Source organism: Streptomyces sp. NPDC002054 (assembly GCF_040296685.1).
GTDB lineage: Bacteria > Actinomycetota > Actinomycetes > Streptomycetales > Streptomycetaceae > Streptomyces.
The window spans coordinates 1-54052 of record NZ_JBEOXT010000013.1 but is presented as its reverse complement, the minus strand read 5'-3'; the positions used below and the strand labels follow the sequence as shown (position 1 = coordinate 54052).

The 54052-nt window shown below is 72.9% G+C and carries 56 protein-coding genes and 5 tRNA genes (1 of these 61 cut by a window edge); 23 read left to right on the top strand and 38 right to left on the bottom strand.

Translation table 11 applies throughout. The features are described 5' to 3' along the window. Both ABT123_RS14470 and ABT123_RS14465 read left to right on the top strand, forming a co-directional pair. Positions 1 to 41: the final stretch of an SsgA family sporulation/cell division regulator gene (locus ABT123_RS14470; protein ID WP_030011909.1), read on the top strand. Its footprint begins 373 nt before the window's first position; only the last 41 of its 414 coding nucleotides appear in the window; the start codon falls outside the window, past its left edge; it ends in the stop codon at positions 39 to 41. Between the two features lie 204 nt (positions 42 to 245). Beyond that, positions 246 to 803, top strand: coding sequence for a CGNR zinc finger domain-containing protein (locus tag ABT123_RS14465; RefSeq protein ID WP_351313226.1), 558 nt, complete (start codon positions 246 to 248; stop codon positions 801 to 803). Positions 804 to 831: 28 nt separating this feature from the next. Here ABT123_RS14465 and ABT123_RS14460 read toward each other — a convergent pair whose 3' ends face one another. Together ABT123_RS14460 and ABT123_RS14455 are read right to left on the bottom strand one after the other, a co-directional pair. Continuing rightward, positions 832 to 1002 carry a hypothetical protein gene (locus tag ABT123_RS14460; RefSeq protein WP_351313224.1) on the bottom strand — a complete coding sequence of 57 codons (171 nt, stop codon included), beginning with the start codon at positions 1000 to 1002 and terminating at the stop codon, positions 832 to 834. Positions 1003 to 1071: 69 nt separating this feature from the next. Beyond that, the gene (locus ABT123_RS14455) at positions 1072 to 1548 is read right to left on the bottom strand and encodes a hypothetical protein (RefSeq protein WP_351313484.1); all 477 of its coding nucleotides are present in this window, start codon (positions 1546 to 1548) and stop codon (positions 1072 to 1074) included. Positions 1549 to 1752: 204 nt separating this feature from the next. Here ABT123_RS14455 and ABT123_RS14450 point away from each other — a divergent pair, with 204 nt between their 5' ends. Next, the gene (locus ABT123_RS14450; RefSeq protein WP_351313222.1) at positions 1753 to 2271 is read left to right on the top strand and encodes a DsbA family protein; all 519 of its coding nucleotides are present in this window, start codon (positions 1753 to 1755) and stop codon (positions 2269 to 2271) included. A 14-nt stretch (positions 2272 to 2285) separates the two neighbouring features. Here ABT123_RS14450 and ABT123_RS14445 read toward each other — a convergent pair whose 3' ends face one another. From ABT123_RS14445 to ABT123_RS14435, 3 genes are read right to left on the bottom strand one after another with little or no spacing between them, the layout of a single operon-like run. Next, positions 2286 to 3119, bottom strand: a complete 834-nt coding sequence (locus ABT123_RS14445) for a GNAT family N-acetyltransferase (protein WP_351313220.1) — start codon at positions 3117 to 3119, stop codon at positions 2286 to 2288. Positions 3120 to 3164: 45 nt separating this feature from the next. Beyond that, positions 3165 to 3986 (bottom strand): aminotransferase class IV, encoded by an 822-nt coding sequence (locus tag ABT123_RS14440; RefSeq protein ID WP_351313218.1) that lies wholly within the window; start codon positions 3984 to 3986, stop codon positions 3165 to 3167. Then, on the bottom strand, positions 3983 to 5041 hold the full coding sequence (locus ABT123_RS14435; RefSeq protein WP_351313217.1) for a chorismate-binding protein: 1059 nt from the start codon (positions 5039 to 5041) through the stop codon (positions 3983 to 3985). Before ABT123_RS14435 ends, ABT123_RS14440 begins: the two co-directional genes overlap by 4 nt. A 176-nt stretch (positions 5042 to 5217) precedes the next feature. On the opposite strand from ABT123_RS14435, the gene ABT123_RS14430 reads away from it, so the two are divergent. From ABT123_RS14430 to ABT123_RS14410, 5 genes are all read left to right on the top strand, one after another. After that, positions 5218 to 5290, top strand: a tRNA-Gly gene (locus ABT123_RS14430). Between the two features lie 39 nt (positions 5291 to 5329). After that, positions 5330 to 5403: transfer RNA gene (locus ABT123_RS14425), tRNA-Cys, on the top strand. A 1-nt stretch (position 5404) separates the two neighbouring features. Beyond that, positions 5405 to 5476: transfer RNA gene (locus ABT123_RS14420), tRNA-Val, on the top strand. 35 nt (positions 5477 to 5511) lie between these two features. Further along, positions 5512 to 5583: transfer RNA gene (locus ABT123_RS14415), tRNA-Val, on the top strand. 45 nt (positions 5584 to 5628) lie between these two features. Then, positions 5629 to 5703: transfer RNA gene (locus ABT123_RS14410), tRNA-Val, on the top strand. 50 nt (positions 5704 to 5753) lie between these two features. On the opposite strand, the gene ABT123_RS14405 is transcribed toward ABT123_RS14410, so the two are convergent. Beyond that, a complete protein-coding gene (locus ABT123_RS14405; RefSeq protein ID WP_150210753.1) occupies positions 5754 to 6032 on the bottom strand; it encodes a TFIIB-type zinc ribbon-containing protein in 279 nt (92 codons plus the stop codon). Between the two features lie 64 nt (positions 6033 to 6096). Further along, positions 6097 to 7074, bottom strand: a complete 978-nt coding sequence (locus ABT123_RS14400; protein WP_502970958.1) for a phosphotransferase — start codon at positions 7072 to 7074, stop codon at positions 6097 to 6099. Between the two features lie 147 nt (positions 7075 to 7221). Here ABT123_RS14400 and ABT123_RS14395 point away from each other — a divergent pair, with 147 nt between their 5' ends. After that, positions 7222 to 7524 carry a hypothetical protein gene (locus ABT123_RS14395; protein WP_351313215.1) on the top strand — a complete coding sequence of 101 codons (303 nt, stop codon included), beginning with the start codon at positions 7222 to 7224 and terminating at the stop codon, positions 7522 to 7524. 156 nt (positions 7525 to 7680) lie between these two features. Here the strand turns inward: ABT123_RS14395 and ABT123_RS14390 are convergent, their stop codons facing one another. Further along, entirely contained in the window at positions 7681 to 7872 is a 192-nt protein-coding gene (locus ABT123_RS14390; protein WP_351313213.1) for a hypothetical protein, read from the bottom strand. Between the two features lie 182 nt (positions 7873 to 8054). Further along, entirely contained in the window at positions 8055 to 8300 is a 246-nt protein-coding gene (locus ABT123_RS14385; protein WP_351313211.1) for a DUF8836 family protein, read from the bottom strand. A 207-nt stretch (positions 8301 to 8507) separates the two neighbouring features. Here ABT123_RS14385 and ABT123_RS14380 point away from each other — a divergent pair, with 207 nt between their 5' ends. Further along, entirely contained in the window at positions 8508 to 9698 is a 1191-nt protein-coding gene (locus ABT123_RS14380) for a serine/threonine-protein kinase (protein WP_351313480.1), read from the top strand. 37 nt (positions 9699 to 9735) lie between these two features. Here ABT123_RS14380 and ABT123_RS14375 read toward each other — a convergent pair whose 3' ends face one another. The 8 genes from ABT123_RS14375 to ABT123_RS14340 form a co-directional block, all read right to left on the bottom strand. Beyond that, positions 9736 to 10554: a TrmH family RNA methyltransferase gene (locus tag ABT123_RS14375; RefSeq protein ID WP_351313209.1), complete on the bottom strand. Its 819-nt coding sequence runs from the start codon at positions 10552 to 10554 to the stop codon at positions 9736 to 9738. 55 nt (positions 10555 to 10609) lie between these two features. Further along, a complete protein-coding gene (cobA, locus tag ABT123_RS14370) occupies positions 10610 to 11836 on the bottom strand; it encodes a uroporphyrinogen-III C-methyltransferase (protein WP_351313207.1) in 1227 nt (408 codons plus the stop codon). 171 nt (positions 11837 to 12007) lie between these two features. After that, positions 12008 to 15199 (bottom strand): nicotinate-nucleotide--dimethylbenzimidazole phosphoribosyltransferase, encoded by a 3192-nt coding sequence (gene cobT / locus ABT123_RS14365; RefSeq protein WP_351313205.1) that lies wholly within the window; start codon positions 15197 to 15199, stop codon positions 12008 to 12010. A 289-nt stretch (positions 15200 to 15488) separates the two neighbouring features. After that, entirely contained in the window at positions 15489 to 16685 is a 1197-nt protein-coding gene (gene cbiE, locus ABT123_RS14360; RefSeq protein ID WP_351313203.1) for a precorrin-6y C5,15-methyltransferase (decarboxylating) subunit CbiE, read from the bottom strand. 70 nt (positions 16686 to 16755) lie between these two features. After that, positions 16756 to 17439, bottom strand: coding sequence for a GNAT family N-acetyltransferase (locus tag ABT123_RS14355; RefSeq protein ID WP_502970954.1), 684 nt, complete (start codon positions 17437 to 17439; stop codon positions 16756 to 16758). Between the two features lie 173 nt (positions 17440 to 17612). Then, the gene (locus ABT123_RS14350; protein ID WP_351313199.1) at positions 17613 to 18476 is read right to left on the bottom strand and encodes a MetQ/NlpA family ABC transporter substrate-binding protein; all 864 of its coding nucleotides are present in this window, start codon (positions 18474 to 18476) and stop codon (positions 17613 to 17615) included. An 86-nt stretch (positions 18477 to 18562) separates the two neighbouring features. Further along, on the bottom strand, positions 18563 to 19249 hold the full coding sequence (locus tag ABT123_RS14345) for a methionine ABC transporter permease (RefSeq protein WP_351313197.1): 687 nt from the start codon (positions 19247 to 19249) through the stop codon (positions 18563 to 18565). Then, positions 19246 to 20298 carry a methionine ABC transporter ATP-binding protein gene (locus tag ABT123_RS14340; protein WP_351313195.1) on the bottom strand — a complete coding sequence of 351 codons (1053 nt, stop codon included), beginning with the start codon at positions 20296 to 20298 and terminating at the stop codon, positions 19246 to 19248. Before ABT123_RS14340 ends, ABT123_RS14345 begins: the two co-directional genes overlap by 4 nt. 528 nt (positions 20299 to 20826) lie before the next feature. Between ABT123_RS14340 and ABT123_RS14335 the strand changes: the two genes are divergently transcribed. Together ABT123_RS14335 and ABT123_RS14330 are read left to right on the top strand one after the other, a co-directional pair. Beyond that, the gene (locus tag ABT123_RS14335; protein WP_351313193.1) at positions 20827 to 21195 is read left to right on the top strand and encodes a hypothetical protein; all 369 of its coding nucleotides are present in this window, start codon (positions 20827 to 20829) and stop codon (positions 21193 to 21195) included. Next, entirely contained in the window at positions 21188 to 21634 is a 447-nt protein-coding gene (locus tag ABT123_RS14330; RefSeq protein WP_351313191.1) for a hypothetical protein, read from the top strand. Before ABT123_RS14335 ends, ABT123_RS14330 begins: the two co-directional genes overlap by 8 nt. On the opposite strand, the gene ABT123_RS14325 is transcribed toward ABT123_RS14330, so the two are convergent. The 3 genes from ABT123_RS14325 to ABT123_RS14315 all read right to left on the bottom strand — a co-directional run bounded on the left by ABT123_RS14325 (position 21624) and on the right by ABT123_RS14315 (position 23935). Further along, positions 21624 to 22130 carry a GNAT family N-acetyltransferase gene (locus tag ABT123_RS14325; RefSeq protein WP_351313190.1) on the bottom strand — a complete coding sequence of 169 codons (507 nt, stop codon included), beginning with the start codon at positions 22128 to 22130 and terminating at the stop codon, positions 21624 to 21626. The two genes, ABT123_RS14330 and ABT123_RS14325, sit on opposite strands and share 11 nt — an antisense overlap. Before the next feature lie 37 nt (positions 22131 to 22167). Beyond that, positions 22168 to 22686 carry a sigma-70 RNA polymerase sigma factor region 4 domain-containing protein gene (locus ABT123_RS14320; protein WP_351313188.1) on the bottom strand — a complete coding sequence of 173 codons (519 nt, stop codon included), beginning with the start codon at positions 22684 to 22686 and terminating at the stop codon, positions 22168 to 22170. A 73-nt stretch (positions 22687 to 22759) separates the two neighbouring features. Next, positions 22760 to 23935, bottom strand: coding sequence for a glycerophosphodiester phosphodiesterase (locus ABT123_RS14315; RefSeq protein WP_351313478.1), 1176 nt, complete (start codon positions 23933 to 23935; stop codon positions 22760 to 22762). Between the two features lie 265 nt (positions 23936 to 24200). On the opposite strand from ABT123_RS14315, the gene ABT123_RS14310 reads away from it, so the two are divergent. After that, a complete protein-coding gene (locus tag ABT123_RS14310; protein ID WP_351313186.1) occupies positions 24201 to 24833 on the top strand; it encodes a lysophospholipid acyltransferase family protein in 633 nt (210 codons plus the stop codon). Between the two features lie 4 nt (positions 24834 to 24837). Here the strand turns inward: ABT123_RS14310 and ABT123_RS14305 are convergent, their stop codons facing one another. The 3 genes from ABT123_RS14305 to ABT123_RS14295 form a co-directional block, all read right to left on the bottom strand. Then, the gene (locus tag ABT123_RS14305; RefSeq protein ID WP_351313185.1) at positions 24838 to 26313 is read right to left on the bottom strand and encodes a membrane-associated oxidoreductase; all 1476 of its coding nucleotides are present in this window, start codon (positions 26311 to 26313) and stop codon (positions 24838 to 24840) included. A gap of 69 nt (positions 26314 to 26382) precedes the next feature. Then, a complete protein-coding gene (locus ABT123_RS14300) occupies positions 26383 to 27945 on the bottom strand; it encodes an MFS transporter (RefSeq protein WP_351313183.1) in 1563 nt (520 codons plus the stop codon). Then, positions 27942 to 28493 (bottom strand): TetR/AcrR family transcriptional regulator, encoded by a 552-nt coding sequence (locus ABT123_RS14295; RefSeq protein WP_351313181.1) that lies wholly within the window; start codon positions 28491 to 28493, stop codon positions 27942 to 27944. The genes ABT123_RS14300 and ABT123_RS14295 overlap by 4 nt, the downstream gene beginning before the upstream one ends. Before the next feature lie 116 nt (positions 28494 to 28609). Between ABT123_RS14295 and ABT123_RS14290 the strand changes: the two genes are divergently transcribed. Then, on the top strand, positions 28610 to 28939 hold the full coding sequence (locus ABT123_RS14290; RefSeq protein ID WP_351313179.1) for an effector-associated constant component EACC1: 330 nt from the start codon (positions 28610 to 28612) through the stop codon (positions 28937 to 28939). Then, positions 28936 to 30231: a caspase family protein gene (locus ABT123_RS14285; RefSeq protein WP_351313177.1), complete on the top strand. Its 1296-nt coding sequence runs from the start codon at positions 28936 to 28938 to the stop codon at positions 30229 to 30231. Before ABT123_RS14290 ends, ABT123_RS14285 begins: the two co-directional genes overlap by 4 nt. On the opposite strand, the gene bla is transcribed toward ABT123_RS14285, so the two are convergent. The 3 genes from bla to ABT123_RS14270 form a co-directional block, all read right to left on the bottom strand. Further along, a complete protein-coding gene (gene bla / locus ABT123_RS14280; RefSeq protein ID WP_351313176.1) occupies positions 30228 to 31172 on the bottom strand; it encodes a class A beta-lactamase in 945 nt (314 codons plus the stop codon). The two genes, ABT123_RS14285 and bla, sit on opposite strands and share 4 nt — an antisense overlap. Before the next feature lie 67 nt (positions 31173 to 31239). Then, positions 31240 to 32667, bottom strand: coding sequence for an argininosuccinate lyase (gene argH / locus ABT123_RS14275; RefSeq protein ID WP_351313174.1), 1428 nt, complete (start codon positions 32665 to 32667; stop codon positions 31240 to 31242). A gap of 112 nt (positions 32668 to 32779) precedes the next feature. Further along, complete coding sequence (locus ABT123_RS14270) at positions 32780 to 33973, bottom strand: argininosuccinate synthase (RefSeq protein ID WP_351313172.1); 1194 nt, start codon at positions 33971 to 33973, stop codon at positions 32780 to 32782. Positions 33974 to 34083: 110 nt separating this feature from the next. Here ABT123_RS14270 and ABT123_RS14265 point away from each other — a divergent pair, with 110 nt between their 5' ends. From ABT123_RS14265 to ABT123_RS14255, 3 genes are all read left to right on the top strand, one after another. After that, the gene (locus ABT123_RS14265; protein WP_351313170.1) at positions 34084 to 36234 is read left to right on the top strand and encodes a hypothetical protein; all 2151 of its coding nucleotides are present in this window, start codon (positions 34084 to 34086) and stop codon (positions 36232 to 36234) included. Positions 36235 to 36335: 101 nt separating this feature from the next. Continuing rightward, on the top strand, positions 36336 to 37727 hold the full coding sequence (locus ABT123_RS14260) for a hypothetical protein (protein ID WP_351313169.1): 1392 nt from the start codon (positions 36336 to 36338) through the stop codon (positions 37725 to 37727). 101 nt (positions 37728 to 37828) lie between these two features. Continuing rightward, the gene (locus ABT123_RS14255) at positions 37829 to 38524 is read left to right on the top strand and encodes a L,D-transpeptidase family protein (protein ID WP_502970957.1); all 696 of its coding nucleotides are present in this window, start codon (positions 37829 to 37831) and stop codon (positions 38522 to 38524) included. On the opposite strand, the gene ABT123_RS14250 is transcribed toward ABT123_RS14255, so the two are convergent. From ABT123_RS14250 to ABT123_RS14210, 9 genes are all read right to left on the bottom strand, one after another. After that, positions 38518 to 38889 (bottom strand): hypothetical protein, encoded by a 372-nt coding sequence (locus tag ABT123_RS14250; RefSeq protein WP_351313166.1) that lies wholly within the window; start codon positions 38887 to 38889, stop codon positions 38518 to 38520. The genes ABT123_RS14255 and ABT123_RS14250 overlap by 7 nt on opposite strands. A 102-nt stretch (positions 38890 to 38991) precedes the next feature. Beyond that, positions 38992 to 39528 (bottom strand): arginine repressor, encoded by a 537-nt coding sequence (locus ABT123_RS14245; RefSeq protein WP_351313165.1) that lies wholly within the window; start codon positions 39526 to 39528, stop codon positions 38992 to 38994. Positions 39529 to 39535: 7 nt separating this feature from the next. Continuing rightward, positions 39536 to 40813 (bottom strand): acetylornithine transaminase, encoded by a 1278-nt coding sequence (locus tag ABT123_RS14240; protein ID WP_351313163.1) that lies wholly within the window; start codon positions 40811 to 40813, stop codon positions 39536 to 39538. Further along, entirely contained in the window at positions 40810 to 41721 is a 912-nt protein-coding gene (gene argB, locus ABT123_RS14235; protein ID WP_351313162.1) for an acetylglutamate kinase, read from the bottom strand. Before argB ends, ABT123_RS14240 begins: the two co-directional genes overlap by 4 nt. Continuing rightward, positions 41718 to 42875 carry a bifunctional glutamate N-acetyltransferase/amino-acid acetyltransferase ArgJ gene (gene argJ / locus ABT123_RS14230; RefSeq protein ID WP_351313160.1) on the bottom strand — a complete coding sequence of 386 codons (1158 nt, stop codon included), beginning with the start codon at positions 42873 to 42875 and terminating at the stop codon, positions 41718 to 41720. The genes argB and argJ overlap by 4 nt, the downstream gene beginning before the upstream one ends. Then, a complete protein-coding gene (argC, locus tag ABT123_RS14225) occupies positions 42872 to 43903 on the bottom strand; it encodes an N-acetyl-gamma-glutamyl-phosphate reductase (RefSeq protein ID WP_351313158.1) in 1032 nt (343 codons plus the stop codon). Before argC ends, argJ begins: the two co-directional genes overlap by 4 nt. A 246-nt stretch (positions 43904 to 44149) precedes the next feature. Then, positions 44150 to 44902: an N-acetyltransferase gene (locus tag ABT123_RS14220; RefSeq protein WP_351313156.1), complete on the bottom strand. Its 753-nt coding sequence runs from the start codon at positions 44900 to 44902 to the stop codon at positions 44150 to 44152. 34 nt (positions 44903 to 44936) lie between these two features. Continuing rightward, entirely contained in the window at positions 44937 to 45518 is a 582-nt protein-coding gene (locus ABT123_RS14215; RefSeq protein WP_351313154.1) for a histidine phosphatase family protein, read from the bottom strand. Between the two features lie 61 nt (positions 45519 to 45579). Further along, the gene (locus ABT123_RS14210; RefSeq protein WP_351313152.1) at positions 45580 to 47019 is read right to left on the bottom strand and encodes an aminotransferase-like domain-containing protein; all 1440 of its coding nucleotides are present in this window, start codon (positions 47017 to 47019) and stop codon (positions 45580 to 45582) included. On the opposite strand from ABT123_RS14210, the gene ABT123_RS14205 reads away from it, so the two are divergent. Then, positions 47018 to 47962, top strand: a complete 945-nt coding sequence (locus tag ABT123_RS14205; RefSeq protein WP_351313150.1) for a DMT family transporter — start codon at positions 47018 to 47020, stop codon at positions 47960 to 47962. The two genes, ABT123_RS14210 and ABT123_RS14205, sit on opposite strands and share 2 nt — an antisense overlap. A gap of 60 nt (positions 47963 to 48022) precedes the next feature. Next, positions 48023 to 48220: a DUF1918 domain-containing protein gene (locus tag ABT123_RS14200; RefSeq protein WP_351313149.1), complete on the top strand. Its 198-nt coding sequence runs from the start codon at positions 48023 to 48025 to the stop codon at positions 48218 to 48220. 10 nt (positions 48221 to 48230) lie between these two features. Here ABT123_RS14200 and ABT123_RS14195 read toward each other — a convergent pair whose 3' ends face one another. Continuing rightward, on the bottom strand, positions 48231 to 49505 hold the full coding sequence (locus tag ABT123_RS14195; protein ID WP_351313147.1) for a glycoside hydrolase family 10-like protein: 1275 nt from the start codon (positions 49503 to 49505) through the stop codon (positions 48231 to 48233). Positions 49506 to 49644: 139 nt separating this feature from the next. On the opposite strand from ABT123_RS14195, the gene ABT123_RS14190 reads away from it, so the two are divergent. From ABT123_RS14190 to ABT123_RS14180, 3 genes are all read left to right on the top strand, one after another. Further along, on the top strand, positions 49645 to 50538 hold the full coding sequence (locus tag ABT123_RS14190; RefSeq protein ID WP_351313145.1) for a 3-hydroxybutyryl-CoA dehydrogenase: 894 nt from the start codon (positions 49645 to 49647) through the stop codon (positions 50536 to 50538). 170 nt (positions 50539 to 50708) lie between these two features. Next, entirely contained in the window at positions 50709 to 50870 is a 162-nt protein-coding gene (locus ABT123_RS14185) for a hypothetical protein (protein ID WP_351313144.1), read from the top strand. A gap of 291 nt (positions 50871 to 51161) precedes the next feature. Further along, positions 51162 to 51359: a hypothetical protein gene (locus ABT123_RS14180; RefSeq protein WP_351313142.1), complete on the top strand. Its 198-nt coding sequence runs from the start codon at positions 51162 to 51164 to the stop codon at positions 51357 to 51359. A gap of 1 nt (position 51360) precedes the next feature. Here the strand turns inward: ABT123_RS14180 and ABT123_RS14175 are convergent, their stop codons facing one another. Continuing rightward, on the bottom strand, positions 51361 to 51891 hold the full coding sequence (locus ABT123_RS14175) for an NUDIX hydrolase (RefSeq protein WP_351313140.1): 531 nt from the start codon (positions 51889 to 51891) through the stop codon (positions 51361 to 51363). A gap of 65 nt (positions 51892 to 51956) precedes the next feature. Next, positions 51957 to 53297: an NsdA family TPR-like regulatory protein gene (locus tag ABT123_RS14170; RefSeq protein ID WP_351313139.1), complete on the bottom strand. Its 1341-nt coding sequence runs from the start codon at positions 53295 to 53297 to the stop codon at positions 51957 to 51959. Positions 53298 to 54052 lie beyond the last annotated feature (755 nt).

Here is a 54052-nt window from a genome sequence, read left to right as displayed (position 1 = left end):
ACCTCGACAAGGAGCTGTCCCACATCCTGGCTGAAAGCTGATCCGGCCCGTTCGACCAGATCGATCGAGCACGATCCAGCGCGAGCCGGCAGCCGCCGGCCCGGCCGCCGCTCGACACCGTCCGACTCGGGGCGACGGTGCGAGCCGTACAACCACATACGGCGTGACCGGCGCTGTTCCCGCGGAAAGCCGTCCGCGGGAACAGCGCCGGTCCGGTTTTCGCACGAAGCGCTAGAGTCGGGCACGTGCAGATTCCCCACGACACCCGCCGGGCGCTCGACGTCGTCGTCGCCCTGGTGAACACCGCGCCCGAGGGCAACGAGCCGGACGGGCTGTCGGACACCGGAGCTCTGCGGACCTTTGTCAACGAGTACTCGATCAGCGGGGTGGGCGAGCTCAGCGCCCGCGACCTCGCCGGAGTGCGCACCGTACGCAACAAATTCGCGCAGGTCTTCGCGGCCTCGCAGGCCCGGACGGCCGCCGGGCTGATCAACGAGCTGGTGGCCACGGCCGGCACCACCCCGCAGCTGACGGACCACGACGGCTACGACTGGCACGTGCACTACTTCGCGCCGGGCGCCTCGGTCGGGGACCACCTGGCGGCCGACGGCGGCATGGCACTGGCCTTCATCGTGGTCTCGGGCGAGCAGGAACGGCTGCGCCGCTGCGAGGCGCCGGACTGCCGGCGGGCCTTCGTGGACCTGTCCCGGAACCGCTCCCGCCGCTACTGCGACAGCCGGACCTGCGGGAACCGGCTGCATGTGGCCGCGTACCGGGCCCGCCGCAAGGAAGCCGGGGAGTAGCCTCCCCCGGCCCCGGTCACCGCAGGGGTCACAGCACGAACAGATCGTGGACCGCGGCGAGCAGCAGCAGCGTGCCGATCACCGCCAGAAAGATCATCAGTGGCGGCTGGGACAGCGCGAAGAGGCAACCGCGCGGTTCCTCGGCGGCGGCGGGAACGCTGACGCGTCCGGGCGGCTCGCTCTGCGTTGTGTCGAGCATGTCGGGGCGATGATGGCGCAAGCCGCCCCGGATCGCCCCTCAACACGCCAAGGTGTGTGAGGGAGTTCGTCAGATTCCGTGCTTCTTCAGAATCGCTTCGATGTCGGAGAAGTCGTCCCCCGGAGCGGCGGTGTTCCGGGCCGGACCCGGCTGCGGCTGCGCGCCCGCGCTGAGGGAGGGCGCGGAGGCGCCCGGCGCCACCGCCTCGGGCTGCGCCTTCCGGCCCCGCAGCCGCTTCCCGCTCTTCCCGCTGTTCACACTCTGCGCGCCGCCCTCGGCACCGGCCCCGAGGCGGCGGCGCTCCACCGCCCGGGTGGTCGCGAACAGCACCCAGGACAGGCCGAGCAGGCCGAAGCCCACCCAGACCGAGGGCTTGAAGACGATCCCGGTCAGCCACGCCACCACCCCGGTCATCACCAGGCCGACCGGGACCAGGGAGTACGCGGCGATCCGGGTCGCGGCAAGGAAGCGCTTGCGGTACGCGGTCAGCGCGGCGATGCCCAGGCCGGCCGCGGACGCCGCGGAGCATATGGTCTCGGCAAGCATGCGGTCCTCCAGCGGTGGGTGCTTTGTCACTGTCCATCCTGCACCGGGCCGGGCCGTCCGGGCCACGGCGCGACGGCTTCCCGGACGGATCTCCGGGAGATCTCCGGGTTCGGGATCCTCCCCAGGTGCCGTCCCCAGGTCCCGCCGGGGTCCGCCCCCAGGTCCCGGTCGGTGCCGGGCCCGGCGGGCTGGGAGACTGGCCCCATGAGCCAATCCCATCAGGGCCACGCCGGTCCCGTCGTCCTCGAAGTCTGGTGCGAACTCCAGTGCACCGACTGCCACACCGCCCTCGGCGATCTGCACGCCCTGCGCGCCCGCTACGGGGACCGGCTGGACATCGTCCTGCGCCACTTCCCGCTGGAGAAGCACAAGCACGCGTTCGCGGCGGCGCAGGCCGCCGAGGAGGCGGCGGAGCAGGGCCGGGGCTGGGCGTACGCGGAGGCCGTGCTCGCCCGCGCCGAGGAGCTGGGCCGGGTCGGCGAGCCGCTGCTGATCGAGGTCGCCCGCGAACTGGGCCTGGACGCCGAGGAGTTCGACAGCGCGCTGATCGACGGCCGGCACATCCTGATCGTGGACGCGGACCAGGCCGAGGGCAAGGCCATCGGCGTGACCGGCACCCCGACCTACGTCATCGGCGGTGAGCGGCTGGACGGCGGCAAGAGCCAGGACGGCCTGCGCGCCCGGATCGAGGAGATCGCCGACCGCCTGCTGGCCGCGGCCTAACCGCTCAAGAGCTCCTAGAGCAGCTCCTTCAGGGCGTTCACGGCGAGATCGCGGTAGCCGAGGGAGACGTACAGGCTCCGGGCCGGGGTGTTGTCCGCGGCCACGTGCAGGGCGAGGGTGGCGGCCCCGGCGGTGAGTGCCGCGCGTTCGGCCAGCAGCATCAGGCTCCGCCCGTGGCCGCGCCCGCGCTGCCCCTCGGCGACCTCGACGTCGTACACGTACGGGACGGTGCCCACCTCGGGCAGCTCCCGCTCGCCGACCCACACGGTGCCGACGGCCCCCGTGCCGGGGGCCTCCAGGACGAGGAGGGCCGCGCCGGGGGTGTCCCGGCCCGCCGGGAGCTGCCGGTCGTGTTCGGCGCGGGAGGCGGCGAGGGCCTGCTCCGCGGTGATGCCGGGGAGGACCAGCTGCTCGGCGTACGCGCGCACGTCGGCCTCCTCCCAGGCCTCGTACTCGGCCCCGGTCATGGGGCGGCCGGCGCTCTGCGCGGGCAGCTCCGGAGGGACCTCGGGAAGGTCCTTGGCCATGATCCGGCCGGTCTCCCGGTATCCGAGCGCCGTGGCCAGCCGCAGCGCCGGGCCCGCGTCGGCGGGCACGGAGACCCTGATGTGGGCGCACCGCCAGGAGCGGAGCACCTCCTCGGCGGCGAGCGCGGCCACTGTGCCGCGCCCGCGCCCGCGGTCCGGCTCGTCGATCCGCAGTCCCCGGATCACGCCGACCGAGTCCCGGCCGGCGGCGAGTTCGAGGACACCGACGCGCCGGCTGTTGACGCGGACCTCGTAGGCCCGCGTTCGGCTGCCGTCACTGTGCTGCTGAAGCGGCTCGCTCGGCCGCAGGGTGGTGGTCATCAGCGTTGTTCTACCCGCCCTGCGGCCCCGCGTCAGCCGGATTCGCTACGGATCGATGTCGGCCGCGGACCGCTCGTCGAAGATCCGCATCGCCTCGGCGGTGACCGGTCCGGGGGCGTCCGCGAGGGTGCGCCCGTCGATCCGGCGGACCGCCTGGACATCGCGCAGGGTGGAGGTCAGGAAGACCTCCTCGGCCTGCTCCAGGACGTCGAAGGGCAGCTCGGTCTCCTTGGCCCCGGCCCATTCGACGACCAGGGCCCGGGTGATCCCGGCCAGACAGCCGGAGGTCACCGGCGGGGTGTGGAGTTCGCCGTCGAGGACCACGAACACATTGCTGCCGGTGCCTTCGCAGAGCCGGCCCACCGTGTTGGCGAAGAGCGCCTCGCTGGCCGCGGCCCGGTGCGCCTCGGCCAGGGCGACCACGTTCTCTGCGTACGAGGTGGACTTCAGGCCGGCGATCGCGCTGCGCTCGTTGCGCACCCAGGGCACGGTGATCACGGCGGTGCTGTCCGGGCGGCGGGTGGTCTCGCCGACGGCAACGACCAGGGTGGTGCCTTCCTGACCCCGGTCCGAGCCGAGCGGGGACACCCCGCCGGTGTAGGTGATCCGGAGCCGGCCCAGCGGCATCGGGTTGGCCGCGAGGACGGCGGTGCAGGCCTCCCGGACCTCCTCGGGGTCGGGGTCGGGCAGGCCGAGTCCGCGGGCCGACCGGGTCAGCCGCTCCAGGTGGCGGGTGAGCGCGAAGACCTGCCCGTGCTCGGCCTTGAGCGTCTCGAAGACGCCGTCGCCGACCGTCAGACCATGGTCGAACACGGACACCCGCGCGCCGTCGCCCTCGCGCAGCGCTCCGTCGAGCCAGATCCTCACCGTACGGTCCCTTCACTCGCCGCATACGCACCCGACGCTACCGCGAGCAGCCGGGCGGCCTTCAGTTCGGTCTCCGCCCACTCGCGCTCGGGGTCGGAGCCCCAGGTGATGCCGGCGCCGGTGCCGAAGAGCAGCCGGGGTCCGCCGGGGGCTTGCCGGTCGATCCAGAACGTACGGATGCCCACGGCGAGCTCGGCGGTGCCGCGGTCGGCGTCCACCCAGCCGATGCCACCGCAGTAGGGGCCGCGCGGGGCGGTCTCCAGGGCCTCGATGATCCGGAGGGCGGAGGACTTGGGCGCGCCGGTGACGGAGCCCGGCGGGAAGGTGGCGGCGAGCAGTTCGGGCCAGCCGGCCCCGTCGGCGAGCTCGCCGCTGACGGTGGAGACCAGGTGGACCAGGCCGGGGTGCTCCTCGACGGCGCACAGTTCGGGGACGGCGACGGAGCCGGTGGCGCAGACCCGGCCGAGGTCGTTGCGGACCAGGTCGACGATCATCACGTTCTCGGCGTGGTCCTTCTCCAGCAGGTCGTCGGCGGTGCGGCCGGTCCCCTTGATCGGTCCCGACTCGATGTGGCGGCCGGTGCGGCTGAGGTAGAGCTCCGGGGAGGCGGTGGCGATCTCGACGCCGTGCGCCGGAAGCCGAATCGTTCCTGCGTACGGCGCGGGGTTGCCGCGCGCGAGGAGTGCGGTGAGCGCGTCCACATCGGCTCCGGCCGGGTCCGGCAGCGGGGCTGACATCACCCGGCACAGATTGGCCTGGTAGACCTCCCCGGCCGCGATGTGCTCCCGGATCCGCCGTACGCCGGCCACATAGGCGTCCCGGTCCAGGGAGGAGGTCCACCGGTCGGCGGCGGGCCCCTGCCACGCGCCCGGAACGGGCGCGGGGACCGGGGCCGGGCGTATGTCTCCGAAGCGGGCACAGGTGATGCGCCCCTCGAAGTCGGCCGACACCGCCCAGAACCCGGTGGAGTCAAGGGCGGAGACGTCGCCGGTCACATCGCGGAGATCGGTGGCGAGGAGGCCGCCGAAGCGGGCCATGGGCTGCAGGTCTTGCACGGCGTCGAGTCTATGACCGGTGACCGGAAGGCGCCGGAGAGGTGACCGATGGGTGACCTGAGGTGACCGGAGGGCAGCACGCTGCGGAAACGCGTTTTTGAGCTGGCCCGGGAATCCGCTAGAGTTCAACACGTCGCCGGGGAGCGAAGGAAAAACCCCAAGCAAGACGGCGACATGCGGACGTGGCTCAGTTGGTAGAGCATCACCTTGCCAAGGTGAGGGTCGCGAGTTCGAATCTCGTCGTCCGCTCGATGTGGGGGATCTTCCCGAACCCCTGTAATCACTCCTGGTGGAGTGGCCGAGAGGCGAGGCAACGGCCTGCAAAGCCGTCTACACGGGTTCAAATCCCGTCTCCACCTCCATGGACGATTAGCTCAGCGGGAGAGCGCTTCCCTGACACGGAAGAGGTCACTGGTTCAATCCCAGTATCGTCCACTGGATCTTCGGATCCCGGATCTTCGGATCTACCCGCGCGATTAGCTCAGCGGGAGAGCGCTTCCCTGACACGGAAGAGGTCACTGGTTCAATCCCAGTATCGCGCACGCAGTACGCAGTATCCTGCGGCTTTGTGCCGCACGGTACGACCCGCGCGATTAGCTCAGCGGGAGAGCGCTTCCCTGACACGGAAGAGGTCACTGGTTCAATCCCAGTATCGCGCACCATCCCGGTAGCCCCGGCCGTCTCCACGGCCGGGGCTTCCGTGTTCCCCCCGTCAGGAGGAGAACAGCATCCGGCCGAAACCGCGGTGGTGGCCATGACCGTGGCCGTGGTGCTGCGGGGCGCCCCAGGCGGGCGCGGGGGCGGCGTGCTGCGCCGGGTAGGCGGGCGGCGCCGCCGGCGGCGGAACCTGGCCGTACTGGGACTCGAGACGGGTCAGGGCCTCCAGCTCTCCGTAGTCCAGGAAGATGCCCCGGCAGCCGCTGCACTGCTCGATCTGGACACCGCTGCGGTTGTACGTATGCATCATCGCGTGACACTTCGGACACTGCATGATCGGCTCACTCCTCGCCGTCGGACCTCGCCACCGGATACGTGCCCGGCGGCGTTCCCTCACCTTACGACGGAGGCGCGGACTCCAACTCAGCCGGGAGGTCGGCTATTCGGCCACAGGCATCGGTCATCGCCCGTTCCACCTCGTCGAGTCGGCGGTTCTCCGCACCGGCCCTGGCCACGGCCAGCGCACCGGTCTGCACGGTCAAGGCGCGGGCGGCGAGGTCGAGTTCCGGCCAGGGGTCGCTGCCGGGCGGGCCGGCGGCCGGGCCGCCGGCCTGCCGGTAGGCGTCGAGGAAGCACAGCCAGTCCTCGGGGGCGAGCAGGCCGGCCGCGTACCAGGCGGCGGGCCGGGCCAGATCCCAGGCGGCTGGCCCGACGCCGAGGTCGTCGACGTCGATCAGCCGCCAGCCGGCGGCGGTCCGGACGAGCTGGCCGAGGTGCAGGTCGCCGTGGCAGAGGGCGGAGCTGCCGGACAGCGGGACGGGCGCCTCGTCCCGCGCCCAGGCGGGCAACGTGGCCGCCGCCGCCAGCACCGCGCGGGCCGCGCCAGGGTCGGCTCGCACGCCGGCACGCGAGCCGGTGCCCGGATCGGTGCACGGGTCTGCGCCCGGGTCGGTGCAGGAGGCGCCGGCCCGGTCGGTGTCCCGCAGTACCTCGGTCATCCTGCGCAGGGCGCGGGCCAGCTTTGCCGGGCCGCGCATTGGGGGGACCGGGCCGGGCAGTTGGTCCACCGGTACCCGGTGCAGCAGGCCCAGCAGGCGGCCGGCCGCGGCCCAGGGGGCGTTCTCGGGATGCTCGGGGTCCACCGGGACGCCGTACGGCCAGACGGTCACGGCCCGGCCCCGCAGGTACTCGGCGGCGGGCCGCAGCGGCGGCAGCAGCACCCCGGCCAGCTCCGGGGCCGCGGCCAGTCGCAGCCGGGCGGCCAGCCCGGCACGATCCGTATCGGCGGCATGCGCCTTGGCCACGGTGTCCCCGCACCGGACGACGGTCCCGTCGGCCCGCTCGGCCAGCACCCCGCCCCGGCGCGGCCCCGGCACTCCCCCGCCCGCCCGCGCAGCGACCTCGGCCAGCACGGCACTCAGCGGCTCGGTCACATGTCCCCCCGGGTTCCTTCGGTCCACACTCCCTGCGGATCGTACGCGCGCCCCTCAGGCGGCGGCCCGGAGAGGCCCTACGCTGCGGGAATGGACGTGGAACCGGACGAACCGGACCCGGAGCCCGATGCAGACCTGGCCGGGCTGAGCCGCGAGGAGCTCGTGGCCGAGGTGGTGCGCCTGCGGAACGGGATCCGCACCCATCGCGACAGCACCGGCCACGAGCTCTGCTGGCACCACCCCCGACTGTGGGGCCTGCTCCCCGAACGCGTCCCCCCGGCGGTGGCGGTACCCCCCTGGCCGCGCTTCCTCCGCGGCTGCGTCAGCTACCGCGAGTCCCTGGACCGCCAGCTCCCCCACGCACCGGTCCACGACCGCGAGTACGAGCCCTAGGCCCTCCCGGGCGGCGAAGACAAAAAGGGTGCCGGCCTTGCGACTCCCCAGTCGCAAGGACAGCACCCTTTCACTGCCGTCCGCCGTACCCCCGTCCCCACGGGGTTGTTCGGCGATGTTTTGGCCCGGGCCGCTCTCCCGGACCTGAGGCGCCGCTCAGCGCCCCAGCAACGCGCTCACGGACGACGCTTGTGTCACCACCTGGTCCCAGCCGCCGAACAGCACGACCAGGAGGGTGGCCAGGGGAAGCACCATGGCCGCGGCCACCAATGGGTGGCGCGTACCGGAGGCGGACTGGTGCGCGTTGAACGCGAATGTCTTGCGTCCCTGCTCTGCGCGGTCCGACATGATCCTCTCCCTGGGGTTGGCAGCGGCGGGCGTGTGACCTCGGGGGACGAGTTAGCCACCCGCCGCTTGTGTTCAACCTTAGGAGCGCTGGAACGCCAGGTCCTCATGCCTGTGGACCCTTTGCCGGGCCTCCAGGAGGATGACGGGCGCACCCTGCGCCTACTCCCCTGGTTGGAGACCCGTCACTCCGCCTGGGGGTCTTCCCGGAGGGGTCCCCCCGGAACGGGTTGCTCCACCAGCGCCAGGACACGATTGGCCATAAAGCGCGCTGTGCGCACCGCCTGACCACTCCGAGTGACTTCGCTCACTTCCACCACTCCCCTGCGGACCGCAGTCTCCACCCTGCGCCCCGCCCTGGTGGCCACCACGTCGTACGTCCGCGTCGTGTCTCCCGCGTCCACGACGATCTCGACCCTGTCGCCTTTCATCGCCAATCCCCCTTATGCGATGGACTCTTGACAGCTCAGCGGCCCTGAAAGGCCCCCCGCACGGGGATTTCTGAGCACCCCTCAAGTGTCCCATCCCGCACTGACAATCGAATCTCCCGACGAGGGCGCGGCCTCTGAGCGCACATGCCGGATCGTCCGTAAGCTGTGCCACGTCAACAGGACGACCGGTCAGTCAGCGGGGTGGACATGGCGATGATGCGGCTCCGGCGCGAGGACCCGCGTGTCGTCGGCTCGTTCAGGCTGCACCGACGGCTCGGTGCCGGCGGAATGGGCGTGGTCTACCTGGGCTCGGACCGGCGCGGGCAGCGCGTCGCGCTCAAGGTGATCCGGCCGGATCTGGCCGAGGACCAGGAGTTCCGCTCCCGGTTCGCCCGCGAGGTGTCCGCCGCCCGCCGGATCCGCGGCGGCTGCACGGCCCGCCTGGTGGCCGCCGACCTGGAGGCCGAGCGGCCCTGGTTCGCCACCCAGTACGTCCCCGGGCCCTCCCTGCACGACCGGGTGGCCGAGGAAGGCCCGCTCACCGCCGCGCAGATCGCCGCCGTCGGCGCCGCGCTCTCCGAGGGGCTGGTCGCCGTACACGAAGCCGGTGTGGTGCACCGGGACCTCAAGCCCTCCAACATCCTGCTGTCGCCCAAGGGCCCGCGGATCATCGACTTCGGGATCGCCTGGGCCACCGGGGCGAGCACGCTGACCCATGTGGGCACGGCCGTCGGCTCCCCCGGATTCCTCGCCCCCGAGCAGGTCCGCGGCGCGGCCGTCACCCCGGCCACGGACGTGTTCGCGCTGGGTGCCACCCTCGCGTACGCCGCGACCGCCGACTCCCCGTTCGGCCACGGCAGTTCCGAGGTGATGCTGTATCGCGTGGTGCACGAGGAGCCGCACCTGCACGGGGTGCCGGACGCGCTGGCCCCGCTGGTACGGGCCTGCCTGGCCAAGGACCCGGAGGACCGGCCGAGCACCCTCCAGCTGTCCATGCGGCTGAAGGAGATCGCGGCCCGCGAGGCACAGGGGCTGACCGACGGGCGCCCGCCGGCCCAGCGGGCCAGGCCGGAACGCCCTCTGGACCGTCCCACCGAGCACGCCCGGCCCGCCCAGGCCGCCGACCACACCGAGCAGCGTACGGAGCGCCGGCCGGCCGGTACCCCGGCGCCGCGCCCGCAGGGCGGCCCGCAGTCCCGGCCGTCCTCACCGCGCAACCAGGGCCCTTCGTCCCGCCCGACGGCCGGCCGCACCGGCGGCCGGCCGGCCCCGCGCACCACCGGAGCGGGCCGCCGGCCCGCGCGCCCGGACCCGCGGCTGCTGCGTCAGCGCCTGATCGTGTTCGTCGTGGTCACCCTGATCGTGGCGTTGGGCATCGCCGCCGCGCAGAAGTTGTAGCGCGGCGGCCGGGGCGCGGCGGCCGGGGCGCCGTGGGTCAGGCGGGGGTGGCGGGACCGGCCACCGCGTAGAAGGCCACGGCCGCCGCCGCGCCCACGTTCAGCGAGTCCACTCCGTGCGCCATGGGGATGCGTACCCATTCGTCGGCGGCGACCAGGGCCTGCGTGGACAGGCCGTCACCCTCGGCGCCAAGCATCAGCGCCACCCGCTCCAGGCCCTGCGGGGCCGCCTGGTCGATCGGGGAGGCCTTCTCGTGCGGGGTGAGGGCGAGCAGCTTGAACCCGGCCTCGCGGACCGAGTCCAGGCTCCTGGGCCAGGCCTCCAGCCGGGCGTACGGGACGGAGAACACGGCCCCCATGGAGACCTTCACCGACCGCCGGTACAGCGGATCGGCGCAGTCCGGGGACAGCAGCACGGCGTCCATGCCGAGCGCGGCGGCGCTGCGGAAGATCGCGCCGATGTTGGTGTGGTCGTTGACCGCCTCCATGACGACCACCCGGCGGGTGGTGGACAGGAGTTCCTCCGCCGTCGGCAGCGGCTTGCGCTGCATGGAGGCGAGCGCGCCCCGGTGCACGTGGTAGCCGGTGACCCGCTCGGCGAGCTCCGGGCTGACCGCGTACACGGGGGCCGGGAGCTCGTCGATGACGTCCCGCATGACGTCGACCCACTTGGCGGACAGCAGCATCGAGCGCATCTCGTACCCGGCGCTCTTGGCCCGTCTGATGACCTTCTCGCCCTCGGCGATGAACAGGCCCTCGGCCGGTTCGCGGCGGCGCCGGAGTTCGACGTCGGTCAGGCCCGTGTAGTCGCGCAGGCGCGGGTCGTCGGGGTCCTCGACGGTGATGAGATCAGCCACAGGGTGATACTGCCTTGTCCTGGGTGTGGTGCCAACGGCTCGGGTCGGTTGGTGGTCAGTTACCGGCGTGAACCGTCACGACGTCACCGATGACGATGACGGCGGGCGGCCGTACCTCTTCCGCGCGGACCCGCTCGCCGACGGTGGCCAGCGTGGCGTCCACCCGGCGCTGGGTGGCGGTGGTGCCCTCCTGGACGACGGCGACCGGGGTGTCGGCGGACTTGCCGTGCCGGACGAGGGCCTCGGCGATGGAGCCGATCTTGTCCACGCCCATCAGGATCACCAGGGTGCCGGTGAGCTTGGCGAGGGAGGCCCAGTCGACGAGCGAGCGCGGGTCCTCGGGGCCGACGTGGCCGCTGACCACGGTGAACTCGTGGGCGACGCCCCGGTGGGTGACCGGGATGCCGACCGCGCCCGGCACGGAGATGGAGCTGGAGATGCCGGGCACCACGGTGCACGGGATGCCGGCCTCGGCGAGCGCCTGGAGCTCCTCCATGCCACGGCCGAAGACGTACGGGTCCCCGCCCTTGAGCCGGACCACGTTCCGGCCGGCCTTGGCGTGCTCGATCAGTGCCTGGTTGATGGCCTCCTGGGCCATGAAGCGGCCGTACGGGATCTTCGCCGCGTCGATGACCTCGACGTGCGGCGGGAGTTCGGCGAGCAGGTCGCGGGGGCCGAGCCGGTCGGCGATGACCACGTCCGCCTGGGCAAGGAGGCGGCGCCCGCGGACGGTGATCAGGTCCGGGTCGCCCGGGCCGCCGCCGACGAGCGCGACGGAGCCGGCGCCCTGACCTGCGGCGCGGCGGTGGGCGGGGGCGGTCAGGGTGCCGTCGCGCAGGCCCTCGACGACGGCGTCGCGGACGGCGGCCGAGCGGCGCGGGTCGTTCCCGGTGAGCACGGCCACGGTCACGCCCTCGCTGCGGCCGGTGGCCGGGGTCCAGGCGGTGGCGGCGGAGGCGTCGTCGGCCCGGACGCACCAGACGCGCTCGCGCTCGGCCTCGGCGGAGGCCTGCTGGTTGACCTCGCGGTGCTGGGTGGCGATCAGGGCGTACCAGGCGCCGGCGAGGTCGCCGTCCTGATAGCGGCGGCGCTCCCAGCGGATCTCGCCGGTCTCGGCCATCGCGTCCACGGACGGGGTGGCGGACGGGGAGATCAGCAGCACGTCGGCACCGGCCGCGACAAGGGCGGGCAGCCGGCGCTGGGCGACCTGGCCGCCGCCGATGACGACGACGCGGCGACCGGCGAGACGGAGCCCTACGGGGTAGGCGGGGGTGTCGGCCATGGCGGTGCGGCTCCTGAAGCGGCGAGGGGTCGTGCCGCTGCGGCGCTGGAGCGGCGGGGGTACTGACGTGCAGGTTTCTGTGCGGGTCCACGATAAGGCCCCGGCGGGGCGGGGGTGTGGCCCGGGCCCGCCCCCGGCCCCGCGGGTCCGGACCACACCCCCGCGCAGCGGCTACTTCTCGGTGACTCCGGCCGAGTCGAACGTGGCGACCTCGTGCATCGCGCGGGCCGCGCTCTGCACCAGCGGCAGCGCCAGCAGCGCGCCCGTGCCCTCGCCCAGGCGGAGGTCAAGGTCGACCAGCGGGCGCAGGCCCAGCTTGTTCAGGGCCGCCACATGGCCCGGCTCCGCACTGCGGTGCCCCGCAATGCACGCCGACAGCGACTCCGGAGCGATCGCGCGCGCCACCAGCGCCGCCGCGCCGGCCGAGACGCCGTCCAGGATCACCGGCGTACGGAGCGAAGCCGCGCCCAGGATCAGGCCGACCATCGCCGCGTGCTCCAGGCCGCCGATGGCCGCCAGGACGCCGATCGGGTCGGTGGGGTCGGGCTGGTGCAGCTCCAGCGCCCGGCGGACCACCTCGACCTTGCGGGCGTGGGTCTCGTCGTTGATGCCGGTACCGCGGCCGGTGACCTCCGCCGGGTCCACGCCCGTGAAGACCGAGATCAGGGCCGCGGACACGGTGGTGTTCGCGATGCCCATCTCGCCCGTCAGCAGGCCCTTGTTGCCGGCCGCGACCAGGTCGCGGGCGGTCTCGATGCCCACCTCGATGGCCGCGACGGCCTCCTCCCGGCTCATCGCCGGGCCGGTGGACAGGTCGGCCGTACCGGGCCGGACCTTCCGGGGAAGGAGGCCGGGGGTGGCGGGCAGGTCGCCGGCCACGCCCACGTCGATCACGCAGACCTCGGCGCCGACCTGGTTGGCGAAGGCGTTGCAGACCGCACCGCCGCCGAGGAAGTTCGCCACCATCTGCGAGGTGACTTCCTGGGGCCAGGGGGTGACCCCCTGCGCGTGGACACCGTGGTCGCCCGCGAAGATCGCGACCGCGGCCGGCTCCGGAATGGGCGGCGGGCAGACCCGCGACAGGCCGGCCAGTTGGGCGGAGATGATCTCCAGCATGCCGAGCGCCCCTGCGGGCTTCGTCATCCGCTTCTGGCGCTCCCAGGCCTCGCCGAGCGCCTTGGCGTCCAGCGGCCGGATGCCGGAGACGGTCTCGGTGAGCAGGTCGTGCGGCTCCTCGCCGGGCAGCGCGCGGCGGCCGTAGGTCTCCTCGTGGACCACCCAGGACAGCGGCCGGCGCTTGGACCAGCCGGCCTGCATCAGCTCGGGTTCGTCCGGGAACTCGTCCACGTAGCCGACGCACAGGTACGCGACCACTTCGAGGTGCTCGGGCAGGCCGAGGGTGCGGACCATCTCGCGCTCGTCGAAGAAGCTGACCCAGCCGACGCCGAGGCCCTCGGCGCGGGCGGCGAGCCAGAGGTTCTCGACGGCGAGGGCCGAGGAGTACGGGGCCATCTGCGGCTGGGTGTGCCGGCCGAGGGTGTGCCGGCCGCCGCGGGTCGGATCGGCGGTGACCACGATGTTCACCGGCGTGTCGAGGATGGCCTCGATCTTCATTTCCTTGAACTGCTTCGCCCGGCCCTTGGGCAGCGACTTGGCGTACGCCTCGCGCTGGCGCTCGGCGAGCTCGTGCATGGTGCGCCGGGTTTCGGCGGACCGGATGACCACGAAGTCCCAGGGCTGGGAGTGGCCGACGCTGGGGGCGGTGTGAGCGGCTTCGAGGACGCGCAGCAGCACCTCGTGCGGGATGGGGTCGGTGCGGAAGCCGTTGCGGATGTCGCGCCGCTCGCGCATGACGCGGAGTACGGCTTCCCGCTCGGCGTCGGCGTAGCCGGGGGCGGGCTCGCCCGCCTGGGGCTGGGGCGCCTCCTCGGCCGGGGCGGGCTGGGCGGCCGGCTGCGGTTCCGGCTCGGCTTCGGCGGCGGGCGTCAGGTAGGGGTCGGGCCCAAGGAGCTCGACGGCCTCGACCTCCTCGACGCTCTCGACGGCCTGCACGGTCTCAACGGTCTCGATGACCTCGACGGCCTCGACTGTCTCGATGACCTCGGCGGTCTCGACGGCCTCGGCGGGCTCGGGCTGGGCCGGCTCCGGCTCCGGAACGACCGGGGCCGCCGGCGCTTCGGGTACCTCGGCCACGACAGGGGCGGGGGCGGCCGGCTGCTCCTCCGGTGCGGCCACGGACTCGGGCTCGGCCGGGGCGTCCGTGAGGTCCAGTGCGGGGGGTTCCTCGTCCCCGGCCTCGGGCTCCGTCTCGGCCACGGCCTCCGCCGGCTCCGGGACCTCGGCAACCGGCTCCGAGGCCGCCACCGGCTCCGGGCCCGGCTCGGGCATGGCCGGCAGGGGCTCGGGGGCGATGTCCGTGGGGAGCAGGCCGCCGGCTTCGGCGGGGGGCTCGGCGGCCATCTGCCCGGCCGGCACGGCCGAGCTCAGCAGGCCGCCGGCCTCGGGGGCCGGCTGCGGAGCCACGGCCGGCTCGGCGGGTTCGGCCGGCTCGGCGGGCGGCTCCGGCTGGACCTCGGCGGCCGGGTGGGACTCCGCCAACAGCGGCTCGGGGGCCTGCACCACCGTTTCTACAGGGGCCGCCACCGGCTGCACCGCGGGCTCGGCCACAGGCAGAACCTCAGGCTCCACCGACGGCTGTACTGCCAGCCAGGGCGTGCCCGTCTGAACCGGGATGTCCAGGTACTCGGGGCCGGGCTGCACCTGCGGCTGCGGCGCGACCGGCGCCGGAGCCTGCACGGGGACCTGGGCCGGAGCGGCCACGGGGGCCGGAGCCGGGACCTGGGCCGGGACCTGGGCCGGGCCGCGGTCGGCGAGGGACCGTACGACTCCGCCGGTGGCATCCGGGACCGGCGGACCCATGTGCAGCGGACGCCGGGCCGGCGGAACCGCCCCGGGCACCGGCGCGACGGGCGGCGGCACCCGCAGGCCGCTGAGGTCGATGGAGCCGGAGTCCCGGCCGCCCGCCTCGTGCGCGCCGTCCGCGTAGGGAGCCTCCGCGTACCCGGATTCGGCGTACGGGGCTTCCGCGTACGGAGTTTCTGCGTACGGAGTTTCGACGTAAGGGGTTTCGACATACCCCTCGACCGGGTAAGCCGGAACCGGCGGTACCACCTGCGGGTCGCTCCACGAGCCCTGACCGCTGGGCATCAGCAGCAGCTCGTCCTCGTCCTCGCCGGGGTTGTCCGCAAGGTCCTGGAAGGCGTAGGCGCCCGGCGCCGGGACCGGCGCGGGGATGCCCTGCTGCTCCGCCATGCCCGCGTTGTCCGGAAGGCCCTCGCCCGGAACCTGGCCGGTGTCGGTCATGCGTACCCCTCGCCCATCGGTTGTGCTTCGTCCGTCGCCCGGAGCCCGTAGGACAGGCCAGGACCGGCGAGTCGAACGAGCGCGGTCGCCGTGCGGCACGAACACCTCACGTACCCCGCCGCCGACAACCACTAAGCATTGTCGCGCTCGTTCGCCACCGTGGCGGCCATTACCGCCCCGGTCCGCTGTGGACTGCGCCACGTCGCGCGTCCTCCGGTACCGCCGTAGCCCAAAAGTCCTGAAGGTCCTGGGCAGTACGACGATCGGCCAGCCTACCCGGGCGGGGCGGCTAGCGGGGCACGGGGCGGGCGGCGGCGAGCAGGAAGACGACCGACCGGTCCTGTTCTGCCCAGGTCGCGGTGTCCAGGCCGAGGGACTGGAGGAGGGCGCATTCGACGTCGTACCCGCGTCCGTTCAGGGCACGTCCGATGGCCTCGGCCTCGTCGCGGGTGGAGGCGTGGGTGACGATCCGTTCGGGACGGCGGTCGGCGCAGGCCTCGACCACCGGGGCGCCCCCGCCGCCGATGCGGACGACATCGGGTTCGGGCAGGGACTCGAGGACGTGCGGGGCGGTGCCGTGGACGGCCTGGAGCTGTACTCCGCGCTTGCGGGCGGCGGCAGTTGTGCGTTCGCAAGCGTCCCCGTCGGCGTCCACGGCGATGACGGCGGCACCGAAGGCGGCAGCGTCCACGGCGAGGGCGCCGGAGCCGGAGCCGATGTCCCACAGCAGGTCGCCGGGGCGCGGGCCGAGGCGGGCGAGCTGGGCGGCGCGCAGCTGGGCGGAACCGCCCTCGGTGGCGTCCGGCTCGGGCCGGGCCCAGCCCCGGGGGGCGTCGGCGGCGGGGTGGCCGAGGAGCCAGCCGGCTTCGGTGGCGACCTGTCCGGCGCCTCCGATGACGATGACGACGTTGGGGTCGCGCCAGTTGTGGTCGGCGGCCTTGTCCGAGGTGAGAACGGTCACCTGTTCGTTGTCGGTGCCGAGCTCCTCGCAGATGACGAAGGTGCGGTGGACCCCGTCGAGGAGCAGTGCGAGTTCGGCGGGCCCGGCTCCGGGCGAGGTGAGGACGGCGACCTTGGCGTTCGCGCGGCAGACGTTGACGGCGCGGCGCAGGGTGCGGCGCTGGGCGACGACGACCTGGGCGTCGTCCCAGGGCATGCCGGCCCGGGCGAAGGCGGCGGCGACGGAGGAGACGGCGGGGACGACTTCCACTTCGAGGCCGTGTTCGGGCGCGCGGAGGGTGCGTACGACGCCGAAGAAGCCGGGGTCGCCGTCGGCAAGGACGACGGCGGTGCCGCGGTGTCCGGCGATGCGGCGGGCGGCGAGGCCGATGCTGCCGAGGCGGATCCTTTCGGCGGCGGGCGGGATCTCGGGGAGTGCGAGGTGGTGGGCGGCGCCGGCCACCAGGGTGGCGGCGGAGAGCGCGGACCTGGCGGCAGCGGTGAGGGGCGATCCGTCCCAGCCGATCACCGTGACCCGGTCGGCCATCGTCGTCAGTCTCCTGATCCTGGGGGTGGGGGGAGGAGGCGTGGGCAAGTGAGACTACCCGGTCATCGGTTCAGTTCCAGTCGGTGGATACGGCGTAGCCTCCGGCTTCGGCCATCTGGCCGCCGTAGCCGTCCCCGTATCCGTCGCCGTACTCGTCGAGCCCTTCGAGGTCCTCGGGGACCAGGCTCCAGACGATCAGGTCGGTGCGGGTCTCGGCCCACTGGCCGTCCTCTGCCTGGGTGCGCACTATCCAGGCGTTGCGCAGGACGCCTTCACTGATGCAACCGATCTTCTGGGCCACCTGCTGGGAGGCGGTGTTGTCGGCGGCGGTGCGCAGTTCGAGGCGTTCGAAGCCCTGGTCGCGGAAGAGCCACTGGGCGACGGCGAGGACGGACTCGCTGGCGTAGCCCTCGCCCCGGGCCCAGGGGGCGGTGACGTAGCCGACCTCGGTGGCGCGGGTGCGCCAGTTGGTGTTCTGCAGGTGGACCACCCCGACCAGGCGCTGGGTGAGGAACTCGGTGACGGCGAAGACGATGCCGCGGCCCTCGGCGCGTTCGGCGTGGGCCTGGCGGGTGGCCCAGCGGTAGGCGTCGGCGTGGGTGTAGGGGTGCGGCACGGAGGTCCAGGCCGTGATGAGTTCGTCGTTCATCATCTCGGCGAGCGCGGCGACATCGGCTTCCTCGAAGGGGCGCAGCACCAGCCGGTCCGTGCTGATGGAGACGTCCGGGAAGGTGGTAGTCATGCGCAGCTCCATGCCTGAGACGGTGGTGCGGGACCGTTTGTGCGGGCCGTAGAGCCACAGCATGCAGCATCGGCGCTCGGATGTGCATGGCCGGGCCCCGCGCCCCCGTTGCGGGGATGCGGGGCCGGTGCCGTGCGGGTGCCCTGGGGGTGTCGTGCGTGTGTCCCGGAGGGCCCCGGAATGTGTCAGGACTGGGACTGCGGGGCGCCGAAGGCCGCGGCGACCGAGCCGTCGTACTTGTCCTCGATGAACTTCTTGACCTCGGGCGAGTTCAGGAGCTTGGCGAGCTTCTGGATCCGCGGGTCGTTCTCGTTGCCCTTCTTCACGGCGAGGAAGTTGGCGTACGGGTTGCCCTCGGCCTTCTCCAGGGCCAGGGCCTGCTCCTTGGGCTTGAGGTCGGCCTCGATGGCGTAGTTGCCGTTGATCACGGCGGCGTCGACCTCGCCGAGGGCGCGCGGCAGCGTGGCGGCCTCCAGCTCCTTGAACTTCAGGCCCTTGGCGTCGGTGATGTCGGAGAGCTTGGCGGTGGAGCCGACGCCTTCCTTGAGGGTGATCAGGCCGTTGGCGGCGAGGAGGTGGAGGGCGCGGCCCTCGTTGGTGTTGTCGTTCGGGACGGCGATGGTCTGGCCGGACTTGATGTCGGTCAGGGCCTTGGCCTTCTTGGAGTAGAGGCCGAGGGGCTCCAGGTGCACGTTGACGACCGGAACGATGGTGGTGCCGTTCTTGGCGTTGAAGTCGTCGAGGTACGGCTTGTGCTGGAAGTAGTTCGCGTCGACCTGGCCGTCCTGGGTGGCCTTGTTCGGCAGGACGTAGTCGGTGAACTCCTTCACGTCCAGCTTGAGGCCTTCCTTCGCCGCCAGGTTGTCCTTGACGAACTTCAGGACGTCGGCGTGCGGGGTCGGGGAGGCCGCGACGACGAGGGCCGCGTTGGTGTCGGTGCCGCCGGCCTTCTTGGCGGCCGGGTCCGAGGAGCTGCCGCAGGCGGTGAGGCCCAGGGCGAGCGCGGCGGTGGCGGCGGCGACAGCGGTGACCTTGGTGTTCTTGCGCACGAAGAGTGCCTCTTTCTTGGTGGTGCGGACATTGCCCGAGCACGACAAGTGCGGGCTTTGGGGGTGGAAAGTCCGGGGGTGGCGGGTCAGGCGGTCCGGCCGCGGCGGGCGAGCAGGCGTACGGCGCCGTCGCCGAGCAGCTGGATGGCGGTCACGATCACGATCAGCAGGGCGACGGTGGCGAGCATGAAGTCGCCTTCGAAGCGCTGGTAGCCGTAGGTGATCGCGAGGCTGCCGAGGCCTTCGCCGCCGACGGCTCCGGCGAGTGCCGAGTAGCCGATGAGCGCGATGACGGTGGTGGTGAGACCGGAGATCAGGGAGGGCAGTGCCTGGGGCAGCAGGACCTTCCACACGATGGTGGGGATGCCGCCGCCCATGGACTGGACGGCCTCGACGAGGCCGTGGTCGACCTCCCGGACCGCCGTCTCGACCAGGCGGGCGAAGAAGGGGATGGCGCCGATGGAGAGCGGCACGATCATCGCGGTGGGGCCGATGTAGGTGGGGACGCCGGTGAAGACGCCGATCACCCACTTGGTGACGGGGATCAGCCAGATCAGCAGAATGATGAACGGCATCGAGCGGCCGATGTTCACGACCACACCGAGAACTCGGTTGAAGGGACGGTTCTGCAGCAGCCCGCCCTTGTCGGTCAGGACCAGCAGGACACCGAGCGGGAGGCCGCCGAGGACGGTGACCACGGTGGCCCACAGGACCATGTAGAGGGTGTCGTAGGTGCCCTGGCTGAGCAGGGGCTGCATCTCGGACCAGGTCACTGGGCACCATCCTTGACGAGCTCGGCCAGCTCGGTGTCTGCGTCGTCGATGTCGATGACGTCGACCTGGAGGCCCTGCTCGCGCAGGAAGCCGACGGGCACCACGTTGTCCTCGTAGCGGCCGGGGAGCTCGATGCGCATCCGGCCGATCTGCTTGCCGCCGACGGTGTCCATGGCCGCGCCCAGGATCGAGATGTCGATGTTGTAGGTGCGGGCCAGCTGGGAGATGACCGGCTGGGTGGCGGTCTCGCCGTGGAAGGTCACGTCGATGACGGTCTGCTCGGCGGTGGTCGCGGAGCCGGTCAGCGGGAAGAGTTCGGCGGCGAGCTCGGAGCCGGGGGTGGCGAGCAGCTCGGAGACGGTGCCGGATTCCACGACCCGCCCCTTCTTCATGAGGGCCGCGGAGTCGCAGATGGTCTTGACGACGTCCATCTCGTGCGTGATGAGCAGGACGGTCAGGCCGAGCTGCCGGTTGAGGTCGCGCAGCAGCGTCAGGATGGAGCGGGTGGTCTCGGGGTCCAGGGCGCTGGTGGCCTCGTCGGAGAGGAGCACCTTGGGTTCGCCGGCCAGGGCACGGGCGATGCCGACGCGCTGCTTCTGGCCGCCGGAGAGCTGGCCGGGGTAGGCCTTGGCCTTGTCGGCGAGGCCGACGAGGTCGAGGAGTTCCTGCGCCTTGCGGGAGCGCTCGCGGCCGGAGACCCCGAGGATCTCCAGGGGCAGCTCGATGTTGTCCTGGACGGTGCGCGAGGACAGCAGGTTGAAGTGCTGGAAGACCATGCCGATACGGCTGCGGGCCTCGCGGAGCTCCCGGCCGGCCCGACGGCCGCTGCCGGCCAGTGCGGTGAGGTCGACCCCGTCCACGGTGACGGTGCCGGAGGTGGGGCGTTCCAGCAGGTTCACGCACCGGATGAGCGAGGACTTGCCGGCGCCGCTCTGGCCGATGACTCCGTAGACCTCGCCCTCACGGACGTGGAGGTCCACGCCGTCCAGGGCGGTGACCTCGCGGCCACGGGACTGGTAGACCTTCGTGAGGCCCGATGTGGTGATCACAGGAATTCCGTCGCTGTCGAGTGCGCGGCGCGGCAGGCGGCCGGCACGGAACAAAACATCTGGGGGAACGCAGGCAGGAGCGGTCCGGGACGCGGACGGGCTCGGCCGAGGGTCTCGCTTCGGGGCGCGAGGCCAAGTGGGAGAAGGGGGCCCTCAGAAGGCGCACATTCGACACATACAACGAGCACCGGGCGTCATCATCGCCTCGGTCGCAAGGGTGCGGCTGCTCGTCGTGGTCATGGGCCCCAGTAAAGCAGAAGCACTCGCTCACCGATCAACGATGTCCGCTATACGGACGGATTGTGGCCGCATAGCGGACATCGGGGACGAGGCCGGCCGCCCGCCCGAGGACCGGACCCTCCCCCGTGACCTGCACGGATACCGCCGAAGGATCCCGTACCCCGCACTCCGCGACCGACCCGCCGACGGGATGCCATGTGGTCAAGACCACGCTCCCGCCGACCGGCGGCGAGGGGCGCGGCAAGGGGCGCGCGCATCGGGTTTTTCGCCCCGTAATACCCTCGCTGCATGCTCGACGCCCTGACCCTCGCCATCGGCGTGGCCTCACTCGCCCTCGCCGGCTGGTGCGGATTCGCCGCCTACCGGGACCAGCCGACCAAGGACTGGCACTTCATCGGCATGGCCGTGGTGACCCTGCTGGTGCTGGTGCAGCTGGTGATCGGGCTGGTGCGGCTGGCACAGGGCGAGAAGCCCGCCGACGGCGGCGTGATCTTCACGGCCTATCTGCTGGGCGCCTTCGCGGCGGTCCCGGCCGCCGGGATGCTCAGCCTGAGCGAGCGGACCAAGTGGGGCTCGGTGACGGTGGCCGCGGGCGCCGTCGTCCTCGCCGTCCTCGAAGTACGGCTCCACGACATCTGGGGAGGCACCGGTGCCTGAGGCGGAGGCGGACGCGAAGGTGGACGCGAAGGTGGAGCGCGCGCGGCTGGTGTCCGGGCCCGGGCTGCTGCTGGTCTGGCTGTACGGGGTGATGGTGGTGGGCGCGGTCTCGCGCTCGATCTACCAGATCTCCACCGAGTTCGACCGGGCGCCGCTGGCCTACGCCCTGTCCGCCGTGGCGGCGCTGGTCTACGCCTTCATCACGTACTCGCTGGTGCGCGGCGGGGAGAAGGCCCGCCGGGCGGCGCTGGTGTGCTGCGCCGCCGAGCTGGCCGGCGTCCTCGCCGTGGGGACCTGGACCCTGGTCCGGCCGAATGCCTTCCCGGACGCGACCGTGTGGTCGGAGTTCGGGATGGGCTACCTGTTCATCCCGGTGATCCTGCCGGTCACCGGGATGATGTGGCTCAGGAAGTCCCGCGCGGCGGAACCTACGCGCTGACCGCGTAGTCGGTGGGCAGGCCCGCGTCCTTCTCCAGGATGACGAGTTCCACGCCGTCCGAGGCGGTGCGACCGCCGACCGCGACGTAGCCCGCCTTCCGGTAGAGCCTCAGGTTGGACTCGCTCTTGCGGCCGGTGTGCAGCCGGTAGCGGGTGGTCTCGGAGCGGCCGGCCAGCTCCTGCTCCACGGCGCGCAGCAGCCGGGCGCCCAGGCCGTGGCCCTGCAGCCGCGGGTGGACGCAGAGCTTGGCGATCTTGCCGGTGCCGTCCTCGTCGGTGGAGCCGCGGACGGTGCCGACGACCTCCTCGCCGAGCCGGGCCACCAGTACCGTGTCCGCCGCGAGCTCCGCCTTGAGGGAGTCCAGGGACTGGGTGAGGGGCTGGATGCGGTAGTTGCCGTACAGCTCGGCCTCGCTCTGGAAGGCGAGGTACTGGAGCTTGAAGATCTGCTCCGCGTCGTCCTCGGCCGCCGCCGAAATGGTCACGCTCATGCCCATGTGCGCATGCCTCCTGCTCACCCGGTAGCCCTGTGGTCTACCGCTCCCTTCCCCGCAGGCCGGGAGCCGCAACCTCTACGGCCAGCATTCTGCGCAGACATCCCAGGCAACGGGAACGTATGGGCCCCAAACTTCCTTGTGAGATACCCAACTCTCCTGCGATTTCACGGTAGGTGAGGTCTCTGGGCGAAAGAAGTGCTCCCATCAGCTGTGGGCAGCGTCCGGGCAATCGGGCGACCGCCGATCGGAGGGCGCGGAGCTGTTCCCGGTCGAGCAGCCGCTGTTCGAACCCCGGCCCCTCGGGCTGGGCGCCGCCGACGAGGTCGGGCCGGTGTCCGTACGGGACCTCGCGGCGGGTCCGCCGCCGGGCCCGGCGGGCCTCGGCGCGGACGGCGCGGCGCAGCCAGCGGGCGGGCTCCACCGGCCGGACCGGGCCGCATTCCAGCAGCCGTACCCAGACGGCCTGTTCGAGATCGGCCGGCTCCACGCCGGCGGCCGGGGCCTCCGCGGCTGCCTCCGCGGAGAGCAGCGGCCCGAGTTCGTTCACGAGGTCCATGCCGGGCGGGACGCGGCGGTCGCGGCCGGCGGTTTCCCGCCCGGCCGCGACCCACCCGAACGGGAGGCTCCAGTTAGCGGTTGAGGGGGCGGCGGCCGGGGCGGAAGTCCTCGGCGGCGAGCAGTCCGGTGTCCGGGTTGTCGGTGAAGATCCCGTCGATGCCCTGTTCGAAGTAGCGGCGGTAGGCGCCGAAGACATCCCCGTAGGCGGCCGGGTCGGTGCCCTTGCGGTAGTCGGCGGGCAGGAAGCTGTTCTCGTTGCGCGCGGTCCAGGGGTGCAGGACCAGCCCGCGGGCGTGGGCGTCGCGGACGAGGGTGGTCGGCTCGCCCAGCTTGCCGCTCGCGTCCCTCGGGATGACCAGGTCGAGGGTGGGGCCGAGGCCCTGGGCGAACCCGGAGATCCACTTCAGGCCCTCGGGGGTGACCAGGTCGGCCACCGTGCGCGGGTCGCCGGCCTGGACGAAGTCCCAGGGGCGGGTGTGCGCGGCGGCCAGCAGCACCACCCGGGGCGAGGAGACCAGCCGGGCGAGGCGCTGCATGCTGGACGGCTCGAAGGACTGCAGGAACACGGCCGAATCCCGGCGGTCCCGCCCGTAGCGGCGCAGCAGCTTGGCGAGCGGCTCCTCCAGGCCGAGGCCGAGGGACCGGAAGTAGCTGGGGTGCTTGGTCTCCACGTGCAGCCAGACCCGCTTGCCGCGCCGGCGGCCCTCGCGGTCGGCCCAGCGCAGCACCTCCTCGAAGGTGGGCACGGCCCACCGGCCGTCGTAGAGGGTGTTGCGCGGGCGGACGGCGGGGATGCGTTCCTTGGCGCGCAGGGTCTTCAGCTCGGCCAGGGTGAAGTCCTCGGTGAACCAGCCGGTCACCGCGACCCCGTCCACGGACTTGGTGGTCCGGCGGGAGGCGAACTCGGGGTGGTCGGCGACATCCGTGGTGCCGCCGATCTCGTTCTCGTGCCGGCACACCAGGTGGCCGTCCCGGGTGGGCACCAGGTCCTGCTCCACCACGTCGGCGCCGAGGTCGAGGGCCAGCTGATAGGAGCCGAGGGTGTGCTCGGGCCGGTAGCCGCTGGCACCCCGGTGCCCGATGACCGTGGGGTACGGGAGCTCCCGGTAGCCGCCTTCGCCGTGCCGGCTCTCCGTCCCGTCGCCGGCCGCGGCGGCGGGAGCCGCCCCCATGCCGAGCGCGCTGCCGCCGGCCGCGAGCACCGCCGCCCCCAGTACCGTCCGCCGCGCTGCGCCGCCCTGTGTCATGAGCACGTCTCCCCATCGTCGGTAGCCCCTGATCGGCGCAGCGATGGTAGGCATTGGCGGGTGTCCACAGGGCCATCTGCGCCGGAACATGGCGGAAACCTGTGTCAACACGCGGTATCCATCCCGTGAACCCGATGTGCACGGGGCCGTGACCCGCGAGTATCGTCCACATCTGCACTGCCGCGGCGGTGCGCACCCGCTTGTCGACGCCGGAGGGCTCACGTTGTTCCGTACCGCGCTCATCAAAGCCACTGTCGGACCCGTCATGCGCATGCTGTTCCGCACCCGCGTGGAGGGAGTGGAGAACATCCCGGGCAACGGTCCGGTGATCCTCGCGGGCAACCACCTCACCTTCATCGACTCCATGATCCTCCCGCTGGTGTGCGACCGGACGGTCCACTTCATCGGCAAGGACGAGTACGTGACGGGCAAGGGTCTCAAGGGCCGCGCGATGGCCTGGTTCTTCACCGGCTCCGGCATGATCCCGGTCGACCGGGACGGTGCGAACGGCGGGGTCGCGGCGCTGATGACCGGTCGCCGGGTGCTCGAGGAAGGCAAGATCTTCGGTATCTACCCGGAGGGCACCCGCTCCCCCGACGGCCGCCTGTACCGGGGCCGCACCGGCATCGCCCGGCTGACCCTGATGACCGGCGCGCCGGTGGTCCCGTTCGCGATGATCGGCACCGACAAGCTCCAGCCGGGCGGCAAGGGCATGCCCCGCCCCGGCCGGGTCACCGTCCGCTTCGGCGACGCGATGGAGTTCTCCCGCTACGAGGGCATGGACCGGGACCGCTATGTCCTGCGCGCGGTCACCGACTCGGTGATGGCCGAGGTCATGCGGCTCTCCGGTCAGGAGTACGTCGACATGTACGCGACCAAGGCGAAGGCGGCGGCGTAGCCCGCTACTGGCGTCGGAGCGACCGGCTGACACCCGCCGCGGTGGTGGTGGCCAGGATCCAGCCCGTCACGATCAGCAGGTACGAGAGCCACTGCTGCCCGCCGGCGGGCGCGAAGGCCTGTTCCTGGCCGAAGCCGATGATCGGCAGCATCAGGTCCAGGGTGTAGAAGACCGGGTTGAACTCGGGCGCCTCGCCCGGTTTCAGCGGGCGCGGGTGCTTCAGCGCGTACACGACCGAGCCGGTGAGCAGCAGTGCCGCCAGCCAGCCCGCGGCCCGCATCGGACGGTATCCGTAGCCGACGGTGGCGTCCTGGAGCAGTCCCCAGGCGCGGGTGAGCCGGGGCAGGGTGCGGCGGTGCCGCCGGAGCCGGGCGAGCTGGACGGTGCGGGCGGCGGCCTCGTCGCCCACGGTGCGGTAGGCGGCGGCCAGCTGCTCGTAGGCGTACGGAAGGTAGCCGTCCTCCTCCCGCTCCAGCAGCGGCAGCCGTTTCTCCGCGGGCAGGGTGGGGTGCAGCACCCGGTAGGTGAGCCCGTCCATGCGGACCACCGGAGGCCAGACGGCGGGCTCGGCGTAGAGCATGTCCAGCTGGCTGCGGCGCAGGTTGACGATGCCGTCGATGGCGGCGCACTTGCGGAGCCAGAACTCGCCGATGGTGGCGCTGCTGGCGCGCAGCGCCACATGGCCGGGGTTGGCCAGACGGGCACGGCCGAGGAAGAGCTGACCGGGGATGCGGGCTCCGGTGAGGTTGATCATGCCCTCGGCCTCCAGGCGGTTGCCGCGCAGGTCGGTGCCGACGGAGAGGGTCTCGGCGTGCAGGGCCACGCCGCCCGGGTCGATCAGCCGGGCCCGGTCCAGGTTGATCTGGCCGGCGACGGTGGCGCCGTTGATACGGAGCTGGCCGTGGACGGTGAGCTCGTTGGCGATGATGTCGGTGCCTATGTCGGCGTGGTTGAGCTGGAGCGGGGGCTCGTCGGCCTCGTCGGGGATGCTGCCGGGCCGGATCACCGCCCCCTGAAGGAAGAGGCCACCGGCGATCTTGGCTCCGGCCAGCCGGACGGGTCCGTTGATCCGGCAGCAGGAGAGCCGGAGCACCACCTCCACCCGCACCGTGGCGGCAGTGAGGCCGGGCAGGGTGGAGTCGCCGAGAACGACGGCGCGCAGCTGGGCGCCGTACATCATGGGCTTGCGCTCGAACCAGCAGGCACGCAGCCGGATGGGGTGGTCGACCACGGCGTACTTGAGGTCGAGCTTGCCGGTGATCCTGGCCCCGTACAGCTTGAGGCCGGGAACCTGCCCGTCCTCGGCGGGCCCGCTGACCAGCAGGGTGCGCAGCACCTCGGCGCGCACGGTGCGGTCGGCGCCCCAGGAGGCGCCGTCCTCGGAGCTCTCGTCGGGGCTCTGCCGGAAGTCGACGCCCTCGCCGCGCGGGAAGGCGTCCCACACGCGGCGCTCTGCCGGGGTCAGGTCGGTGATCTCCATCGCCGGGATGGTGTCGCGCCCGTGATCATGATGTCAACTCGGTTCGTGACAGCCTCCCCTGGCGGCGCGTCAGTGCTCGATGCCGTCCTGGAGCTTCTGGCCGCGCAGCAGGAACCAGGCGGCGGCTGCCGTGGCCAGCAGCACGGCCGCGCCGACTCCGGAGGCCATCCGGAGGCCGTCCACGAAGGCTTCCTGGGCGGCGGCGACCATGGTGTGCGCGGTCTGCGGGTCCACGGCCTTGGCCGCCTCGACGGCGCCGCCGAGGGATTCGTGCGCGGCGTCCGCGACCGCGGCCGGGACGTTCGCCGGGGCGGTGAACTCCTGGTAGACGCCGGTGACGATGGAGCCGAGCAGGGCGATGCCGAGGGCCGCACCGAGTTCGTACGCCGTCTCGGAGACGGCCGAGGCCGAACCCGCCTGCTCCTTGGGCACGCTGGAGAGGATCACATCGGCGGTGACGGTGAAGGAGAAGCCGGCGCCGAGGCCGACGACCAGCAGGGCGGCACCCAGCAGCGGGTAGCCGGTGTCCTGGTGGACCAGGGTGAGCACGCCGAGCGCGAGACCGATGGCCGCCAGGCCGCCGGCCACCACGCCGCGGACCGAGAACTTCCGGGCGTAGCTGCCCGCGACCAGACCGGTGACCACCGCGCCGATGGCGGCGGGCAGTTCGGCCAGGCCCGCCTCCAGCGGCTCCCGCCCCTGGACCAGCTGCAGGAACTGGGAGAGGAAGAACACCAGGCCGGAGAGGCCGAAGACGGTCAGCAGGTCGGCCAGTACGGCTCCGGAGAAGCCGCGGTGCCGGAAGAGCCGCATGTCGAGCAGCGGCGCGGTCAGGGTGAACTGGCGGCGGACGAAGGCGTAGAGGCTGGCGGCGCCGATGAGGGCGGCGGCCCACGCCTCCCCGGACGGGCCGTGGGTGGCGAGCTCCTTGACCGCGTAGACGATGCCGATGATGCCGACCAGTGAGAGGCCGACGCTGACCAGGTCCCAGGGGCCGGCGACCGGGTTCTTGGACTCCGGCAGCAGCTTGATGCCGACGAGCACCAGGACCAGCATCACGGGGAGGTTGATGAGGAAGACCGAGCCCCAGTAGAAGTGCTGGAGCAGGGCTCCGCCGACGACCGGGCCGATGGCGGCGCCGGCCGAGGCGGTGGCGCCCCAGATGCCGATGGCGAGGCTGCGCTCCCGGGGGTCGTGGAAGATGTTCCGGATCAGCGCCAGGGTGGACGGCATCAGGGTGGCACCGGCCACGCCGAGCAGCGCCCGGGCGACGATCATCATCTCGGGGCTGGTGGCGTACGCGTTCAGGACGGAGACCGCGCCGAAGGCGGTGGCGCCTATGAGCAGCAGCTTCTTGCGGCCGATCCGGTCGCCGAGGGAGCCCATGGAGACGAGCAGGCCGGCGATGACGAAGGAGTAGATGTCGCCGATCCACAGCAGCTGGGTGCCGGACGGCTGAAGGTCCTCGGAGAGGGCGGGGGTGGCCAGACCGAGCACGGTGGCGTCCACCGCGACCAGCAGGACGGCCAGGACGAGCACGGAGAGCGCAAGCCAGCGCCCCGGGCTCTTCCCCTCCGTCCCGGTCGTGCCGGTCGCGCCGGTCAGACCGGTCAGCCGCTGGGGCGTGCTCATTTCTCCACACTCCGTCGTGCGCCACCGAGCAGCAGCTCGATGATCATGTATTGGAAGTCCTTGGCAGCGACCCGGCCGTCCATGACGGCCCAGGCGCAGGTGCCGATGAGGCCGTAGAGGGCCTCGGTGAGCCAGGCGGGGCTGAGGTCGATCCGGATGTCGCCCTCCTGCTGTCCGCGCTTGAAGAGCGCGCTGACGCGGGCGTCGAGCCGGGACCAGCCCTCGTTGACCTGATCGCCCTCGAACAGCTGGTTCTCGGTGACGAGGAAGGCCAGCAGCTCGGCGTTGGGCTCGGATGCGGCGACGAGGCGGCGCAGCGCGTCGACCGCGCTGCCCTCGTCGAGTCGGGCCTGGTCGAAGGCCACCTCGAACTCCCGGATCCCGAGATCTTCGAGGGCGCGTACGAGCGCGTCCCGTCCGGCGAAGTGCCGGTGCAGGGTCGCGCGGCCGATGCCGGCGGCTTTCGCCACCTCGTCCATCGTGGCGGTCGACTTACGGGAGAGCAGGGCCGCGGCAGCCCGCAGCACGTGGTCACGATCCATGGCCATGAGACAACCATACCTCAAATGAGACACCGATGTCTCACAATGGAGGGGGCAGGATTGCGCGCGGACCGGCCGGGGCATGACCTGCCCGCCGAGTCACCGAGCACCGGGGGGATACCGTGCACGTGCGCATCTCGATGGAACGACCCGAGGAATCCGCCGCGATCAAGTCGCTCTACCAATGGCTGGCCAAGGACCCGGACGTCGCCAGGACGGCGGAGCTCTCCCTCACCACACAAGCCCCGGAGCCGGGCTCCATGGGATGGGACATGGACACCATCAACGTGGTGCTGTCGAACTCCCTGGCCGGCCTGAACGCCGTGCTCGCCGCCGTCACCGTCTGGCGGCAGAACCGCCCCACCGGCTCCGGCGGGGTCCGGGTGGACACCGTCGAGGATCCGCCCAACCCCGCCGGTGACTCCGGAGGGGACGACCGGGACCGCGGATGACCGAGCTCAGACTGGCCGACCCGGCCGCATCGCGGGCCGTACTCGCCGGGGTCTGGAACTACGAGCACCTGGTCCCCCTGCCGGCGGTCGCCCGCAATGTGGCCGGGCTGACCGATGCCCTGGCGGACCCCCGGATCTGGGGTCTGCCGCGGAAGCACATCACCGTGGTCGAGCCCGGGGACGTCCAGGGCTCCTTCATCCGCACCATCGGAACCGCCGCCCAAGAGGCCACCGACACCCTGCTGGTGTACTTCGCCGGCCACGGGATCCCCGACGACTTCTCCGACGAGCTCTACCTCGGCCTGCCTGGAACCGTGCGGGACGAACTGGACACGGCCCTGCGCTACGAGTTCATCAGCCGGCGGCTGCGGCCGGGCGCGGCCAAGGCCCGGCACGTGGTCGTCATCCTCGACTGCTGCTTCAGCGGCCTCGCGGTCAACGCCAAGATGTCGCCCGGGCAGCGCCTGGCCGACCTGGCGGCGATCTCCAGCAGGACCGTGTTCACCGCCTCCGCGGAGACCAAGGTGGCCATGGCCCCCGTGGGCGCCGCCTACACCGCCTTCACGGGGGTGCTGCTCGACCTGCTCGACGACGGCATTCCGGGGGAACCCGAACTGCTCAGCATGCAGGCCCTGCACAACCATGCGTACGCGCGGCTGCGCGGGCAGCAGCCCGAGCTGGCCTCGCGCGGGGCGGGCAGCCTGGTGTGCATCGCCCGGAACACCAACCCGGGACCGGCCCCGTCCCCGTCGGCCCCGGCCTCGGTTCCGGTGTCGGTGCCCGCGCAGCCGAAGGAGTTGCCGGCCCGGATGCCCGTGCTGGTCAGGGAGCGCCTGCTCGCCCGCGAGCGCGGGATCGAGGACCTGGTGGTGCTCGGGCCGGACCGGAGCACCCCCTCCTGGATCACCAAGGAGATCCCCTGGCACGGGCTGAGTGCCGGCGAGGAGGTGCTCGCGGGCTGGCGGTGGAGCCGCATGGGGGTCTTCCGGCGCACCCGGCTCCTGTTCACCGGCAGGGGACTGCGCATCCGGCAGGGCGACTCCCGGATGATGTTCCCCTACACCGGCTTCGCGGACAGCACCTTCCGGATGCACGAGTGGACCGATCACGGCGTCAACGCGGAAGGCACCCCGCACATCACTCAGCACGCCCTGCTGATGATCTCCGGCCACGACCAGTCGTGGACCTCACCGGACCTCGGCGGCCGGCGGGCCACCGTGCACGGCCTGGCCACCGTCCTCCAGGAGATCCAGGCCCTCGTCACCGGTGCCGGCACCGGCCGCACCTCCTAGACGAGGGTGGCGGCCAAGAGCTCGGCGGTCTTCCTGACCAGGTCGTTGTCCCGGGGGCCGGTGGGCGAGCCGGGCTTGGTGGTCAGGACGGACATCACAAGTGGGGTGCCCTCCGGCGTCCAGACCACGCCCACGTCGTTGGCCACCCCGTACTCCTGACCGCCACCGGTCTTGTCCGCCAGGATCCAGTCCGCCGGGAGGCCGGCCTTGAACCGCTCGGTGTTGGTGGTGTTGGCGATCAGCCAGCCGGTCAGCAGCCGGCGGTCCCCGGCCGGGAGTACATCGCCGAGGATCAGGCGCGCATACGTCCTGCCGATGGCCCGGGGGCTGGTGGTGTCGGTCACCCGCCCCGGTTCCGCCGAGTTCAGCTCGGGTTCGTACCGGTCCAGCCGGGTGACCCGGTCCCCGATCGAGCGGCTGAAGCGGGTGATCGCCGTGGGGCCGCCCAGTTCCTCGAGGAGCAGGTTCGCCGCGGCGTTGTCGCTCTGGCTGACCGAGGCGGCGCACAGCGCCTCCACGGTCATCCCATTGGCCAGGTTGTGGTCCTTGCCGGTTTCCGGGCCGTACCCCGACTTGTCGACGTACGCCTTCGTGTACCGGATGCGCTTGGCGAGGAACTCGCCGTCCTCGTCGAGGTCCCTGAGCACGGCCGCGGCGGCCACGCCCTTGAAGACCGAGCACATCGGGAACAGCTCGTCCTCCCGGTAGGCCACCGTCCGGCCGGTGGCCAGGTTGCGGGCGTACACCCCGAGCCGCGCCGAGTGCTCCCGCTCCAGCTCCCGCAGCCGCCCGGACACCCGGTCTTCCGCGCCGGGCTCCACGGCGTACGCCGTACAGCCCGTGGCCAGACCGGCGGCCAGTGCTGCCCCCGTGCCGAGGGCGAGCACCGCGCGCCGGGACGGACGTGCCCCTGAGATCTCCACCGTCGTCTCCTCAAACATCCGAACGATCATGCCATGGTTCAACACGCTTCGTCCGGGTCTGACGGTTCCGCGGCGGCTGCCCGTTCTACTGCTTGTGCGTCGCCCAGGCGTGCTGGATGACCAGGTCCGCCTTCAGCTCGTTGAGCTGGAGCGCGACCGCCGAGGGGGCGGTGCCGCCCCGCCCGTTGCGGGAGGCGAGCGCGCCCGGCACGTTGAGGACCGTACGGACCTCCGGGGTGAGGTGCTCGGAGATCTTTGCGAACTGTTCGTCGGTGAGCTGGTCCAGCTCGATCCCGTCCGCCTCGCAGACCTTGACGCACTCGCCCGCGACCTCGTGCGCCACCCGGAAGGGCACGCCCTGCTTGACCAGCCATTCCGCGATGTCGGTGGCGAGGGAGAAGCCGGCCGGGGCGAGCTCCTCCATCCGCTCCCGGTTGACCGTGAGCGTGGCCATCATGCCGGTGAGGGCGGGCAGCAGGACCTCGAGGGTGTCGCAGGAGTCGAAGACCGGCTCCTTGTCCTCCTGGAGGTCCCGGTTGTAGGCCAGCGGCAGGGCCTTCAGGGTGGCGAGCAGGCCGGTCAGGTTGCCGATCAGGCGGCCCGACTTGCCGCGCGCCAGCTCCGCGATGTCCGGGTTCTTCTTCTGCGGCATGATCGAGGAGCCCGTGGAGAAGGCGTCGTGCAGGGTCACGAAGGAGAACTCCTTCGTGTTCCAGATGATGATCTCCTCGGCGATCCGGGACAGGTTGATCCCGATCATCGCGGTGATGAAGGCGAACTCGGCGACGAAGTCGCGGGAGGCCGTGCCGTCGATCGAGTTGCCCACCGAGCCGCGCTCGAAGCCGAGGTCGGCGGCGACCGCCTCCGGGTCCAGGCCCAGCGAGGAGCCGGCCAGGGCGCCCGAGCCGTACGGGGAGACCGCCGTCCGGGTGTCCCACTGGCGCAGCCGCTCCGCGTCCCGGGACAGCGACTGGACGTGCGCCAGGACGTGGTGCGCAAACAGCACCGGCTGGGCGTGCTGGAGGTGGGTCCGGCCGGGCATCGCCACGTCCGAGTGTGCCTCCGCCAGGCCCACCAGCGCGTCCTGGAGATCGGCGATCAGGCCGCCGACGATCCGGGCGTGGTCCCGCAGGTACATCCGGAACAGGGTGGCCACCTGGTCGTTGCGGGACCGGCCGGCCCGCAGCTTGCCGCCGAGGTCGGGGCCGAGCCGCTCCAGCAGGCCGCGCTCGAGCGCGGTGTGCACGTCCTCGTCGGCGATGGTGCCGGTGAAGGAGCCGTCGGCGACGGCCGCCTCCAACTCGTTCAGGCCCGCGATCATGCGGTCCAGCTCGTCGGCGGTGAGCAGCCCGGCCTTGTGCAGCACGCGGGCGTGGGCGCGGGAGCCGGCGATGTCGTACGGCGCCAGCCGCCAGTCGAAGTGGACCGACGCGGACAGCTTCGCGAGGGCCTCGGCCGGGCCGTCGGCGAACCGGCCGCCCCAGAGCCGGACGTCACCGTTGTTGCTGCTCACAGCTACTGCTCCTCAAGACTGCATGACTTTGGATGTGAAACCGCCTCCCCGCCGCGGAGGTAACGGGGAGGCGGTCCGTGGAACTTCGGTTGACGCCAGGGGTCAGGCCGGGTCAGGCCAGGTCGCGCTTGGCCGCGATCTTCGCAGAGAGGGCGAAGATGTCGATGAACCCCTGGGCCTTCGACTGGTCGAAGGTGTCGCCGGTGTCGTAGGTGGCGAGGTTGAAGTCGTACAGCGACTCCTCGGACTTCCGGCCGGTGACCACGGCCCGCCCGCCGTGCAGGGTCATCCGGATGTCGCCGGTGACGTGCTGGTTGGCCTCGTTGACGAAGCCGTCCAGGGCCCGCTTGAGCGGGGAGAACCACAGGCCGTCGTAGACGAGCTCGCTCCAGCGCTGCTCGACCTGCCGCTTGTAGCGGGCCAGCTCGCGCTCGACCGTGACGCTCTCCAGCTCGGAGTGGGCGGCGATCAGCGCCATCGCGCCCGGGGCCTCGTACACCTCGCGGGACTTGATGCCCACGAGCCGGTCCTCGACCATGTCGATCCGGCCGATGCCCTGTGCGCCGGCCCGCTCGTTGAGCTGCTGGATGGCCTGGAGCACGGTGACCGGCTTGCCGTCGATGGCGACGGGCACGCCCTCCTTGAAGGAGATGACGACCTCGTCGGCCTCCCGCGGGACCGCCGGGTTGGCGGTGTACTCGTAGATGTCCTCGATCGGGGCGTTCCAGATGTCCTCCAGGAAGCCCGTCTCGACGGCCCGCCCGAAGACGTTCTGGTCGATGGAGTACGGGGACTTCTTGGAGGTCGCGATCGGGAGCTGCTTCTCCTCGCAGAAGGCGATCGCCTTGTCCCGCGTCATGGCGTAGTCGCGGACCGGGGCGATGCACTTGAGGTCGGGGCCGAGGGCCTGGATGCCGGCCTCGAAGCGGACCTGGTCGTTGCCCTTGCCGGTGCAGCCATGGGCGACGATCGAGGCGTTGTGCTTCTTGGCGGCGGCGACCAGGTGCTTGACGATGGCCGGCCGGGAGAGGGCGGAAACCAGCGGGTAGCGGTCCATGTAGAGGGCGTTGGCCTTGATCGCCGGGAGGCAGTACTCGTTGGCGAACTCGTCCTTGGCATCCGCGACCTCGGCCTCGACCGCACCGCAGGCGAGCGCGCGCTTGCGGATGACGTCCAGGTCCTCGCCGCCCTGGCCGACGTCCACGGCAACGGCGATGACCTCGGCGCCCGTCTCCTCGGCGATCCAGCCGATGGCGACGGAGGTGTCCAGGCCGCCCGAGTAGGCGAGTACGACGCGCTCGGTCACGGGGTTCTCCTTACGGTGCAATCACTGTCAGGCATAACTATGCATGGCACCGCATGTTTCGTCAATCGACCGCCGGTGCAGGTGTCAGTGTCGGCTGCCAAGATCGCCGCATGGACCACGGAAACCCACTGCACGGCCTGGACGACCACCCCTGGCATGCCACCTCGCACGCCTACGGTCCGGCCGACGACCTGCCGGACCTGCTGCGCGCCCTCGCCTCCGGCGACCCGGACACCGTCGAAGCGGCCGTCTCCGAGCTGTACGGGAACGTCATCCACCAGGGCACCGTGTACGCGGCGAGCGTCGAGGCGGTGCCCTGGCTGGCCCGGCTGGCTGCGGCCGGTCATGCGGCCGGCGATCTGGTGCGGCTGCTCGGCGACCTCGCCGAGAGCGAGGACGAGCACGGGGTCGAGCCGCCCGGAGCCGTCCGGGCGGCCGTCGCGGCGCAGCTGCCCCTGTTGCTCCCGCTGCTCGACGCGGAGCAGGCCGACCTGCGCCAGAGCACGGCATGGACGGCCGGGCAGACGCGGGCCGGCGCATCGGCGGCTGACGCGCTGCGCAGCCGCTGGGAGCAGGAGAGCAGCGCACTCGTACGGGCCGAACTGCTCGGCGCGCTGGCCCGGTTGGACCCGGGGCCGGCCGCGGCCCTGGCCCGTACCGTGCTCGGGGCGGACCAGCCGGGCGAGCTGCGGATGGCGGCCGTGTTCGTGCTCCTGGACAGCGGGGCCCGATGGGACTCCGCCCTCCACGACACCGTGCTGGCACTGCTGCCGGGCGGCCCGTGGGTGGCCGACCGGTACGACCTCGACCGGCAGGAACCCCTGCACGCCCTCACCGAGGCCCTGCTGTACCGGGACACGGCCGAGGACCGGGAGGCGGCCCTGGCCCTGGTCGGGGCGGCCCTGGCCGACCCGCGGCCGGAGGTGCGGGCCGAGGGACTGTGGGCCGCCGACCACGCCTGCCACCTGTCGCGCAGCGCGCCGGAGCGGCTGGCGCCGGTCGTGGTGGAGCTGGCCGGGGATCCGGAGGCGGCGGGCGAAGTGCTGGGACTGGTACGGAAGCTGGGGCCGTGGGCCGGGGCTGCCGCGCCGGTGCTGGCCGCGGGGGCGGCGGCCGAGGACGGCGATCTCGGCGACCGGATGCTGGCCGCGCTGATCGCCGTGGACCCCGGGCAGGCGGCCCCGCTGCTGGCCCGCCGGTTCGAGCGCTCGCCCCGGGCGCTGGAGGCGGCGGCCGGGCTGGAGGCGCCCGAGGATGCCGTGTTCCCCTGCCACCCGGAGCTGCTGGACGCGGTCCGGGCGCGGCTGGCCGGCCCCGGCCTGTCCGGGAACGAGCCCTGGCGGCTGGCCCACCTGCTGCGGGGCTGGGGCCCCCGGGCGGCGGTTGCGCTGCCCGAGCTGTACGCGGCGCTGCCCGCGTTCCCCGGCGTGTTCGCCGGGGTGATCGAGGCCGTGTGCCCGGACGCGCCCGCGGCCCGCGCGGAGGCGGCCGACCGGCTGCGCGAGGCCGCCGCAACCGGCGACCCGGAGGGCCGGCTCGCGGCTGCCCGGGCGCTGCACGGCCTGACCGGGGAGCCGGGTCCGCTGCTCGCCGCGCTGGAGCTGCGGCTGGCCGGCGGGGCTCACGAGGTGGGGGCGGCGGCGGCCGTGGCCGGTGCGCTCGGCCCGGTGGCGGCGCCGCTGGTGCCCGCCTTGCGCGCCTGGCTCGACCGCTCCGAGCCGGCCGGCACCACGCCCGCGCTGGACGCGGACGCGGCGGCGGCCACCGCCCTGTGGCAGATCACCGGCGGGCCCGCCGAGGCGGAGGCGGTGGCGGTCCTGGACCGGGTGCTCGGAGCCGCGCGGGCACAGCCCTGGTTCTGCTGGACGGCCATCCGGGCGGCCCGCTGCGCGGCCACGATGGGCCCGGCCGCCCGGCCGCTGCGGGCCCGGTTCGAGGAGATGGCGGCCGATCCGGAGCAGGCCCCGGCCGCCGTCCTGGCCCTGCTGGCCACCGGATCGCCGGGGCTGGACCGCGCGGCGCTGGCCGAGGCGGTGCTGGCCGCGGCCGAGTGGGGCGGCGGCGAGGAGGCCTTGACGGCCCTGACCGCGCTCGGCCCGTCCCCGCAGCACCCGGAGCTGTTCCGCCGGCTGGCCGCCCTCGCGGACGGCGATCGCCGGGTCCCCCGCACCACCCTGGAACACCGCCTCATCCCCGCCGACGAACGCTTCCGCGCCCAGGCCCGAGCCTGCGCGGCCACCCTGGCCGCCTCTCCCGCCTGATCCCGCGCGCGGGATATCCGGAGGCGGCGCCGGGGGTCGCCTGGCTACCCTCACCGCAGGTCGGAACGAGAAACGGCCGGGGACGTGGGGGACGTGGGGACATGACGGACGGGAAGGTCCGGCTGGCGGGGCGGGAGGCGGCCGGGCGGCTGCTGGCCGGGGAGCCGGTGGAGCAGGTGCTGGACGTCACGGACCCGGCCGCCTGGATCGCGCTGGACGCCGGGGTGCGGGACCTGCCCTGGCAGTACGCCGACGGCCCGGCCGTGGGCGAGCGGCTGCGGGAGCGGCCGGAGACCGCGCTGTGCCACCCCGACGGCCGGGTCCGGCAGCGGGCCTTGGCCGCGGCGACGGCCGACCGGCGACTGCTGCCGCTGGCCGTCATCCGGTGCGCCGACTGGGCCGAGCCGGTACGGAACCGGGCCCGCCGGATCCTCCGGGCCGCGCTCCGCAGGGACCGCGTGGGCACCCTGAGGGCGCTGACCCCGCTGGTGCTGCGGCTCGGCGAGCGGGTGCAAGGGGTCTGGGCTCTCGACCTCTTCGAGCAGGACCTGCGGACGGCCCCGTACGAGCCGCTGGCCGCCCTGCGGAAAAGCTCCGATCGGCCGAGCCGGCGGTTCGCCGCCCGGATCACCCTGGAGCTGGAGCTGTTCGACGCACGCGGGGCGGCCCGGCAGGCCATTGCCGCAACCGACCCCGTGCTGCAACAGCTGTGGACGGATGCGGCGCTCGCCGCGATGGCCTCCGACGGGCCGGACGACCTGGCGGTCGACACCCTGCTCGCCGCCCGCTCGACGCGGCTGCGGGCCGCCGGGGTCACCGCCCTGCGCCGGGCCGGCCGGGCCGGCGAAGCCGCCGGGCACCTGCTCGACCCGGCGGCCTCCGTCCGGGCCTGCGCCCGCTGGCTGCTGCGCCAGGACGGCGGCGACCCGCGCGCCCGCTACCTGGACCTGCTCCCCCACCCGAGTGCCGTGCTCGGGCTCGCCGAATGCGAGCAGCGGGGGGACGCGGGCCTGCTCCGGGGACTGCTGACCCACCCCGAGGGGGAGGTCCGGGCCGCAGCCGTGACCGGGCTGCACCTGCTCGAGGCCGCGCTCCCGGCCGACGTACGGCCGCTGCTGGACGATCCGTCACCGGCGGTGGCCCGTGCGGCGGAACGGGCCCTGCGCCTCTGGGCCGACCGGCTGCCCGCCGGGGAACTGATGGCCCGGCTGGCCCCGGACCGGCCCGCCCACACCCGCCGCGCCGCGTTCCGGCTGCTCCGGGTGCAGGGCGGGATGCCCCGGCTCCGGGCCACCGTCCTGATGCTCGCGGATCCGGAGCCGCAGCTGCGCGGGCGGGCCGTCGCCGACCTGCGGTGCTGGGACTGGCAGTACAGCCTGCGGCACCAGGGCGGCGAGCTCCACGAGCTCGCCGACCTGCTGCGCCGGTCCGCCCCCGCGTTCGACGCGTACGAGTTGGGGCTGCGGCGGAGTCGGCTGGGTCTCGCGGGGTGAAGAACGGCCTGGCTGCGCTGTCGCCGCCCCCTCCCCCGCGTACCGTCTGACAGGTGATCAGAACGGCTCTCGCCCTCGGCCTCGTCCTCGTCACCGCACTGCTGCCCGCGCCGGACGGGCCGCCCACAACGCCGGCGGCGCCAGCAACGCCCGCAGCAGCGCCGGCCGCCCCGCCGCTGCCCGCCCGGCTGGCCGACACCGGCGGCGGCAGCCAGCTGATCGTCGCGGTCGCGCCTGCCGCCGGGTCCACCACCGGGCGGGTGACCTGGTGGGACCGGTGGGCCGGCCACTGGGTCGAGCGGGGCAGCGCGGAGGCCCGGTTCGGGACGAACGGGCTGACCGACGGCACCACCCGGCAGCAGGGCACCAGCACCACCCCGACCGGCCTGTACGACCTGCCGTACGCGTTCGGCATCCGGCCGGCCCCGGCCGGGACGGCGTACGACTACCGGCCGGTGGGGCCGGATTCCTGGTGGTGCCAGGACAACCGCTCGACCGCCTACAACCGCTGGGCCGAGCCGCTCCCGGCGGACTGCGCGCCCGGCGACGCCGAGCATCTGGTGACGTACCCGGAGCAGTACGCGTACGCCCTGGTCATCGGGTTCAACTACGACCGGCCGGTCCGGGGCCGCGGTTCCGGAATCTTCCTGCACGTCCACGGGAAGGGCCCGACGGCCGGCTGTGTGTCGGTGTCGGAGCAGGCGATGCAGGAGATCCTGCGCTGGGCGGACCCCGAGCGGCACCCGCACATCGCGGTGGGCACCGAGTCCGGCCCGCTGGCGGTCACCCGCTACTGACCCGGACGGTCGTCCGGGCAGACTCTCCGGGCTTCGGTGTACAGCTCGCGCGCGGCGGTGCGGCGCTGCAGGGCCTCGGCCACGTCCCGGGAGGCCAGCAGCGCCCCCAGGGCCAGCAGGGTGACCGCGGCGGCGGTCCATTCCGCGGCGCTGCGCGGGCTGGAGCTCAGCACCCCGACGAACGCGAACATCCAGAACAGGACGAGGGCGAGTACCGCGGCCGGCACCCAGGTGGGGCGGCCCGGGCCGCTCGGCCTGCGGGGGCGGTGCTCATCGCGGCGGTCCCGCCACCAGCGGACGAGGACCACCCCGTACACGGCTGCCGTGACAGCCAACACCGGTTGTACCAGGGTGATTTGATTCACTCCCCGAGACTAGGGAGACCTCCGCCGCCCGCGGAAACGATTTTCTGCGGGCCGGCCGGGGCCGGCCACCCCCAGGGACACCAGGGGGGTGGCCGGGAAGCGTCAGGATTCCTTCTGGGCCAGCCGCAGCATGTGGTCCGCCAGGGCCTGCCCGCCCGCCGGGTCCCGGCTGATCAGCATCACCGTGTCGTCACCCGCGATCGTGCCGAGGATCGGGCGGAGTTCGGCCTGGTCGATGGCCGAGGCCAGAAACTGGGCCGCACCCGGCGGGGTGCGCAGGACCACGAGGTTCGCCGAGGCTTCCGCCGAGATCAGCAGCTCCCCGGAGAGGCGCCGCATGCGCTCCTCCTTGGCGGACTCGCCGAGCGGGGCCTGCGGGGTGCGGAAACCGCCCTCGCTCGGGACCGCATAGATCAGCTCGCCGCCGGTGTTGCGGATCTTCACCGCGCCCAGCTCGTCGAGGTCGCGGCTGAGCGTCGCCTGGGTGACGCTCAGCCCGTCGTCGGCGAGCAGCTTGGCCAGCTGGCTCTGCGAGCGGACCGGCTGCCGGTTGAGGATGTCCACGATCCGGCGGTGGCGGGCGGTACGGGTCTGCGGGACGGAAGGACCGGCCTGCTCGTTGTCCTGCGCCTGACTCATGGTCGTCTCATTCTCCGGATCGTCCGTCCCCGTTGGCCGCGTCGAGGATGCCGGGCAGGGCCCGGACGAACGCGTCCACCTCGGCCTCCGAGAGGACGAACGGAGGCATCAGCCGTACGACGTCGGGGGCGGGCGCGTTGACCAGGAAGCCGGCTTCCTGAGCCGCCTGCTGCACCTGCGGTGCGAGCGGCTCCGTCAGCACGATACCCAGCAGCAGGCCGGAGCCGCGGACGTGGGAGACCAGCGGGTGTCCGGAGGCGCCGCCGGCGCCCTCGATTCCGGAGCGCAGCCGCTCGCCCCGCTCCTTCACCCGGTCGAGGAGTCCCTCGGCGGCGATGGTGTCGAGGACGGCCAGTCCGGCGGCGCAGGCCACCGGGTTCCCGCCGAAGGTGGTGCCGTGCTGGCCGGGCTGGAGCAGGCCGGCCGTCTCGCCGAAGGCGGCGACGGCGCCGAGCGGCAGCCCGCCGCCCAGACCCTTCGCAAGCGTGACGAGGTCGGGCTCGACCCCCTCGTGGGCCTGGTACTCGAACCACTGGCCGCAGCGGCCGATGCCGGTCTGCACCTCGTCCAGGACGAGCAGGGTGCCGGTGGCCCGGGTGATCTCGCGGGCGGCCTTGAGGTAGCCGGCCGGCGGGACGACCACGCCGTTCTCGCCCTGGATGGGCTCGATGATCACCAGCGCGGTGTCCTCGGTGACGGCGGCGCGCAGGGCCTCCACATCGCCGTAGGGGACATGCGTGACCTCGCCGGGCAGCGGCCGGAAGGGCTCCTGCTTCTTCGGCTGGCCGGTGAGTGCGAGGGCGCCCATGGTGCGGCCGTGGAAGCCGCCGACGGTGGCCACCATATGGGTGCGCCCGGTCAGCCGGCCGATCTTGAAGGCGGCCTCGACGGCCTCGGCCCCGGAGTTGCAGAAGAAAATCCTGCCCTCGCGGCCGAAGAGCTGGAGCAGCCGCTCGCCGAGGGCGAGGACCGGCTCGGAGGCGTAGAGGTTGGAGATGTGCGCCAGGGTGGAGATCTGCCGCGACACGGCCTCCACGATCGCCGGGTGGGCGTGCCCGAGGGCGTTGACCGCGATCCCGCCGACGAAGTCGGTGTACTGCCTGCCGTCGGCGTCCCAGACCTGGGCGCCCGCACCGCGGACCAGGGCCACGGCCGGGGTGCCGTAGTTGTCGGTCAGCGTGCTCTGCCAGCGGGCGCCGAACGCCGCGTTGCCGCCGGTGCTGGTGCTGGTGCTGGTGCCGGTGCCGGTGCCGGTGCCGGTGCCGGTGCTGGTGGTGCCGCTCACCGGGCTCCCCCTTCGTGCTCGTCCGGCACGACCATCGTGCCGATGCCTTCGTCCGTGAAGATCTCCAGCAGGATGGAGTGCTGGACCCGCCCGTCGATCACTCTGGCGGTGTGGACGCCGTTGCGTACGGCGTGCAGGCAGCCCTCCATCTTCGGGACCATGCCGCTGGACAGCTCGGGCAGCAGCTTCTCCAGTTCGCTCGCGGTGAGCTGGCTGATGACCTCGTCGCTGTTGGGCCAGTCCGCGTAGAGGCCCTCGACGTCGGTGAGCACCATCAGGGTCTCGGCGCCGAGGGAGGCGGCAAGTGCGGCGGCGGCGGTGTCGGCGTTGACGTTGTAGACGTGCCCGTCGTCGGCGCTGCGCGCGATGGAGGAGATGACCGGGATCCGGCCGTCGTTCAGCAGGGCGACGATGGCCCCGGTGTCGATGGCGGTGATCTCACCGACCCGGCCGATGTCGACGGACTCGCCGCCGATCTGCGGCCGGTGCTGTACGGCGGAGATGGTGTGGGCGTCCTCGCCGGTCATGCCGACGGCGAGCGGGCCGTGCTGGTTGAGCAGCCCGACCAGTTCCCGCTGGACCTGCCCCGCCAAGACCATCCGTACGACGTCCATGGCTTCCGGGGTGGTGACGCGGAGGCCGGCCTTGAACTCGCTGACCAGGCCCTCCTTGTCCAGCTGGGCGTTGATCTGCGGGCCGCCGCCGTGCACGACCACCGGCTTGATGCCGGCCTGCCGCAGGAACACCACGTCCTGGGCGAAGGCGGCCTTGAGTTCCTCGTTCACCATGGCGTTGCCGCCGAACTTGATGACGATGGTCTTGCCGTGGTGCCGGGTGAGCCAGGGCAGGGCCTCGATCAGCGTCTGGGCCTTGGGGAGGGCGGTGTGCTTCCGCGTTGGGCCGCTCATGACGAGTACGCGCTGTTCTCGTGGACGTACTCGGCGGTCAGGTCGTTGGCCCAGATGACCGCGCTCTCGGAACCGGCCGCCAGGTCGGCGGTGATCCGGACCTCACGGTCCTTCATGGAGACCAGCTCGCGGTCCTCGCCGACCGAGCCGTTCTTGCAGACCCACACGTCGTTGATGGCGACGTTGAGACGGTCCGGGTCGAAGTCGGCCGTGGTGGTGCCGATGGCGGCGAGCACCCGGCCCCAGTTCGGGTCCTCGCCGTGGATGGCGCACTTGAGGAGGTTGTTGCGGGCGATGGTCCGGCCGACCTCGACGGCGTCGTCCTCGGTGGCGGCGCCGACGACCTCGATGCGGATGTCCTTGCTGGCGCCCTCGGCATCGCCGATCAGCTGGCGGGCGAGGTCCTCGCAGACCTGCCGGACCGCCTCGGCGAACTCCTCCTGGGCGGGGACGGTGCCGGAGGCGCCGGAGGCGAGGAGCAGCACGGTGTCGTTGGTGGACATGCAGCCGTCGGAGTCGACCCGGTCGAAGGTGGTGCGGGTCGCGGCGCGCAGCGCGGTGTCGAGGGCGGCGCTGTCCAGGTCGGCGTCGGTGGTGAGGACGACCAGCATGGTGGCCAGGCCCGGGGCGAGCATGCCCGCGCCCTTGGCCATGCCGCCGACGGTCCAGCCGTCCTTGGCAACCACGGCCGTCTTGTGGACGGTGTCGGTGGTCTTGATGGCGATGGCGGCGGCCTCGCCGCCGTCCTCGGAGAGGGCGGCGACGGCCGTGTCGATGCCCGGGAGCAGCTTGTCCATGGGGAGCAGGACGCCGATCAGACCGGTCGAGGCGACCGCGATCTCCCCGGCGTTGTGCTCGCCGCCCAGTGCCTCGGCGACCTTCTCGGCGGTGGCGTGGGTGTCCTGGAAGCCCTTGGGGCCGGTGCAGGCGTTGGCGCCGCCGGAGTTGAGGACCACGGCGCTGACCGTGCCGCCGCGCAGGACCTGCTCGGACCAGTGGACCGGCGCGGCCTTGACGCGGTTGGAGGTGAAGACTCCCGCGACGGCCAGCCGGGGTCCGTGGTTGACCACGAGGGCCAGGTCCGGGTTGCCGCTCGCCTTGATGCCGGCCGCGATGCCCGCGGCGGTGAAACCCTGTGCTGCCGTAACCGTCACGGCGCGACTCCGATCGTGGAAAGTCCGAGGCCCTCGGGGAACCCGAGGGCGATGTTCATGCTCTGGACAGCGCCGCCGGCGGTGCCCTTGGTCAGGTTGTCGATGGCGCTGACGACGATGATCCGCTGGACGGCCTCGTCGTACGCCACCTGGAGCTGGACGGCGTTGGAACCGTAGACGGACGCGGTGGCCGGCCACTGGCCCTCGGGCAGCAGGTGGACGAAGGGCTCGTCCGCGTACGCCTTCTCGTACGCGGCGCGCAGCGATTCGGCGGTGGTGCCCGGGACGGCCTTGGCGCTGCAGGTGGCGAGGATGCCGCGGGCCATGGGCGCCAGGGTGGGGGTGAAGGAGACGGCGACCTGCGTGCCGCCCGCGGCGGCGCTCAGGTTCTGCACCATCTCGGGGGTGTGCCGGTGGCCGCCGCCGACGCCGTAGGGGCTCATGGAGCCCATGACCTCGGAGCCGAGCAGGTGGGGCTTGAGGGCCTTGCCGGCGCCGGAGGTGCCGGTGGCGGCGACGATCACGGCCTCGGGCTCGGCGAGCCCCTGCGCGTAGGCCGGCCAAAGGGCCAGCGAGACGGCGGTGGGGTAGCAGCCGGGGACCGCGATGCGCTTGGACCCCTCCAGCGCGGAGCGGGCACCCGGCAGTTCGGGGAGGCCGTAGGGCCAGGTTCCGGCGTGCGGGGAGCCGTAGAACTTCTCCCAGGCCGTGGCGTCCTGCAGCCGGTGGTCGGCGCCCATGTCGACGACCAGGACGTCCTCGCCGAGCTGGGCGGCGACGGCCGCGGACTGTCCGTGCGGCAGCGCCAGGAACACCACATCGTGACCGGCGAGGACCTCGGCGTTGGTGGGCTCCAGGGTGCGGCCGGCGAGCGGGACCAGGTGCGGCTGGAGGCTGCCGAGGAGCTGTCCGGCATTGGAGTTGCCGGTCAGTGCGCCGATCTCCACCTCGGGGTGCGACAGCAGCAGGCGCAGGACCTCGCCACCCGCGTATCCGCTCGCTCCGGCCACCGCTACACGTACCACCATCGGACCCTCCTCATCGATGGCATGACTATACGTAGTCGTGCACGCTTATGCAAAGAATTGGGATTCTGATCTGTCAGGTGCGGACGGTGGTCCCGGTCCGGTGGCGCTCGCCGTCCCCGTGCGTTTCCTTCGATGAGCCCTTTCCGCCTCGGCCTGGCCTCCCTGGTGGTCGGTCACGACACTTAAGTCTCCCCGAAACCCGGGGTCGCGGGCGCAGGCTGCCGCCCCCGCCACCGCATGTCCTTGCTACGCCGGGGTCAGGGGGTGGCGGACCCAGACATTCGGTTCCACGTAGACCGCGTGGCCCCGGTCCGGGGCGCAGTGGACCGGAACCAGGGCGCCCGGGACATGGACCGGGCCGGCCGTATCGAAGGGCAGGCCGGTCCAGCTCCGCCATTCGGCCAGGGAACCGGAGATCGTCATGGACAGCGGGGCCACCGAGTCGATCACGCCACCCGCGCGGACGTGCACGCGCAGCCACGGGTCGTACGGCAGGCCGTCCTCGCGGGTCCGGTACGCGTACTCCTCGATCGGGGTGTCCGGCTCGGCGGGCTTCCCGCTGGGCCGGACCGGCGCCACGACCTCGGCGAATCCGCGGGCCCGGGCGTTCTCGCGCAGGGCGGCCAGCATCCGGCCGGACATGCCCTCGCCCTGCCGGCCGGTGGCGACCGATATCTCGATGGCGCTCACGGTGTCGGGCGCGACCTCGCGCCGCAGGTCGGAGAAGGCCCACAGCAGGACCTGGTCCCAGCCGCGGGCGGGCAGCTCCTCGCGGCCCTCGATGTGCAGGGCGAAGGGCACGCTGAACCCGCGGGCCACCACCGCGTCGCCGTCGGTGGCGACCAGCACGTATTCCGGCAGCTCGGCGACCATCCGCGGATAGAGCAGCCAGGACACCAGGTCCTGGCCGGCGAACTCGTACCAGGAATCGTCCATGTCCCAGAGCCGGTCCGCCAGTTCGGGCCGCTCGGCAAGGGTGGTGATCTTCACGCTGTTCATGGCGGCATGCTAGGCCCTGTCGCCCGGACCGGGCCTAGGCAATATCCGGCTCCCGGAGGGAGAGGTACCAGCGGCCGGAGGAGCCGGCCAGGGTGAGGGTGGAGAGCGGGCGGACGTCGACGTTCCAGTAGGTCTGCGGCGGCGCTTGCAGTGCGTAGACCAGGGCGGCCCGGACCACCGCGGGCTCGGCCACCGCCAGGATGGCCGCGCCGTCGTCGGCGGGCCGGCTGTCCAGCCAGCCGCCGACCCGGGTGATGAACGCGAGCAGCGATTCGCCGCCGTGCGGGGCCGCGTACGGATCGCCGAGCCAGAGGTCGACCGCGCCGGGCTCGCGGGCCGTCACCTCGGCCAGGGTCAGCCCCCGCCAGCGGCCCATGTCGCAGTCCCGCAGGGCCGGCTGGGCGAGCGGGGCGTAGCCGAGGGCCTGGCCGGTGGCCCGGCTGCGCGGGGTGGGCGAGCAGTAGCGCAGCTCGGCGGCGCCCAGCGGTACGAGCCGGCGGGCCGCGGCCTCCACGGCCCGCCAGCCCGCCCCGTCCAGCGGGCGGTCGTCGTCGAACCGCTCGGCCAGCAGGGCGGAGCTGCGGGCTGCGGCGACGAGCGAGACCCGAACATGCATGCGGCGATCGTGCGGCGGACCATCCCGCGGGTCAAGCCTTCGTACGCTCCCGGTTCGCGGGTCAGCCCCGCAGGCCCGCGACGGCGGACGCCAGGCGCCGCACCCCCTCGGTCAGCTCGGCCGGCCCGGCCACGCCGGCGAAGCTGAGCCGGACGTACGGACCCGGAGGTTCCGCGCAGAAGTACGGGCGGCCGGGCGCGACCGCCACCCCGGCGCGCAGGGCGGCGGCAACGAACCCCGCCTCGTCGGAGCCCTCAGGCAGCCGGACCCACAACTGGTAGCCGCCGGAGGGCAGGTGGGGCAGCGTCAGGCCGGGCAGGGCCGAGCGGACGGCTCCGGCCAGCACGTCCCGGCGGTGCCGGAGCTCGGCGGCGACGGCCCGCAGGTGGCGGGGCCAGGCGGGGGCGCCGACCAGTTCGAGGGCGGCCTCCTGGAGCGGCCGGGGGACGAAGAAGCTGTCCACCACCTGGATGGCCCGCAGCCGGTCCAGCACCGGCCCGCGGGCGGAGAGGGCGCCTACCCGCAGGCTCGGCGAGGTGGGCTTGGTCAGCGACCGGACGTGGACCACCACCCCGTCCGGGTCGTCGGCGGCCAGCGGGGCGGGCAGCTGTCCGGCGTCCTCATGGACCAGCGAGCGCGCGTAATCGTCCTCGACCACGAAGGCCCCGGCCGCCCGGGCGATCCGCCGGACCTCCGCCCGCCGCCCGGCGGAGAGCACCGAGCCGGTCGGGTTCTGGAACAGCGGCTGGCATACGAACACCCGCGCGCCGGTCGCCTCGAAGGCCGCGGCGAGCAGCTCCGGGCGGACCCCGTCGGCGTCGGCCGGCACCGGGACGGGCCGGCAGCCCGAGGCCCGGGCGATGGCCAGCAGGCCGGGGTAGGTCGGGGATTCCACCAGCACGGGTGCGCCGGGCGGGGCCAGGGCCCGCAGGGCGGTGGTGAGCGCGCTCTGCCCGCCCGCCGTGACCAGCACATCGGCGGCGGTGAGGCCGCCGCCGATCTCACGGGCGAACCAGTCGCGCAGCTCGGGCAGCCCCTCCATCGGCGGCCGGCCCCAGGCGCCGGGACGGCGGCCGGCCCGGGCGAGGGCCGCCGCCATGGCCCGCTCGGGCTGGAGGGAGGTGTGCAGGTAGCCGCCGTTGAGCTCGATCACCCCGGTCGGGGGCGCGGTCAGGGAGACCAGGACACCGGAGGCGTCGACCGAGCGCGGCACGGCCGCCTCGGCGGCCCCGGCGCTGAGGGCGACCTCCTGCCAGGAGGTGTCACCGGCCGGTTCCGGCCCGCTGCGACGCGGCTCCGCGCGGAAGACACCGGCGCCGGGCCGGGTGACGACCAGCCCCTCGGCGGCGAGCCGGGCGAGGGCCCGGGAGACCGTCACGGGGCTGACCCGGTACCGCTCGACCAGGGCACGGCTCGAGGGGAGCTTTCCACCTACGGAGTAGCGGTTCAGCTCGGACCGCAGAGATTCCGCCAGTTCGGCCACACTGCTACGCTCATACATGAGAGCCAAGAATAGCGCTATCGTCCCGACGGGGATAGCAGTTCCGTCCAGAACGACGGCCGCGGGGACCACGGAAACCGCGACCGTGGGGACGGCGCGCAACGGGACGATCATGGCCGGGCTCGGTGTCGTCGCCTTCTCGCTGACCTTCCCCGCCACTGCCTGGGGCCTGGAGAGCTTCGGCCCCTGGACCCTGGTGTCCCTGCGCAGCACGCTGGCCGCACTGATCGCCGCCGGGTTCCTGCTCGCCCTGCGCGTGCCGCTGCCCGCCCGGGAGCACCGGGCCGGGCTGGCCGTGGTCGCCGCCGGGGTGGTGATCGGCTTCCCGCTGCTCACCACGCTCGCCCTGCGCACCTCCAGCACCTCCCATGCCGCCGTGGTGGTCGGCATGCTGCCGCTCACCACCGCCGCCTTCGCCGCCCTGCGCACCGGCGCCCGGCCGTCCCGCACCTTCTGGGCCGCCGCGGTGGCCGGAGCCGCCGTCGTGCTCGGCTTCACGCTGGCGCAGAGCGGCGGGGCCCTGTCCGCCGGCGACGGGTTCCTGTTCGCCGCCCTGCTCGCCTGCGCGGCCGGCTACACCGAGGGCGGCCGGCTGGCCCGGGTGATGCCCGGCTGGCAGGTGGTCGGCTGGGCGCTGGTGCTGTGCCTGCCGCTCGCCCTGGCCGGCAGCGCGGCCGGCCTGGCGTACGAGCCGGTCCACCTCACCGGCCGCGGGCTCACCGGTCTCCTCTGGGCCGCGGCCGGCTCCACCTTCCTCGGGCTGTACGTCTGGTACCGCGGGATGGCCGCGATCGGCCCGGCCCGGGCCAGCCAGCTCCAGCTCGCCCAGCCGCTGCTGACCCTGGTCTGGGCGGTGACCCTGCTGGGCGAACGGCTCTCCCCCGCCGCCCCGCTGACGGCCGTCGCGGTGCTGGTCTGCATTGCCGTAACTCAGCGGGCGTAATCATCCCGAACCGCCGTAAACTGACGTCACCGGAACGGACCGGCTCCGAGGGAGGTCAGCATGCGCGCGACCGAGGGCGACCAGCTGGTGCAGCACGGCAGGGTCGTAGGCCAGCACGACAAGATCGGCGAGATCACCCAGGTCCTGGGAGACAACGGAACCCCTCCCTATCGGGTCCGCTTCCAGGACGGCCACGAGGCCGTGATGTCCCCTGGCCCTGACTGCGTCGTACGGCACCCCGCCGACTCAGACCACTGACCGCACGCGCTCAGCGCGGCGGCACCACTGCCTGGTAGTGGTCGGTGACGACCCTGCCCATGGCCCCGTTGGGGTCCGCGACCACCTGCTTCGCCGAGAAGTGGACGTGGCCGCGGACCTCCGCGTGCCCGCGCGCCAGGGTCAGATGCCGGGTCAGCTCCGCCGGGTCCCGCCAGGCCGGGGTCTCGCTGTTCCGGTCGCAGCGGTACAGCGCCTCGCCGATGTACAGGTCCACCCCGGTGCCGGCCACGGTCCGGGCCCACCACGGCACCAGTGCGGCGTAGTCGGCGGCGCTGTGCCCGATGTGCCAATAGCACTGCGGCACGATGTAGTCGAGCCAGCCTTCGGTCACCCACTTGCGGGTGTCCGCGTACAGGTCGTCGTACGTTCCGACGCCCGCCCGGGTCGGTGAGCCCAGCGGGTCCCGGTCGTCGTTGCGCCAGACGGCGAACGGGCTGACGCCGAACCGGGCGCCGGGGCGCAGCGCCCTCAGCCGCTCCGACATCTCCCGCACCAGGGTGTCCGTGTTGTGGCGCCGCCAGTCGGCCCGGGAGGCGAACCCGTCGCCGTACTCCTCGTACGCTGCGTCGTCGTCGAAGTGCTGGCCTTCCACCGGGTAGGGGTAGAAGTAGTCGTCCCAGTGGACCCCGTCCACCGGGTAGCGGGCGACCGCGTCGAGCATCGCCTCCTGAACGAATCTGCGCACCTGAGGCAGGCCGGGGTTGTAGTACAGCTTCCCGGCGTACGGAACCGTCCAGTCCGGGTTGGTCCGGGCCGGGTGGCCGGCGGCGAGCCGGGACGGATCGGTGTGGGTGTTCGCCACCCGGTACGGGTTGAACCAGGCGTGCAGCTCCAGCCCGCGGGCGTGCGCCTCGGTCACCGCCGTGCCCAGCGGGTCCCAGCCCGGGTCGCGGCCCTGCACCCCGGTCAGCCACTGGGACCACGGCTCCTTCGCGCCGGGCCACATGGCGTCGGCGGTCGGCCGGACCTGCAGGACCACCGCGTTCAGCCGGCGGCGCAGGGCGGTGTCGAGGAGCGCGATGAGCTCCGCCCGCTGCTCCGCAGCGCTCAGGCCGGTCCTGGAGGGCCAGTCGACGTTGTGCACCGAGGCGATCCACATCCCGCGGAACTCCGGCACTGCGGCCCGGCCCGCCGGCCCGTGCGCGGTGGCCGGAGCGGTGCTGTGGGTGGCGCCGTGGGCGGCGCCGTGTGCGGTTCCGGTCGCGGCGGCGGTCAGCACCCCCGCCGCCGTGGCCAGCAGATTCCGACGGCCGATGTACGCCATGTGACAGCTCCCGTGCGCTGGGTGACATTGCGGTGTGTGCGCCCAGCATGCCCGCCCCGGCCGCCCGGGGAACGCAAGGGCGGGAGTAACGTCGGGGGGCGTGGCGGGCGCCGGAATCGTACGGGGGACCCGCCGACGGATGAGCAGCGAAAGGCACGAAGTGACTGACCTCCCTTCCGACATCACCCGAGTCGGCGTAGTGGGCTGTGGCCAGATGGGCGCGGGCATCGCCGAGGTGTGCGCCCGAAGTGGCCTTGAGGTCAAGGTCGCCGAGACCACCGGCGAAGCCCTGGAGATCGGACGTACCCGGCTGATCAACTCCCTCACCAAGGCCGCCGAGCGCGGCAAGATCACCGAGGAGGAGCGGGACGCCACGGTGGCCCGGCTCAGCTTCACCACCGACCTCGGCGAGTTCGCGGACCGCGATCTGGTCATCGAGGCGGTCGTCGAGAACGAACAGGTCAAGACCGAGATCTTCCAGGTCCTCGACCAGGTCGTCACCCGGCCGGACGCGATCCTCGCCTCCAACACCTCCTCCATCCCGCTGGTGAAGCTGGCCGTCGCGACCTCGCGGCCGGACCAGGTCATCGGCATCCACTTCTTCAACCCGGCGCCGGTGCAGAAGCTCGTCGAGCTGATCCCCGCCCTGACCACCGGGGACGAGACCGTCAAGCGGTCCGAGGCGCTGGTGCGGGACGTGCTCGGCAAGCACGCGGTCCGTGCCCAGGACCGGTCCGGCTTCGTGGTGAACGCCCTGCTCGTCCCGTACCTGCTGTCGGCGATCCGGATGTTCGAGTCCGGCATCGCCAGCCGCGAGGACATCGACAACGGCATGGAGCTGGGCTGCGCCCACCCCATGGGCCCGCTGAAGCTGTCCGACCTGATCGGCCTGGACACCATCGTCTCGATCGCCGAGTCAATGTACGCCGAGTACAAGGAGCCGCTGTACGCCGCTCCCCCGCTGCTGCAGCGGATGGTCGACGCGGGCCGCCTCGGCCGCAAGACGGGCTCGGGCTTCTACCCGTACGGCTGAGCCGTCGTCCTGTCGCCGACCGCCACCGGGTTGACGGGGGCGGTCGGCGATAGAATGGCGCTGTCCGCTGCGTTCTCCTGCCGTCCCGGCCGCCCCCGGCGCGGCCCCCTCAGGAGCACGGGACACGCCGAGTTGTGGCGGACCGGGCCCATCGGCCCGAGAGGAAGACCATGCCCCGCCACGCCTGCCGGCGCTCCTTCGCCGTGCTGACCACACCTGCGCTGGCCCTGTCCCTGCTGGCGGTCGCCCCCGCCGGTGCTTCGGACCGGGCTTCCGCGCAGACTCCGTCCTCCACCGCCGGGTCCGTGACGGCGCCCACCGTCTGCCACTGACTGAGCAAGCCTCCGCAGGACCAGTTCCACAAAGGCTGCCGGCAGGGGTACCTCGAAGGCTCCAAGGTCGGCAACCGCGACGGCAAGCCGCCCATCTGCAACAAGATCCTTCCGCCGCTGACCCCGGTCAACCCCAGCGCCTTCGAGCGCGGCAAGGCCCAGGGCTACCGCTACGGTTACGACCAGGCCTATGCCAAGGCCTATCCGCAGTTCTGCGCCAACCAGCCCAAGCCGCAGGTGCCGCCGCCCCCGCCTCCCCCGCCGCCGCCCCAGCAGCAGACGCCGGAGTCCATGGCCGCCGCAGGGAAGACCGCGGGCGAGTCGTGGGGCCGTACGGACGCCGAGAAGTGCGACCTCAACCGCCCGAACGCGCGCCTGAAGCCGCCGCCCACGCCCAACGTCCTGATCCAGGCCTATCAGAACGCCTATGCCGTCGCCTACGACACCACGTACGACGAGGTCTTCCGCCAGAAGTGCCTCAACAAGTGAGTCAGCCCAGCCGGAGATGATGCAGCAGCAGGAGTCCGGCCGCCATGTTGGCGGCCGGAATCTCCCCGCGCGCGATCATGTCCGGTACGAGCTTGAGCGGGACCCATTCGCGGCGTGAGGATTCGAAGTCGTCCTCGGGATGGCCGATGTACGTGGCGCCGTCCGCCCAGTAGAGGTGGTGGCGGGCGTCGGTCAGCCCGTTGGCGGGCTCGACGGTCATCAGGTGGTGGAGCGGGCCGGGCCGCCAGCCCGACTCCTCCTCCATCTCCCGGGCCGCGGCCCGCTCGATGTCCTCGCCGTCCTCGACCACCCCGGCGGGAAGTTCCCAGCCCCAGCTGCCGGTGATGAACCGGTGCCGCCACAGCAGCAGCACCTCGTTGGCCTCGTTGACGGCCGTGGCGACGGCGACCGGGCGGAGCCGGATGACGAAGTGGTCCAGGTGCCGGCCGTCGGGGAGTTCCACATCGGCGAGATTCACGTCGAACCAGCGGTTCTTGTACACGGTCTGCTCACTCAGGTTCGTCCACTGCACGGTTCTGCCACCTTCCGTTCGAGTAGGTGGCAACATGGCAGCAGTTGCGCAAGCCTGGCGAAACGTCAGAGCGGTACCCGCAAGGCCCCGTCGATCAGCCGGGCGGTCTCCTCCGCACGGGCACATCCGCTGGTCAGCAGCTGTTCCCGGACGGCCCGCAGCCGGTCCCGCAGCCGCAGCGACTCCATCCCCTTGGCCCGCTCGGCCATTTCCGCCGCCGCGGCGACGGCCCCGTCCGCCTCCCCCTGACGGAGCTGGATCTCACACAGCATGGCCAGCCGGTGCACCCGGCCCCGGTCGTGCGCCGGGGTCCCGACCGCCGCCGTGGCCTGCTCCTGCGCCGCGTCCAGTTCTCCCAGGCTGAGCAGGGCCTCGGCCACCTGGACGTTGACCAGACCGGGCTGCACATACCCCGTTTCGTCCGGTTCGCTCCCTCGCCGGATCCGCTCTGCCGCCGCCTCCGCCTGCCGGATGCAGGCCAGCGCGGCCCCCGTGTCCCCCAACTGGGCATAGGCCTTGGCCTGCATGGCGTGCAGATCGGCGGCCAGCGCCGGGGTGGTGTGCCGCCCGGCCGCCCGCAGCGCGGCCTCCGCGAAGGCCACCGCCTGCCGGAACTCCCGCAGGTGCAGGGACTGGTTGACGATCAGCGCGATCACATAGGCACCCAGCCCGCGGTCACCGCTGGCCTTGGCGAGCCGGAGCGCCTGGTGGAAGTAGCGCTGCGCCAGCCCGTGGGCATCCGAGTCGTACGCGCAGATCCCGGCCACCGCCACCAGGGACCCCGAGGCCCGGTACAGCCGGCGGCCCAGCGCGTCCGGGTAACTCCCGCGCAGCATGGGGGCGGTCTCACTGCCGAGGAAGCGGACGATCCGGGCGCGGGTGGCCATGCCGCCGGCCCGCCGGTACATCAGCTCGTAGTGGTCGCGGGCTGCCCGCAGGATCTCGATGTGCTCGGGGCCGATCCGGGTGGGACCGTCCCGGGACACATCGGCGTCCTCGGGCGGGTTCTCCCACTCCCATACGGGGATCACGGCGGGGGTCCCGGTCACCGCGGCGGCGGTCAGCAGCGGCGGGCGGCCCTGCTCGTCGGCCCGCCAGAGCGCGGTGGCCCGGTCCACGAACCCGCTGAGCGGGGAGCCGTGCACGGGGGTGGCCTGGCCGGGCACCCCGAGTCCGATGTCGTCGAGTCCCACCGGCCGGCGCAGCCGGTGCCCCAGCACCTCGCAGATCAGATCGGGCACCTGGCCGCGAGGCCGCTGCCCCTTCAACCAGCGGGCAACGGCGGTGTGTTCGTAGCGCAGGGCGAGACCGCGGGTGCGGCCGGCCTGGTTCACATGGGCGGCGAGTCCGGCATGGGACATGCCCGCCTCGGCGAGGAGGGCATCGAGCAGGACGTTGGACTGCATGGGCCCCTCCTGGGGGTGCGTCGGTCCCAGGCTAGTGGGTGCGGGGTTCACACGGGGTGTGAACCGAGTGCGCGCATAAATGCGCCGCGCACTCTGCCGCGGGGCGGCCCGGGCCGGTTGACTGGGGGTCTCGCCTCGCCAAGAGGCAGCTCGGGCCGTCGGCTCCCCCTCGTACAGTGCGATGGCCCGTAACCGCGCCGCCCGTTCTGCTGTCTGCCCGACACTCCATGGCAGACGGGCGGCGCGTGTCGGCTCCGCCGCCACCGGTTGGTCGCCGGTCGCGGCGGGGCGGGCCGGTCCCCCACCCACCCGGGCCCGGTCCGCAGCGGCTCCACCGACTCCTCGCGGCCTCCCTCGGCCCCGCAGGAGCCGGTGGACGCCGGGCCACCGTTTCAGGGGCGGTGCCCGGCGGGACGGAAGCGGTCGTTGCGCAGCACCAGCAGGGCGATGCCATCGACAAGCCGCCCGCCCTTCCCGAAGCGGGGCTCCGCCCCGTCCCCCTCCTGGGGCTCCGCCCCAAACCCGCTCGGCGCTCCGCGCCCGCCACACACCGGCCCAGCCGGCCCCGCCGGCACGGGGTCCGGGGGGCGTAGCCCCCGGTACACGGTCCGGGGCCGTGGCCCCCCCGTACGGGGTGCGGGGGCGTCGCCCCCGCTTCGGGGTGCCGGGCGGAGCCCGGGCACCCGGCGGGGTCCGGGGCGGAGCCCCGGTTTCGGGGGGGGGCGGGGGGGGGGAAGGCTCCGCGCAGCGGGTCC

What these genes read in the sequence shown, in the direction of transcription:
- ABT123_RS14460 (WP_351313224.1), bottom strand. Translation starts at nt 1,002, where the DNA reads ATGCTCGACACAACGCAGAGCGAGCCGCCCGGACGCGTCAGCGTTCCC.
- ABT123_RS14455 (WP_351313484.1), bottom strand. Translation starts at nt 1,548, where the DNA reads ATGCTTGCCGAGACCATATGCTCCGCGGCGTCCGCGGCCGGCCTGGGC.
- ABT123_RS14450 (WP_351313222.1), top strand. Translation starts at nt 1,753, where the DNA reads ATGAGCCAATCCCATCAGGGCCACGCCGGTCCCGTCGTCCTCGAAGTC.
- ABT123_RS14445 (WP_351313220.1), bottom strand. Translation starts at nt 3,119, where the DNA reads ATGACCACCACCCTGCGGCCGAGCGAGCCGCTTCAGCAGCACAGTGAC.
- ABT123_RS14405 (WP_150210753.1), bottom strand. Translation starts at nt 6,032, where the DNA reads ATGCAGTGTCCGAAGTGTCACGCGATGATGCATACGTACAACCGCAGC.
- ABT123_RS14395 (WP_351313215.1), top strand. Translation starts at nt 7,222, where the DNA reads ATGGACGTGGAACCGGACGAACCGGACCCGGAGCCCGATGCAGACCTG.
- ABT123_RS14390 (WP_351313213.1), bottom strand. Translation starts at nt 7,872, where the DNA reads ATGTCGGACCGCGCAGAGCAGGGACGCAAGACATTCGCGTTCAACGCG.
- ABT123_RS14385 (WP_351313211.1), bottom strand. Translation starts at nt 8,300, where the DNA reads ATGAAAGGCGACAGGGTCGAGATCGTCGTGGACGCGGGAGACACGACG.
- ABT123_RS14380 (WP_351313480.1), top strand. Translation starts at nt 8,508, where the DNA reads ATGGCGATGATGCGGCTCCGGCGCGAGGACCCGCGTGTCGTCGGCTCG.
- cobA (WP_351313207.1), bottom strand. Translation starts at nt 11,836, where the DNA reads ATGGCCGACACCCCCGCCTACCCCGTAGGGCTCCGTCTCGCCGGTCGC.
- cobT (WP_351313205.1), bottom strand. Translation starts at nt 15,199, where the DNA reads ATGACCGACACCGGCCAGGTTCCGGGCGAGGGCCTTCCGGACAACGCG.
- cbiE (WP_351313203.1), bottom strand. Translation starts at nt 16,685, where the DNA reads ATGGCCGACCGGGTCACGGTGATCGGCTGGGACGGATCGCCCCTCACC.
- ABT123_RS14355 (WP_502970954.1), bottom strand. Translation starts at nt 17,439, where the DNA reads ATGGAGCTGCGCATGACTACCACCTTCCCGGACGTCTCCATCAGCACG.
- ABT123_RS14335 (WP_351313193.1), top strand. Translation starts at nt 20,827, where the DNA reads ATGCTCGACGCCCTGACCCTCGCCATCGGCGTGGCCTCACTCGCCCTC.
- ABT123_RS14325 (WP_351313190.1), bottom strand. Translation starts at nt 22,130, where the DNA reads ATGGGCATGAGCGTGACCATTTCGGCGGCGGCCGAGGACGACGCGGAG.
- ABT123_RS14320 (WP_351313188.1), bottom strand. Translation starts at nt 22,686, where the DNA reads ATGGACCTCGTGAACGAACTCGGGCCGCTGCTCTCCGCGGAGGCAGCC.
- ABT123_RS14315 (WP_351313478.1), bottom strand. Translation starts at nt 23,935, where the DNA reads ATGACACAGGGCGGCGCAGCGCGGCGGACGGTACTGGGGGCGGCGGTG.
- ABT123_RS14310 (WP_351313186.1), top strand. Translation starts at nt 24,201, where the DNA reads ATGCGCATGCTGTTCCGCACCCGCGTGGAGGGAGTGGAGAACATCCCG.
- ABT123_RS14305 (WP_351313185.1), bottom strand. Translation starts at nt 26,313, where the DNA reads ATGGAGATCACCGACCTGACCCCGGCAGAGCGCCGCGTGTGGGACGCC.
- ABT123_RS14300 (WP_351313183.1), bottom strand. Translation starts at nt 27,945, where the DNA reads ATGAGCACGCCCCAGCGGCTGACCGGTCTGACCGGCGCGACCGGCACG.
- ABT123_RS14295 (WP_351313181.1), bottom strand. Translation starts at nt 28,493, where the DNA reads ATGGCCATGGATCGTGACCACGTGCTGCGGGCTGCCGCGGCCCTGCTC.
- ABT123_RS14285 (WP_351313177.1), top strand. Translation starts at nt 28,936, where the DNA reads ATGACCGAGCTCAGACTGGCCGACCCGGCCGCATCGCGGGCCGTACTC.
- bla (WP_351313176.1), bottom strand. Translation starts at nt 31,172, where the DNA reads ATGTTTGAGGAGACGACGGTGGAGATCTCAGGGGCACGTCCGTCCCGG.
- ABT123_RS14265 (WP_351313170.1), top strand. Translation starts at nt 34,084, where the DNA reads ATGGACCACGGAAACCCACTGCACGGCCTGGACGACCACCCCTGGCAT.
- ABT123_RS14260 (WP_351313169.1), top strand. Translation starts at nt 36,336, where the DNA reads ATGACGGACGGGAAGGTCCGGCTGGCGGGGCGGGAGGCGGCCGGGCGG.
- ABT123_RS14245 (WP_351313165.1), bottom strand. Translation starts at nt 39,528, where the DNA reads ATGAGTCAGGCGCAGGACAACGAGCAGGCCGGTCCTTCCGTCCCGCAG.
- argB (WP_351313162.1), bottom strand. Translation starts at nt 41,721, where the DNA reads ATGAGCGGCCCAACGCGGAAGCACACCGCCCTCCCCAAGGCCCAGACG.
- argC (WP_351313158.1), bottom strand. Translation starts at nt 43,903, where the DNA reads ATGGTGGTACGTGTAGCGGTGGCCGGAGCGAGCGGATACGCGGGTGGC.
- ABT123_RS14220 (WP_351313156.1), bottom strand. Translation starts at nt 44,902, where the DNA reads ATGAACAGCGTGAAGATCACCACCCTTGCCGAGCGGCCCGAACTGGCG.
- ABT123_RS14215 (WP_351313154.1), bottom strand. Translation starts at nt 45,518, where the DNA reads ATGCATGTTCGGGTCTCGCTCGTCGCCGCAGCCCGCAGCTCCGCCCTG.
- ABT123_RS14205 (WP_351313150.1), top strand. Translation starts at nt 47,018, where the DNA reads ATGAGAGCCAAGAATAGCGCTATCGTCCCGACGGGGATAGCAGTTCCG.
- ABT123_RS14210 (WP_351313152.1), bottom strand. Translation starts at nt 47,019, where the DNA reads ATGTATGAGCGTAGCAGTGTGGCCGAACTGGCGGAATCTCTGCGGTCC.
- ABT123_RS14200 (WP_351313149.1), top strand. Translation starts at nt 48,023, where the DNA reads ATGCGCGCGACCGAGGGCGACCAGCTGGTGCAGCACGGCAGGGTCGTA.
- ABT123_RS14195 (WP_351313147.1), bottom strand. Translation starts at nt 49,505, where the DNA reads ATGGCGTACATCGGCCGTCGGAATCTGCTGGCCACGGCGGCGGGGGTG.
- ABT123_RS14190 (WP_351313145.1), top strand. Translation starts at nt 49,645, where the DNA reads ATGAGCAGCGAAAGGCACGAAGTGACTGACCTCCCTTCCGACATCACC.
- ABT123_RS14185 (WP_351313144.1), top strand. Translation starts at nt 50,709, where the DNA reads ATGCCCCGCCACGCCTGCCGGCGCTCCTTCGCCGTGCTGACCACACCT.
- ABT123_RS14180 (WP_351313142.1), top strand. Translation starts at nt 51,162, where the DNA reads ATGGCCGCCGCAGGGAAGACCGCGGGCGAGTCGTGGGGCCGTACGGAC.
- ABT123_RS14170 (WP_351313139.1), bottom strand. Translation starts at nt 53,297, where the DNA reads ATGCAGTCCAACGTCCTGCTCGATGCCCTCCTCGCCGAGGCGGGCATG.